This window comes from bacterium (assembly GCA_016708315.1).
In the GTDB taxonomy this organism is placed as follows: Bacteria; Zixibacteria; MSB-5A5; order CAIYYT01; family CAIYYT01; genus JADJGC01.
The window spans coordinates 1-57,671 of sequence record JADJGC010000006.1; the positions used below are offsets into that span (position 1 = coordinate 1).

The window sequence follows — 57,671 nt, forward strand, 5'->3', positions numbered from 1 at the left end:
GGGAGCTAAACAATGAACTTAATGCAAATGGAACATCTGAAATCATACGGACTCCCGGAAATCGTCGTCGCCAGTTGGCGCGAACGCCTGGGCGAGGAACTACTTCCCTTGCAACGCAAGGCGGTCATCGAGAATCGTATCCTCGCCGGCGAAAACGTGCTGGTCTGCGCGCCGACCTCTTCGGGAAAAACCTTCTGCGGCGAACTGGCTGCGACGGCGGCGATTTTCAACCGGCGCAAGGCGCTATTTCTGGTGCCGCTGAAATCGATTGCCGAAGAGCGCTACCGCGAGTTCGCCAATCGCTACCGGAAGCTCGGCATCCGCGTCGTGATCGCAACCGGCGACCACCGCGAATTCGAACACGATCTCGAAAACGGCAAATTCGATCTCGGAATTTTGGTCTACGAAAAATTCAATCAACTGCTGATTCGCAATCTCGATCTGCTCGCCTCCGTCGGTCTCATTGTCATCGACGAAGTCCAGATGATCGGCGATTGCGAACGCGGCGCGACGCTGGAACTCGCCATCCTCAAGACGCAGCAGTCGCAATACCATCCGCAGATCGTCGCACTCTCGGCGGTGCTCGACAATGCCGACGAATTGGCGGCGTGGCTGGGGTGCCGGCTTTTAGTCGATCATTTCCGCCCGGTCGAATTGCGCCACGGGGTGTTGTATCAGGGGCGCTATCGTTATCGTTGCGCCGATGGCCACACCACCGGCGAGGAAGCGTTGTCCGACTGCAATTCCGACGATCCCGAAGAATTACTCCTCACCAATATCGAAACGCTGGTCAACAACGGCGAGCAGGTGCTGGTCTTCCTCAAAGCCAAACGCGCTTGCGAGATTCTGGCATCGCGATTGTCGGAGCGGAATTTCTGGCCCGAAGCGCAACTGACTATCGAACATCTTCAGCGCGAAACGACGACAATTCTTGGTCGGCGTTTGGCGGAAACCTTGCAGTCCGGCGTGGCGTTTCATCACGCCGACCTCTCGCATCGCCAACGCCGGACTCTTGAACGCGGCTACTTGAATGGCGAAATCAAGGTGCTGGTCTCGACCACGACACTCGCGATGGGTGTGAATCTTCCCGCGCAGACGGTGTTTATCGACTGCTACAAATATCAACCGGGACGGCACGGACAGCGCGCCGTCGTCGCGCCGCTGGGCTGGAGCGAATACGAGGCGATGTCGGGACGCGCCGGACGTTATGGCCGCGGCGCGCAGTTTGGCCGCTCGGTGCTGATCGCCAATTCGGATATCGAGGCCGAAACCTTGTGGAAACTCTATGTCGAAGGCTGTGCCGACAGCGTGGGGTCTTCCCTGCAGTCGTTGGCGATGGCGGATGTCATACTCGATCTGGTTTCGGCGCGGGTTGTCAACAAGGTGTCGGAGATCGTTCCGACATTGCAATCAACGTTCTTTGCCGCAGTCGAAGGCGCTGTCGATGAAGACTGGATAACCGATTCGGTCGAGCGATTGAAGTCACAGCGGATGGTCTTCGTCAAGAAGGATGAAATCTCCGCCTCGCCGATGGGACAGCTCGCGAGCCTGCGCGGTATCGGTTCGGCCTCGCTGTCTCGACTGGCAGCACGATGTTGCGCGAATACAATGGCAGTGACCGCTTGAGCTGGCTCTATTCCGTCGCGATGCTTCCCGACTTTCGAATTGACGGGCATCTATCTCGATGCCTCTGACGACTACGGCAAATCGTATCGCATCCGCTTGTCACGATATCTCAATGAACATTCGCAGACCGCGCCGTGGCTGATGCGACTTGTCGATGACGAATACCTCTTGACCGATCGCGAGTTGCTGGGATTGAAGACCGCGTTCCTGCTCTGCGAATGGCCGACCTCAATCGAAACAGCCGATCTGGAATTGCGCTTCAAGACGCATTGCGGTGCGATGCTGCAAATGTCGGAGACCGCGGCGTGGTTGGTTGATTCGCTCGCCGAACTGGCGGAGTTGCTTCATCAACCGAAGGGGCAGATCGCGCAGTTGCGGACATTGGCGCACGTCACCGGCAGAGGATTCGATCTGCCCGGATCGATTTTCGATGCCGCCGGATTCGACGCCGAAAATCGCGACTTGGTGTGGCGGTTGTTCAATGCCGGCTTCGTGACAACGGGACACTTCACAAACGAAAAGCGGGCCAAGCTGGCGGCGCTGGTTGGCGATGCCGCCGCCGAATATCTGATTACGAAATTTGGAGAACTACGAAAGAGAAATAGCGCTGAACTGAACAGCGAGGAGGAAACCATGCCATTATTGAAACTGCGCGGCCTGCTCAAAGGCGAGCGCGTGCGGATCTGCTTCAACGAGGCGGAAATCGATTTGACACCGAAGAGCTTCAACTATCTCTACAAGCTCGGGGCGGCGCGATTCCTCAAGCCGGAGGGCTGGATGAGCAAGGAAGAGATTGAACCGGGATTCAACCAGGCGAAGAACATCTATCGGGTCAAACAGGAACTCAAGCGTTTCGCGACGGGACTTGAGAACATGATCGAAAACAACAAGTCGGGATTCTATCGTCTCAATCTCAAGCCGGAGCAAATCAAAATCGATGTCGAATCGATGGAGGCTTATTCCGACTTCGAACTGGCGGAACTCACCAAGCGCCTCTCCAACGCGACGGTGAGTTAGGGAAGAGGCGGCAAACAATGGCGTCACCAAATCACGGGAGACCCCATTTCCCCTCTCCCGATGGCCGACTAGGTCCCGCTTTGCGGGAGAGAGGGATTAAGGGTGAGGGCGTTTCGTAGACCAGGTCTCCTTACCGGAAGCTCACCGGAATCAGGAGCATCTCATTGGAGACCTGCCAGTCTTGACCAGCCGTCTAATTGTAGGCAGCGGTGCTCTTGCCGTTAGAAGCACTTCACTGGAGACCTGCCAATTTCTGTGACGAAAGCGGCAACCACTGGCAGGTCTCTCAGCACGCCTCTTCAAATGACACGCCGTTTCGGCAACGAGACCTGCCCTACAAGGGGGCCGGGGAGAGGAATTAGGGTGAGGGCGTCCTTACCGGAAGCTCACCGGAATTAGAAGCATCTCATTGGAGACCTGCCAATCTTTGTGGCGAACACAGCAAACACTGGCAGGTCTCTCAGCACGCCTCTTCAAATGATCACGCCGTTTCGGCAACGAGACCTGCCCTACAACTTTCCCCTCTCCCGACGGCCGATTAGGTCCCGCCTTGCGGGAGAGAGGGACCAACGGTGAGGACCTATCGCAAACTATCACTTTCACAAACTTGCCCAACCCATTGCCTTGCTTCAAATTGAAACATGCTAAAATCAGCCAAAATAACCACAACAGGGATTACCCCGATTGTCCGATAATTGTACAAAGAAATCGTTCCCGTCTGCGGTACCAATGGCGGTGACATTCACGGACGAATCGACTAATCGTCGCCTGCCGGGTAGGCTGTACCCCGCGGGAGAATAGGAGTTCAGCCATTCCATGAGCGGAACTAACCGCCAGCTACCCATCATCCCATTGCGTTCGACGATTATTTTCCCCGGCTGCGTCGAGACCATTCAGATTAGCTTGCCGCGCAATCTGCTGCTGCTTCGCGAACTGCGCGATTCACAACAGCCGATTGTCATGATACCGGTGCGCGATGGCCGCGGCGAAATCACCGCTGCCGGCGATCTGGAAGGCATCGGCGTGCTCGCTCGTCCGCTTGTGACTCAAACCTCGCGCGACAGCACTTGCAGTGTGACCTTTGAGGCCGTTCGCCGCATCAGACTCGAACGATTGACCGGCACCGAACCGTATCTCGTCGGCGACTTCATCGAACTCCCGCCGGAGCAGGATATCGATTCGTTGGAGCGCGCACTTGAAAAGGTGTTCTCCTATGCCGTTCGCGTTTTGACGACCGACACGCATTATTCGCCCGAAGTCTACGAGATTTTCAAAGCTAACCGTACCGACATCGACCGTTTCGTTGATGTCGTTTCGCATCATCTGCACTTCCCGTTCAGCGAGAAGCGTTCGCTTTTGTCGGCGGTCTCGCTCAAAGAGCGCATCTTCCATCTTTTGGATTTGCTCAGCGAGGAATGCCAGCGCATCGAGCTGGAGGATGAACTCAAGGTTAAGGTCGAAGACTCGATCAACAAATCCCAGCGCGAATTCTTCCTGCGCGCCAAACTGAAAGAAATCAAACGCGAGCTCGGCGAGGACTACGATGACGACAACGTCGCCTCGACCTATCGCCGCCGCATCAATATGATTCATGACCTCCCGATTGAGGTCCGTGAGCAGTTGTTCCTGGAAACCGAGCGCCTCAAGATGCTCTCCCCTGCTTCGGCTGAGTTTGGCTCGATCAAACGCTATCTCGATTGGCTGATGGCGGTACCGTGGGGCAAGACCTCGACCGATGAAACCAATTTGGCACAGGTCGAGAAGATCATCGACAGCAATTTCTACGGCGCGAAAGATATCAAAGACCGCATTACCGAATACCTGGCAACGCGCCAGTTGACCAATAACGTCTCCGCGCCTGTCATTTGTCTGACCGGTCCGGCGGGCACGGGCAAAGCATCGCTCGCATCCGCAGTCGCGACGGCACTGCATCGCAAGTTGATCCGATTCAGCGTGGCCGGATTCAGTTCCACCGCCGAATTGCGCGGCGAACCACACACTCTCGAAGGAGCCATGCCCGGCAAGATCATTCGTGCATTGATCGAAACCAACTGCGTCGATCCGGTCTTTTTGATTGAAGACCTCGACAAGCTTTCCTATGACGAGTCGCGCGTCTCGATTGCACTCGCATTTCTTGACGTCATCGACGCCCGCCAAAATCGCAAATACATCGACGACTATCTCGCCCTGCCGATCGACCTGTCACGCGTGATCTTCATGTTCAGCGTGCGCGGCACCGAAATGCTCGCCGAGCCTTTGCTCGAACGGATGGACGTAATCGAGTTCTCCGGCTATGTCGACCGCGAAAAAGTTACCATTGCCGAACGCCATCTGATTCCTTCGTTGCTCGCTTCGAACGGTATCAACAAATCTGAACTCGTGTTCACGACCGGCGCGATCAAGACCGTCATTCGTAACTACACGATGGAAGCCGGCCTCAGTCAGGTCAAACAGCGGCTCGAAACCGTTTGCCGGAAATTCTCCAAAGCCAAGGCTACTTCCGAGAAGAAGGTCAAATGGGTGATCTCCGAGGATAATCTTGAGCAATACTTCGGAACACCTGTGTACATCCCGGAAACTGCAGAAAGCCATCCCGAAATCGGCGTGGCGGCTGGTGTCGCCTGGACCGGTTCCGGCGGCGATATTATGATGATTGAGGGCTTGAAAATGCGCGGCTCCGGCAATGTCGCTTGCACCGGCTCGCTCGGTGAGGTGATGCGCGAATCCGTTCAGGCGGCGCATAGTTTCGTGCGCTCCAAAGCGGAGATGCTGGCTATTCCGCACGACGACTTTTCCAACTACGATATTCACGTTCACTTCCCGCAAGGCGCCATCCCCAAAGACGGTCCCTCGGCGGGAGTGACGATTTCACTGGTAATTGCGTCGGTCTTGAGCGACCGCCCGATTCGCAACGATATCGCCATGACCGGCGAGGTCAGCCTGCGCGGCAAGGTTCTGCCGGTGTCGGGTATCCGCGAGAAGGTTGCCGCAGCACATCGCGCGGGTATCTTCAAAATGGTCCTGCCGTCGCAAAACCGCAAAGACATCAAGGACATTACCCGCGAATTGCGCGACCAGATGGAGTTCATTTTCATCGACCGTACCGATCAACTATTCGAGATCGCACTGATGGATTACGATCCATCTGCCGCGACCCTGCAGGATCTGGTTATGCTGGAAATGCGCCGTCGCGCCAAAGAAAACAAACCGCCGCGCCGCAGTACAGCGCGCCGGGTCGCCGGCGGAACGGTTAAACCGCGCAAAACTGTCCGCAAGAAAAAGCCTGCCAAAGGCAAAAAGCGCCAACAGCAGTAGCTGGATTGCTCTGCCACGCAGCAGTCGTCTCTCTCACCAGAAAGATTGCTAAAGCACTTGATTGTGAACGCCCGCCGTCCACGTCGGGCGCTTTAGGTCGCGGCGGGCGTGGTCGGCCGCCGCGCACAAAGCCCATTGGTGGCAGAAACCTTCTAAATCCGCAATTTCCCTTTATCTTGACTATCTTGCTTCTGCGAATAATAATGTCTCATGGTCAGATTTAACCTGCGCGAACTGCTATTCGTCCCGAATCTTTTGACGTTGTTCCGGCTGTTTTTCCTGCCGTTGCCGGTGATTTGCATCGCGTACGGCAAAGACAACTTCGCGCTGGCGCTGTTGGGCGTCGCAATCGCTACCGACGTGCTCGATGGCTACTTCGCCCGCAAGTTGAATCAAATCTCTGAACTCGGCAAGATTCTCGACCCATTGGCGGACAAGATCGGCGTTGCTGCATTGGTCGTAGCATTGGCCGTTTATCGCGATTTCCCTTGGTGGGCGGCGGCGATTATCATTGTACGCGACCTGCTATTGCTCATCGGCAGTCTGGCAACATTGTCAAAGACTACTGAAATCCCAACCTCCAACCTCTTCGGCAAATTCACAGCACTAACCTGGGTCGTATTGGTAATCAGCTACCTAACACCATTCGTGATTCTGCAAAAAGTGCTACTTTGGTTAGCGGTTGCCATGGTGCCGATTTCATTTCTACTCTACTTGAAAAAGCGCCGCTGATACGATACCAACAGCATACCTCATTCCTACCATCGCATCCAGAAGCTCGCCTCATTCGGTATAGGCAGTTGCTTGCGCAATATCGTGCCGGAAGGATAGTGCAGAGTCACATCATACTTTGTGTCGTCGGGGTCGAGCGCACCGCTGGGAATCAGGTCGAGATACCAGTAACCGCTGGAATCGGTCGTCGTTGTTAGCGCAAACGGTGAGATGATTACTCCGTCGAACAATAGCGGCGATTTCTGAATCCGCGCCGTCACGATCACACCGTCAATGCCCCTGCCATCAAGTGATTGCACATAGCCATAAACGCGGCAGAGATTCGCAGTCGGCGTTTGGCCCGGATCGAAACGCGTCAGCCAAATCGTGTCATTCGCGCCGCCGGGATTGAAATCCACCAGCGTCGGCACAACTGCCTGACTGTACCCGTTTTGATTGACATATGCGGCATATTCGTGGTCATCAAGCGAGAATACCAAACGCCCGTTCGGATCGCTATTTCCCATCGCCGCAACCGCACTTTGGTCGGAGTTCAAAAGGCGAACAAACGCACCCGCCACTGCCGAGGACGAACCGGAGTCATACACATAGAGCGTGCAGGCATAAGCGCCCGAACCCGACGATGATACTGCGTTTGCAATGTCTGCGAAGTAGTCGCCGACATCATCTCCGATTACCTGATAACTCCCCGTCGCGGCGCCGCGCCAAGCCCCGCCAATCTTGACACGCACATAAACGTGATAGATTCCAAGCCGGCCTGCGCCGTCCGAAGCGCGATAGTGTATTTCGTACCAGCCATGGCGCGGATGAAACATCGCCGGAGATGATTGCGTGAGCGAGTCAATCAACACAGCGTCGGGACCGAAGCGCAATGCAATGATGCTGTCGGCATCGGCAATTACTGGATACATCGTTGTATCAAACGTGCAAAACGAGACGACTATCGAATCGGAGTCGCCGTTGCCCGCAACAGCGGGCGTGATCACAATTTGCGCTTGCGCCGTGCTTAAGGCTATAAGTAAGAACAAGATTAGTTTCTTCATCGTATTCCTCCAATCAACCCGCCGCCGATGACTGCAGCGCGTCTGCGGTTTGCGAAGATGCTACTCTGCGTGAGTCTGATAACGATCAATGGTCGGTCGTTGACAGCGTTGGCTTCAGATGAGTGATAGATGATTTCCGCGTCGTTGATCTGCCCAATCTGGTTGTTCCAGTAGTTATGCCAGACCCAACCGTGATTGGCAGTCGTGTCGGATACGATTCGATTCGCAAACAACGGTGGAATCGTCCAGGTGATAAATGCCCCGGCTACAGCGTTTCCACGATTCTGCCTGATCGAGTCAAGCACCGTATCGACGACATCGCTATTCGCGCCGAATGCACCGCCGATATTCCAGCGGAACGTGTCGGCGTCAGCAATGTAGCGATACACCCAATTGACATAGTTCGTGTTCGACTGCCCGGTTGCATTGCCGCAAACCCACTTGAGTTTGAGCAACTTGATTCCATTGGTCGACTCCCAGAGCGAATCTTCCGCGCCGTTAGCGACATTGTACAGCTTGGTGCGAATGGCAAATCGTTCGACATTGGCGCTTCCGCTTGGCAACTTTCTATACAACGCATCATTGTTGATCTTCATGAATGCGACTTTGTTGTCGTAATCGTGACCGGTATAAAGACTTCCCCATCCGCCGTAGCTTTCAAGCGAGTCAATTCCGGAGGATGATTCAGCCCAGGCATCTTCGATCTCGACCTTGCCGCTGAAGCACGCATTGCGATTGACGTACGCATTTGCCGTGTCACCTGCCGCCCAGGCTACTGCCCGGTTGAAGATCGTAAAGAACTGGCACGAATCGCGCGGCGTCGAAGTCACCGAGAACAATCCAAGAAAGACGCGGCGGCCTTTGGCGGTGTTTCGTCCGTCGCCGGTGTTGATGATTCTCTGCCCTGAGTCGGCGGCACAAAGATGTACATGCGACGTATCGTCGGCATCATCCTTGTCGATGATTAGCGGTGCGATATCGTGGCCTGTGTCGGGAAATGCCAGACCGTAGATACCGAGCGAGGTCGCGGTCCAAAGAAAGAGCGAATCCTGCAGTACGCGCGTAATCCAATGATCGCGGTTGATAACGCGGACAAAGCCGGATGCTTCAACCGTGCGGCCATTCGTACCGTTAGAGTTGACACCGAGATTGATCTCGTCCCAGGTTTCACTCTGCAGGCTCACAAAGCCGACACGCGAATTGGCGATTGTGTCGGCAACACTGTTCGGCGAAGGCGAAGCAACCTCGTTTCCGCACCAAATCACGACACCAAACGCGGTGTCGAAATATGCCCCATTGCGTCCCGCGACAGTGTCAGGCGTTATCCAAGAGACATCATATCCGAGGTCGTGCGTAAGCGCATTCGCCAGCAGAGTGTCGATGCCTTTGTTGCCGATATCCTCGACCACAATCGCCGCTCGGATGTTGTCGCCAAAGCAACAGACTGATGTCGCAGCAAACAATGCGTTAACTACGATGAGGAATCGGAGTCTTCGTCCGAGTTTAGCTCTTCGTCGCGCAGTTGATTGAGTAGTTCCCAAATCTTCTCCTTGTCGTCTTGTGACAGTTTGAGTTTCATCTTCAGTTCCAGCGCCTTGAGCAGATCGCCGACGCGCGGATTGATCTCCTTGTTGCGCAGTTCCTCGACGATCTTGGCTTGAATCTCTTCAAGAATCTCCAAGTCGTTTGCATTCCCCTTTCGTTGCTTGTCCAAATCATCAAGTTTGCTCATGCTGCTCCAACTCGAGGTTTGCCTCTAACGCGGTACCGACTGCGACTTCGCTTACGCTTTCGCAGAACGGGCAACAACGCGGAACAGTGTTCTTCAGGACGAAGTACATTTTCCCGCAGGAAGGACATTTCGCCATCATCAATCCATCCATCATTGGCTCATCCCATCTCGACAATCAGCAGATCAACCGTTACGGATTGAGACGATGGCACCATTCGCGCCAACCGGAAAGATTCATGAGACGGATCGCTCGTCGCAACAACGCCGATGGGGCTGTGAGGAATGGTTACTATGCAGGCGTTGTTAATTGACGGTGGCAGTTTGTTTCCACGGTGATCCGTCAGGTCGGCAAAGTTGATACTCTGCACCGAACCGCCGAGCAGGAATCGGCCATGCAGAATGTGCTTCGTGGCGCCGTCGCTTTCGGTGATGACAAACTCCGGCTCGAAATTCGCCATCTCGCCCCACACAACAACTCCCGGCACCAGCCACATTTTGCGCGCCAGCAAGTAGGTCAGGGTCGGATTCATCGGGAATCACCTCCCGTTACGCGTACCGGCGAACTGAGCTGTCCTCGCACTGGAGCGAAACGGTGTGCGATCTTGAGTCCATCGGCAAAGTAGTTTGCCCCCAGTTCCTGCCAGTGATTGGCGGTTGAGGTTCCGCCCGGCTGCTGCAGTGCAGACATCGCTTTGACGCGACACAGCACGGCCAATGCCAGATAGGTTTCGGCAGTGACCAAGCCTTGATTGGATGAATCGTGATATGATTCGTCGATCAGGCTTAAAAGCAGGTCATCGGCCTCGGCGACAGCGTTGTCGAGCTGTGCTTCGTCCAGCGTCAACGACTGCGTTTCGTAGTCGACAAATACGGTCTGCCCATCTTCGATTTGGCTTCCGGTAATTCGTCGAATCGTACCGCGTATGTGGTCAACGGCGTAGTCGCTGTTGCGCTGGTAGACGCGATAGGCAAAGAACCACACGGCAACTGTCGCACCTGCGGCGATTTCGCCGTCCAGCCGTTGTATCGTTCCCTGAACGTAGTCGATGTGATAATCAACGTGCTCGGTATAGATGCGCCCGAGCGAAGTGTCGGACGCCACCACCACGCTGTCGGGAATCAGATTTGTGTATCCCAACGGACATGGCAAATCGCCCAATGTGACCAGCGTTGCGTGCGGTGCGCCAAGTTCCTTGCCTTTGACGACAAGGCTTCCCTCTTTCAGTTGCGAGTGCATCAGCGCAATTGTCGCCAGACCGGACATCTCGACTGCGACATCGCGATAACTGTCTCGCAAGGAAATCGACTCGACCAAGTGTCGTCGCACGATTTCAGAATTGGTAAACGGCATAAACTCCCCGCGTTAGTTGTTGAGAAAGGTGATTGAAGTACACGGTGTGATCTGTGTTCCGACCGGCGCAGTGGTGAAAGCTGTGGTCACGCGCGCCCGCAGCCAGAAATGTAATCGCGACTCGATAGAGCACTTCTGCCAATCAATAGGCACACTCGCTGTGTCCTGCCACAATCGCAGGCGTTGGGTGAGCTGATCGAAATGAAAGGCGCCTGACTCGGGCGTAAACTCCTTCCATCCGGAATCGGAAAAGTATTCCCAAATTACCACACCGGCTGATCCGGCTATAGCGAGATTGATACTCAGCCTTGCAAACGGCTCATCCGAACCGACATAGAGCGCGTCATCGACCGCAGCAATCAGCGCATGCGAGTCAGTGGCGATCACATCGGCTATTGTCGTGCTCGCCGATTCCAGCGTCCGATTGTGGAACTTCGGCGAGCCGTCATAGTCATATAGATACACAGCTGCAAACCGCGAGAATTCCGAAGCGAGTAATTGCTCCGGTGCAAAGCCAACACCGCTGCGGTGACGATAGCGGAGTTCCACCTGATTGGAACCGATTTCGATGCCGTAGAAGACATAGGGAATCTCGCCATTGTACAGCAGCAACGGCGCGGTCGCTGAGAAATCTGCAATCGCGAATGCTCCTCCCCAGCCGGTGGCGTCGCACTCGGCGTACCACAACTTGAAGTTGGCTTCAAAGACAACACCGATCAGCGATCCCGATTCCGACACGCCCGCACCAAGGCGATCATTCAAGTATATCCCCGAGTAGATCACGGCAGGATCTTCCCAGATTGAAGCGCCATCGAGGAGACGCCGGGCAACTACCTCTGCGCTGTTCTCTGTGTGGAAACAGTAGACGTATGGCTCTGCGTAGACGGCAACACAAAACGATGCCGATGAGCTTTCACCCAACGTTGTGCCGGGATCTTCCGGTCCCGAGCCCCAAAGAGCGCCGTCGCTGGTCGAGCGTTTGTGTCGCGTTGTTTGGACTCCGGTTGCGCTATCGATGCAAACCCAACAGACGTGCAGGCGTCCTGTCGAGTCTTTGATGACGGAGCCGTAGTAGTTGGCTTTGTCGTTGTAGATTACTGACTCGCTCCCGACCGTCCAAACACCGGAAGCGAAACTCAGTTTCCGCATCGCGAGGTTCAACGAACTTTGAACAGTGTAGACGACGTAGACATTGCCGTCCGCATCAAGACAGCCGGAGCAAGGAAAGTCGGCGGAGTTCTCGGTGATCGTCAGCGGTTCCGACCAGTTGTCATAGGGCGCATCAGCATAGCGGCACTTAATGACAGAAGCGTCGGATTGATAGACGACCAATTTGCGCCCATTGTAAGGACCTGCACGCAGTTTAAACTGTCGCCGCGCTTCGGTGTTCCCGCCGCCGTAGTAAGCGGTGGAGTTATCGATCAGTGATTGCATATTCTCCTTTCGTGTATGGTCTCAATTGCTGGCGGGGAGTCTCCGTCCTGCGCGCTATCGAGGACGGAGACAGAGGCAGCAGGATTGAGGCTACTCCCCTTTTAGAAGTTGTCGTCGAGCACCAGTGCGGCCTGTGGAACGACCTTGGCGAATGCAATTGATTCCGAGATGACGGCCTCTTCGAATTTCTGTTCGATGATCTTGTCGAATTCGACCATCAACGGCTGGCTGATGACTTCTTCGACTGCGAAACGGGAATCGAAGCCGACTACCAGATCGGTCGCGATGTTGTCACAACGCACGAGCTTGGCGCCGAGCGGAGAGATCAACTCGCCGGTGGATTGGAACTTGAATCCTGCCAACGGATCCTTGAACTCTGCCAGAGTAAGCAGTTGACGCATTTTGGTCTTGTGGCAGACCAGAGTGTTCAACTCGAACGGCGAAAACTCCGACCAGAATTTGACGAGATCGTCATAGTCGATTGTGCCGGAGACATCGGTATTGACCACGGTGGCTGAGTTGTCGTTACCATCGCCGTTGATCAGCACATCTGCCAGCAATGCAATCTTGTCGGACTGAAGGCGGAATCCGATGTACCACAACAGAACTTTGAACTGCGCGGTAGTCTTGTGACGAAGCGTCTTGTACGAGGTCTTCAGCGCGACACCGTAGTCGGGGACAGTGATGGTGTTCAACTGCTCTGCGACAGTGATCTGCGGAATGTCAGCGCCTTCGCCAATCGGACGCAATGCCAGGCGCTGATCGGTAGCGCTGACTGCGATATACAAAGGCGAGTAGCGGTTGGCGCCGATCACAGTCTGCGCGGCGGTGAGTTGATTGAACATCGGCCGCATCTCCATGCCGCGACGAATTTCGCGAGTCACGAACTCCGGCAGAAGCGATGGCGCCTGGCGGAAGAACAGCTCGACGCTGTCGGGCGATTTGCCGTTGACGCGGATACCTGCGGCAGCAAGCTGGCGCTCAAACGCATCGAGCGGGCAACCGACCGGCGACGGATCGTAATCCTCCGACTCGAGCAGTTCGGTCAAACTCATGCCGCGCGACTGCGCTTCGAGATAAGTCTCGCGCGAGATCTTGATCGCAGCCGCACGCGACAGATCAACGCCGGTCACTTTCTTGTCCGGCTCGATCTCGGAAAGTGTCCAAAACGATTTGGGTATTTGAGTGAGATTTTCAGTTTCCATTAGCTTCTCCTGTTAGTTCAAAATCAGTGTGCAATCAGTAGTGCCGTTGACGGCGATAACGATGCCGCGCGCGATGTTGCCGCCGGCCGGATCGTTGACTGCGAGCGCCGGTGCTTGCTTTACCTTGCCATCAGCGGCGCCGACGATGCGATTGCCGAGGACCGGATAGGTTGCCGCAGTCGCGAGTTTCATCACGCCGGCGACTTGGACCGTGGCTTTGCGCTTGCCGGAGTCGGCATCGGTCAGACTGAGCGCGACGAGTTTGCCGAGAATCTGCGCACCGTCGGTGCCGGCAGTGACTTCGTAGTTGTCCGCGAGTTTCACGGCTTTGCCGAGATCGGCATCAGTCAAGTCATCCGCGCCGGCGGTTTGGTTGATGTTGAAGGTGAGATACAGCGCGCCGGCTGCTTCGAGGTTCTGGTCACGAATTCCCATGGGGTTCCTTTCGGGAAGTTTGAGATTGAGTGTTTGAGTGCTTCAATGGCTTAGCCAATTTTGAATTGTGCGAGTTTGTCGTTGTCATCGGTCTGAACGCTGACGGCATCCTGGAGGCGGCTCGTGAATGCTGTATCGAAAGCAGATTCGATATCGCGCTTAAGAGCGAGCAACTCTTCGAGCGACAGCGACTCGCTGCTGATCAATCGCTCGAGCAGTTTCGAGCTGGTACCTGTCAAGCGGGCGACAGCACGGGCACGCGCAAGCAAGTCGTCGCGAAACAGCTGGAGCAGTGAGTCCGCGAGTGTCGCTTTGGCGATAAGACCTTCTACCAATTCGGAAGCATCTTTGAGATGGCGACACAGCTCGGCGAGATTGACCTCGCCGGGATTTGATTCCGCAAGTTGGCGAGCGAAGCTCTGTAATTGTTCGATAATCGGGTGGTTCATAAACAGCTCCTTAGGGAAGCATCTGAAGTTTGGCTTCGATGCTGATTAGTTTTTGGTTGAGTTCGTCGCGCACCGCCATCAATTCAGATTTGGTTGCGACGCGGTCAGTTAGAATGGCTTCGATTCGGATCAGGCGGCTGTCGATTGCAGTCACGTTCTCCTGGCTGGCTTTGGTGGCAACCTGTTCCTTGAGACCGTAGATGGTCGCGTGATAGGCGGTAATCACACCGGCAGTCGTGACGACTACTGCCAGCAGGAATCTCAGCAGGCTTTCGCGCCCCTTGTTTTCCTTGCGAGTGAAGGCGTCAATGTTCAGGTTCATATTCCTCCTTCCATTCGCTCCAATTGGTACCGTCCCCTCAGTAATGTGCCGAAGAACTCCAACTGCCCGTCGGCCTTGCCCATGCGTTTGAGTTTGCCCCGTTCGAGGATCAGATGCAGATCGCGCGAGTGAATGAAGGTTGCATCTTCGCAAATCAATCGCTTCCCGTGATGAGTAGATGTACTGCCGAAGTTGAGAAGTCGTAGACGTGTCGTGACGCCATCCAGCGTGACCGTGAGCAAGGCCGACGTACTGTTTTCTCTTCGCAGTTCATAGTGACCGCAATCAGATTGAGAGCTTGGATTACTGTTCGCAGAGAGAGTCGAAACCGAAGTACCCGCAACGGCGCCGCGATAAACCAGCGAGATTTCGAGCAGTCGCTCGATCTGCTTGTAGTAATAGAAGGCTCTGATTTCGCGGCCCACCGAGGCGGACAACTTCGTTAACACGGTGCCGGCATTGGCGCATGTCGCCGCGGCAGACACCGCATTCCGGTTTGGCATAGAGGAATCCGAGCGAACATTCTTTGTAGATGCCGGAGTCGATTCCGGTCTTGATCTCTTCGGCGTTGGCTTGATTGCGGTGCCAGTAGAAGAGCGCCCTCAGCCACGGCGAACCTGCGCGGTCGACAATTTCGCCTCTGAACACGCGGCCAATTGGCAGTTCGTTTTTCTTGTGGCCGATCAGAACCGGCGCATCGATGACCAGGTCAGCGAGCTGTGCAAGTTCCTCGCGCGCGAAACATCCGCCCTGTGCATTGACTTGGTTCGATGCCGCCATCAACACGCCGATGTAAACGGACTCAGTCGTAGCCGGTTGCGCGGGTTTGATGACGCGATTGATCTCTGCGACAATGTTGTTTTTGTCATCTTCAGATTCGCCGAGCGCGGTGATGTCGAGTCGGCCGGTAAGATTCTCCACTCCTCCTCCTGTTTCGTTGAGTGTCTCCTACCCTTTGGCGCGAGAAATAATCTCGACATAGTGACTACATATTTTTGGAGTGGGTGTGGTGTGCGGGGAGCTGTTTTGGAGTCGGTATGTCCGTAATTAATATGCAAGAGAGTGCACTGCGAAGTTGACGTGACCAGTTCTGTTAGCGACTGTCCCAAATTGCAATCAGTTGCTATTCAAATGCTTGGAATGTTTTATGCAGAAAGAGCGAAAATGGCACGGTTACTGCTAATATAAGAGTCTGAAAGAAGGAGAACTGTTTATGGAAAGAGCTTTCAACATCTTCAAAATGGTCTCGCTCGCAGCTCTTGTGGTCGTCGCCCTGCTTTGTCTGAGCTACTCGCACGCATATGGATATAGTGCGGCAGTCGGCATCGGCAAGCCATCGAATGTGGTTGTCAATAACGGCAATACAGGAAACGGCAACAATACTGATCTGGAGAATCTGGATCACAACTGGGACCGCGACAACTACGTATCAACCGCTGACAATTCCGATAGTGGATTGCCGCCCACGACAGTACCAGAACCGGGAACGTTGATTCTCCTCGGCTCAGGACTGCTCGGGCTTGCTCGATACGTTAGACGGCGGAGTTAGACCTCACCGAATCGAAAACCCGGAAACGGAGTTTTCGAGGTCGCTGACTTCGCCGCCCAAAGCGCCAATGCGATAGCCATAACGGCATCGCAATGGTCGTTTTTTTCCCAATTCAATTCCCGCAATTCATCAATTAGACTCCAGTAGTCACTCTCGCCTGCTCCTGTCTCATACTGCGGCACCGCAATATGACCGGCTTCGAATTCCGATTGCAAGTTCGTCAACAAGTCCGCCTTTGAGCGCGTGGTAAACACGAACCCCTGCGGCGCGATGTCGGCAAGTTCCGAAATCACTACATCACCCAATCCTGTCGAGTCGATTATGGTATCGCCGCCGTACTCGCGTTTGCGTTTGCGAATCGTCTCATAGACATAAGGCCACTCGCGATGCTGGAAGCGTTCGATCTTGACCAGTTGAAACGGCTTGTTAGTGACATCAAGAGTTGCTCCGACGGTGAATGTGCGTTTGCGAGCGAGGTCCCAGCCAGTGACGTAGCGATGATCCACCAGTCGCGGTCTTAGCCCGGTTGACTGCGACAGGCTGCGCTGAATTGATGCCTCATCTAGAATTTCATTTCCAGAGTCTATGAACATTCCGTGGATATTTTGCTCGATTCGCTGGGTAGACATCGTGTCGATTTTGGATTCGAGAAACTCGCGGCTGACGTGAGGGTTCTCGAATGTCGAGCCAACCTGCGTGTATCCGGTTTGCGGATTCTCGCGCAATTCGCGGTACTTCTTGAAGAACCAATTTCGTCCGCACGGCGTCGAGACTAAGTCGAGTGTGCCGCATCGATCAGCGAGTCGCATGGTGAGAATCTCTTCGACCAAATACTCTGGATGCAATTCGAATGCGACCTCGTCGAAGTTTATGAAATCGTAATCGTGGCCGAGGATGTACTCTCCCCTGTTTTGCGAGGTCCGTGCCGTGATCTCGGCATCGTTGCCGAAAACCAACGTCGGAAACGGCGTGCGGGTGATGCTCTTCACCAGGGGTTCGATCAAGCCGCTTGCCGCGAATTAGCGCGAGACACTTGTTGAAAATGATATTCGCCTGATCCTGCGTGATCGAGATGTTCACCGCGCGGTAGCGGTTGATGTGATCGAATCGCCGCTCGCGGATACGGAAGATTGCCCGATGGATGAACTTCGCCGCTTGTATCTGTGACTTGCCCCAGCGGTTGCCGGTCACCAGCAGGTTTTGCGGCATGTTGGCGTTGCGGAGCCAGCGGATCTGTCCTTCGTGCGGTTCGAATTCCAGAAATTCGCGGCAGAAAAGTACCGGGTCATTGACCGAGCGCCGCCAGCGATTGTTGGCGGCGTGATTTGGTTGGTGTTTCATGGAGTGCCTTTGACGGGGTGGATTGGTTGGTAGGGCAGGAGTAATGGCACGGAGTAATGGCAGGTCTCTCAGTTGCGTGCTTCAAGCATCACGAAATTTCGGCAATGAGACCTGCCCTACGGCACTACGACAAGCGCGCAAGTTCGTTGATGGCTTCCTCGCGGGTGATCAGGTTGTTGGTCATCTTGGTGATGATGTTTTCGAGTTGTATCTTCTCGGCTTGGGCGCGTTCGGTCAAACCGATGTGGGCGCGATTTTCGAATCGGAATTGCACCTCGGCGCTGATGCCGTGCAATGCCAATTCGACATTGGCGATCCAGTTCAACAGCGAGGCTGCGGCGTTTTGCACGGTTGCGACTTGCCGCTGAACCAATTCATACTTGAATTCGGCCCAGTTGTGTGTCGTGCCATAGGCATAGCCGAGCATAAACGGCGCCAGATGCGTTCCAGCGCAGACATCCTCGATCATCGACTTGTGATTCATATACCACGCGGTCGCCGACGAATTGCGGTTCGACGGCCCGATGTATTCGATTGCGACATCATTCCACGTCACCGGATTTTTGTCAGGACCGAAGTCGCGCATCATCTCGACCGTGTCGTCGAAGTAGTTGTTCGCGCGCGTGACATAGTCGGCATCGGATTCCTCCGAGCGTTTTTCCGGCGGCGTGATTTTGACGTGGATGCGATGGTACCCCGCCGAACGCATCGAGCGGAACATGTCGTTGACCAGGGTTTGCTCGACGCGTGCGACAAATGGTATCGCCGCCAAGAGCGACTTGCCGGCAACGCTTCCCGGTTGGGCACCGAGACCGTAGTAAAATGTCGAGGCTGGATTCAGCGCGGTGCGGTGGTTTTCGATTTCCTGAATACTTGATGCTCCTCACCGCTTGGTTCGATGACGATGCTGCGCATATCCGCCAGCAAGAATCGATCGACGCTTGATTGCGAGGGTGACAACTGCAATTCGCCACAGACTGCGCCATCGGTGAAAAGCGATTCGAAGAACTGCAATAACAGCTCGCGGAATCCGCCGCGCTTGAGCAGGCCATTGCGGTAGATGCGTTGGTCGAGTTGGTGCATTATGGCGCGAACCGCCTGTTCGTCGGCTTCGGATGCGGCGCCGCTGATTTGGTAGTCGAAGCGCGCCGAGCAGAGCCTGACCCAGGTCCAGATCACGGCATTGAGCATCGGGATGTTGTCGCGCAGGTAGCGGTAGAGTTCGAGGCGGGCGTGGCCGGAATCCCATGGATAGAGTGTCAACTGGCGGTCGTAGTCAATGTTGAGCGATTTGAGACGAGGTTTGGCACGAATTCCGGGCGGAATTGTGGCGGATTTGCCTCCGGCAGGTGAAGATTTCTTGGCGAGAGCTGATTTGTTCTTTTTGGACCAAAGTTTGATCGACATATTTACTCCTCCTATACTTTGGCGCGAGAATTAATGTCGAGTCAATAGATACAGATTTCGAGATTTTGCTTGCGCGACGAATGCCGCTGTGGTATATAGGGTTTGAGTACAAAATGCCCCGGAAACGGGACCCATAGATTGTGCAACAACGAGTGTTGTTTGCTTGATTACAACACAAGCCAAAAGCATTCAAATCTCCAACTTGTGTTCCCCGCAATAGTCAACAAGCAGCACTCGTTTTTATTTGCCCAGCCCGCAGAACGTGCGTTCTGATAAAGCATTATCCGGTAACAGTTTAACGGGATTAGACTTGAAAAGCGCACTCGGAGTCAGCGCAGAAACTGCTTCGTGCCCTTGCGAATTCCAGCGCGATTCTGCTTTGGCTATATTTGTCAATGACTTAGGGGTGTCGCCGATCGGGCTGACTTTGGCATGGCTTTTGATAATATATAGCATCGAAGTGAGTTAAAACCGTGTCATCGAACAGTAATGTTAAACGATAATTCACTTCAGACGTTTTGCATTACCGATAAGCGAGGGATCGTAAAAAAGTCCCTCGCTGAAAATGATGACCGAATAGAAGGAATGAAACAGCCTCTAAACTCTTTTCGATAGCCCACCTTATAGACCTTGAGTTACCGGGTTAGTAGTAACGACAAGTTGCTCAAACGGAAAACCCGAGTCGGAGCCCTCTGACTCGGGTTTTGCATTTGGGGTGTCGATAGGCGTGGGTTACGAAGGTCTCCTTTCATCTAGATTGATTACGTGAATGTCGCTGCCAACATTTCCCGAATGCGGCGGCAAGGGGACCACCGGTTGGGGGGCCCGGGGACCAAGTCCGCGGTCAAAGAGCACCACGTTACTCAATCACCTCTCACCGCGCCATCGTGGACGGGGGCCGCGGCAGGAATGCGCGTTCGACACCTTTGTCCGGTCGTTCTGAATAGTATGATGATTGTCAGGCGCAGCAATGAGGCTGCCTCAGCCAATCTAGGTGTGGCAGTGGGTTCGGTATCGGTCGGCGGATGGACTGGCTAAAACTCTTCCGCTTCTCCGTAGAAATAGTAGACGCGGTCAAGGGCGTCTTGCAAGGCGAGCGCTTCTTTGGCTTGCTTCTCGGGCGATTTGCGCACCTTGCGTTTGGTGGTGTCAGCTTTTTTCTTTTCGGGGACGGTCATCAGGGTTTCTTCGACTTTTTCGACAAAGGTCGGCCAGGTCTTGTGCAACGGCTCGGAAGTGTCATAAATCACCTGAATCGTCTTTGCGGCAGAGGTCGCCAGCATTGATTTGTCCATCATCTCGAAGTACGTACGCGGCAACGGAAGCAGAATTGACACGAACAGCGCGGTACCGACTATCAGCCAGCCGCGAATGGCGCCGACAATCGCGCCGCCCCATTTGTCGCGTTCGCCGAGCTGCTGAACTGAGACGAGTTTTTCGAGGATTTTGGCAACGACTTTGAAAATGGCATAAATCAAACCGAGCACAATGATGTACGAGATCACGGCAATTGTAATCGGCGAGGCGTCGATTGCGGCCGCGACCTCTTCGGCGACGAAATCTAGCTTGCCGGTTGAGATCACCAGCGCAGCGCCCAACCCCAGCAGTGCCATAAGCTCTTTGAGGAATCCCTTCTTTGTGCCGATGAACACAAAGCCCAACACGCCCAGAAGCGCGATCAGATTAAATACCATTATCCCCTCCGAGGTCTGAGTCAAACGACACGATCACAGTATCGCGACCAGCCGGTATAGGTTCAGTCTGCACAGCCGCCGCACAATTTCTGAACGGCGCAGAGAACAATCGAAGTAAATTCGCCGAATCGGCGCAGAGCATTCAAAACTCGCCGAGATCCGACTTTCAGTTAAAATGTGATTGAGTTGACGATATTAGGCAAGAAAAAAACTTTGGCGGCTCTACTTGAGATGATTGACAAACGACGCCATATCCGGCGCCTTGAACAAGGCGGTACCGGCGACCAAAACATCTACGCCTGCCGCCTTGGCGAGCGGTGCAGAATCCAAATTGATGCCGCCATCGATGGAGATCAGGTATTTGTAGCCGTGCTTGTTGCGCCATTCGACAGCCGTTCGGACCTTGCTGAGCACGTCGCCGATGAATTTCTGCCCGCCAAATCCGGCATAGACGGACATCACCAGGAACAAGTCGATATGTGCAAAGAGCGGGAAATAGTCCTCGATCGGGGCGTCTGGATTGAGCGAGATACCGGCTTTGGCGCCTTTGCGGCGGATTTCCTGGAGAATCTCGGTGTCGTGTTTGATGACTTCACCGTGGACGGTGAGATAGTCGGCGCCGGCATCGAGGTAGGCATCGACATACTTCTCGGGGTTGGAGATCATGAGGTGGACATCAAGGGGCAGATTGGAGATGCCATTGACCTGTTTGATGATGAACGGGCCGAAACTCAGGTTCGGCACGAAGTGGCCATCCATGACATCGCAATGCAGCCAGTCGACGCCGGCGGCTTCGACATCGCGGAGCTGATCGCCCAAGCGCGTAAAATCGGCGGCGAGTATCGATGGTGCAACAATTGTCATTGGGGTGATAATAGCGTTCCTGATGTCGAACGGCAAGCGCGGAAACTAATCCGTTTTCGACACAGTCAGTTTGACCTTTTCGCCGCGCATTACTTGCTCGTTGCGCTCGGGTTTCTGTTCGAGTACTGTGTTTGGAAGGTAGCGGTCTTCCTTTTTGCGCTTGATTTCATCCAGGACAAGACCGAGATCTTCGAGTCGTTCACGCGCCCTCTCCAGCGGCAGACCCAATAATGATGGCATCGTAACGACGTCGGTTTCGTTGCCTTGATTGACGGCAATCGAGACCTTGCTGCCAAGCGGCAGAAGTGTGCCCTTGGAAGGAATCGTTTCGATAGCAGTATTCTTGGCGAGCGAATCGACCCGCACCCAGTAGATGTCCCCTGCCGCGAAGCCTGACTTCTGCAGAGCGATATTTGCCTGCGCCAACGGGAGTCCAAAAACATCGGGAATCTCGGCAACGCGCAATCCGGCGGATACGACGATTTTGACGCTGCGACCCGATTTGATCATGGTGCCTGCTTCGGGAACCTGGGTGAGGATTATTCCTTCCGGTTTGTCCGAGGAAAACTCGCGTCCGGCGATTTCGAGCGAAACGTCGAATTTCGCAGACAAATCTTCAGCTTCGAATTCCGTCTTGCCGACGAAAGCAGGCAAGGGAAACTCCTCTGCATGGCGGGTAACAACAGGCATGATGAGACTGTTCACGAAGATGAATATCGTAAGGAAGGCGATAGCCGGCACGCCGATGTAGAGCAACGCGGGGCGAACATAGTTGCGGAGTGGCTGCATCGCTGACCGCCACCTACTTGCGGGTCAAGTATGCCGCAAAGATGTTATCGAGGTATTTGAGTCCCGGATAAGTGCGCATGAAATTGTCCTCGCCGACCACGTCTTTGATCTTGAAGGCTTCAGGAATGATGACTTGGAATTCAGGCATCTCCTTCAAGAACTGCTCAATGATCATTTCGTTCTCGGCTTTGAGTACCGAGCAGGTCGAATAGACAATTGCACCACCAGGCAGAAGCAGTGGTGCGGCGTTTTTCAACAGGCCAATCTGCATCGCCGAATAGCGGGCAATGTCCTCGGCGGTGGTAATCCAGCGCCCTTCGGGGAACTTGCGAAATACGCCGGTGCCGGAGCAGGGCGCATCGACAAGTATCTTGTTGTACTTGCCGGAGGTGAATTTGGCGCCGTCAGCTTTGACTGGCAAGACATTCTCCAGCTTCAAACGCTGAAGATTCTCACGCAAGAGATTGAGGCGCGGTTCTGAGATATCGACTGCGGTGACTTTGCTGTCACTGCCAATTCGCATGGCGATGTCGGTGGTCTTTCCACCGGGAGCGGCGCAGAGGTCAAGCACAACATCACCCGGAAGCGGATTGAGCAGTTCGACCACCAGACCGGAAGCCTCATTCTGAATGATGTATTCCCCATCATCGAACTGCGGCAGTTGCGTCGGGTTGGTATCGGACAAGATATGGATAAAGTTCTTAAGGAACTTGCCTTGCTTGAAGCGCATGTTGATCTGCTGTAACTTGGCGAGATACTTGCGGATCAACTCAGGGTCATTGTTGAGTCGAACCTGCAAAGGTTGAGCTTCGTTGCCGTTGCGGAGAAATTTCTCGACGACAGTCTCGGGATAAATGCTGAGCAGCTCTTTCACGAACCAGATTGGATACGAATAGAACTGCGTCAGATAGTTCAGCATGTCGGCGCGCAATTCGTCGAACGAGAGCTTCTCGATATTCTGTGCGATGTTTTTGAGCACGGCATTGACCATCGCCTCGGCGCCTGGCGTGTACTTCTTCGCAAGATTTACTGTCTCATTGACCGCCGCATAGTGCGGGATATTGCATTCCGGCAACAACTGGAAACAGCCCAGCCGCAGGACCGTAATCAGCGAATCCGAATGCGAAGATAATTTCTTGCGCAGGTACTGCGACAAAATCAGATCCAGACGTTTCTGCATCTTGATCGTGCCGGAGACCAGATAGATTCCGAGGTTTAGATCAAAGCGACCACGAAAATTCTTCTGCTTGAGCTGCGCCAGCTCGTGTTGGAGAGATTCGGGATCGCGGCGCGCGATCATGAGGACACGATATGCCTCTTCGCGCGGGTTCAAATTCAGTTCGCTCATGAGCTGACCTCAAAGGGACTTAGGCGGCTTCCACCTGTTGATACCATTAACGCTGTACGACAGATTTTCAAAGGTAAAATTTCCTGTGACGAGAGGCCGAAACAGGTGGAGAGAATTTCATCAGGACGGACGAACCCCCGATTTCCAAGTGCCAATTCCATATACAAATGGTGTACGCCCATACCTTGGCGAAGTTCAATGTTTAATATGGAGTTACGCACGTCAATTTCATTTATCTCTTCGTTCTTAATTCGTCTTACTAATATCGACGGTTGTGCAAGAACCGCGAAGGTTTTTTCGTCAGAAATGGCAATTTCTGGACCAATTTGAACCTCATAACAAGCCAGATTGATCAGGCTCGATACCGAGGCCGCCTTGCCAAAGACGGGCTTGCCCAAGAGAACGTGAAATCCTTCCGGCAAAACCTCGTTGAGACGGTCAATCATCGACTCCTGAAACGGTGTGTCGAGCTGAATGTCCAAAAACTCACAGCGCGAGGAATAGCCCAGCGAAAGTGGCGGTCCAAAGGACAATTTCGGGCGCTGATGATAACCTTGAGAATAGGCCACCGGCATGTTGGCGCGGCGAATGGCACGTTCAAACATCCTCATTGTTGCGAGATGCCCGACATAACGCACGGACTCGTCCTTGGTCCATTGCAGACGAATGCGACTGCGAGGAACTATCATCGGCGCCGGTTCTGAGAGAACCCGTTTTGGTCTGCGACCGAAACTTCCGGTCGGAGCTGCCTGTACCGGTGTGAGAATTTGTTCAGCCAGTTCCGGCTTGGACAAGATCAAATCACCGAGCTTGAATCCACCTGACGTTTTGCGCGATTCCGATGCCGGAAAAGCGTTTTGGCGTGACCGGAGTAATTGCTCGCGCGCTGTGTCATATTCAATATGATCCCACGGCAGTGGCGAACCCAACGGCCGGGCTGAGACTGATTCCTCGATGTCGATTCCGCTCGCCGTTAACGTCTGTCGCCAGTTTTCCAAGTTGCGGTCTTCACCAAAATTCTCGGTTGAAGCTTCTATCTCAGACATCGCAATCACCGCGGACGTAAAACTGCGGTCAGCGCGAGAAAGGGACGACAGAAGATAGGCGGATTCAGCTTCGCGAATTTTGTATTGGATGTTGCGCCCACGAGCGCCGCGCTGGACCATGTCGCAACGGCGTTTGTATTCGTCGGGATTGATGGCTGCATCCCACTGCCATTCTGAAAACGGCAATGGCGCAAATGGCGACAGAGAAATCACAAGATGCGTCTTGTCCCCGTACTCGCGGCGAACGCTCTCGCAATTGCGGATCACGTCGATCATGTCGCTGATGTCGCGGTCGGTTTCTTCCGGCAATCCCAGTTGAAAATCAAGTCGGACCGATTTCCATCCACCGGAGAAAGCATTAGCCAATATCTGATAGAATTGTTCGAAGGCTGTGAAATGACCATGCGCCTCGCGGAGACGTTCGGAGCCGGACTTAAGATCAAAGCGGAGTCCCTGCTTTTCGCCATAAGTAACCGCGCGAACGTAATCAAGCGCATGCTGATTCACCGGCAGTGGCGGGAGCACGATTGCGACATGACGGTCGCGCAGACGCTGGCCGAGACTGTTGATGAATTGATCGAAATTCTTAATGCCGATCGTGAGATTTGCCGACAGGGCAATCTCATCATAGCCGGTTTCCTGCTGTGCTGTGACAATCGCATCAACCAAACGCGGCACATCGAAAGACGATGGCAAGGTCACACACAAGCGGTCATTGGCGACTTCTTCGAACGCCATAACCGGAGCGATGTTTCGGAGCTTCTGCGCTGAATCCACGCGTCGTGCGCGAACCGGATTGTTCTGACTTGAGAGCGCGGGCAGATAAATGCCGGCAATCTGCGACAGTTGATTCAACATCGTCGGACGGTCATAGACCGAGCCTTGGCTAACTACCGCGGCAATGGAAGCCGCTTCAGCGTCCAGATCACCGACAACAAACGCGTCGAGAAATTCGGCAATCGGCTCAGGATTTAACCTCTTGATCCCCGACGCCGTGATGATTGGATGCGACGCGTTGCGCTCACTTGCGCGCAGCGGGATGTGTGCGAGCTTCAGCGCGGAGAGCATGCCGTTGTATGACAGCGCATCTGGAATTAAGAAATGTATCCAGTCGCAGTCGCCCAGCGGAGTGAATGATTCGAGTGTAAATAATGGGATACTTTTCTGACGCAGTAACGCGGCAGCATCATTGTCCGGTATGAAGGCACGTTCGCAACTGATCGTTGTCGAACTGTTTAGCGCAACATACACGCGATGCAATTCGGCGTAGCCCATAGCGCGATCGTACTTCTCGGGCACACAAAGAGCCAGGCGCACCGCAACAGCCTCGCTGCGCGGACGCACCGCTCCCCATTCGTTTCCGATATATCTTGCCGGGCGAATTACGTGGGGGAAAAATTCGGCATCCAGAAGGGCCTTGTTATTCATCCCTGAAATGCTGTCCGTTAGAGGTTGGGGAGTTGAACCCGAACCGAAAGTACGCAATGATAAAGCCTTGAAAGAGCCGTCTAGCCCAATATGTCTTTTTGATTACACTTGCACATCTCGACGATCTTGTCCTTAAACTTCCACGACTTCTTGTCGGTCGTGAAGGTTGGGTCGACCAGGCGGATGGGTTCCATCGCCGTGGAGCAGACCGGACAGATCTTGACGTGAGACTTCTTCGAAGCCTTATCTGCAAATGATTGCCTTTTCGCCATTTCCTCGTCCTCCTAAAAAAAACAGTGACCTTTATTATACGAAAGAGAGTTCCAAAGTCAATAGCCGGAATGAAAATGAGCGAAGATTTTGTGATTGAATGGGTTAGAACGGTCCGAATCAAGACTCTGGCAGTCGTTTCTTCAAATCCTCGACTTCGGCCTTCAGGCGCTTCAGTTCTGCCATCTTCTCCGGCAGCCGGCTGAGATGGGCTTCGAGAATCTTGAATTCTTTCAGCTCGCGCTGCGGCGAACCGGCGTAGATTGTCCCCTCTTTTAACGTACCAGAGACGCCGGCTTGCGCGGCGATAGTCACCCGGTCGGGAATGTTCAAATGCCCCACAATTCCCGCCTGTCCGGCAAGTACGACGTAGTTGCCAATCGTCGTCGAACCGGCGATTCCCACCTGCGAGACTATCAGGCATCCGCGTCCGATTTTGACATTGTGCGCGATCTGCACGAGATTGTCAATCTTGGTTCCCGCACCGATTATGGTTTCGCCCAATGCTGCACGATCGACTGTACAGTTGGCGCCGATCTCGACATCATCTTCGATGCGTACTCGCCCGATCTGGTAGACCTTGTGGTGAGTCCCCTTGTCCTGAGCATATCCGAATCCGTCGGAGCCAATGACCGTCCCGGCATGAATCGATACATTGTTGCCGATGACAGTGTCGTCATAGATGGTGACATTCGGATAGATCAGGCAGTTATTGCCCAGTTCGCAGTTGCGGCCAATGACCGCTCCTGTCATGATTTTGCAGTTGTCGCCAATTTTGGTTCCCGAGGCTATCTCTACAAAATTTCCGACATGCGCGTTTTCGCCCAAAGTGACATCGGGATCGATGCTGGCGAGAGATGAGATACCGGGATGAAGTCGATGCCCCGGCGCCGGTGAGATTACTTTGAGCGCCTGGCAAAAGGCAAAATAAGGATTGGGATGAATGAGATAATTGAGTTGGTGGGAGCGCGGCGCGTCGACTATGACCGCAGCGGCTTTGGTCGCCGCCAGTTGGCTCTCATAACGCGAGTTTGCGAGAAAAGCGAGATCGCCGGCACCTGCCGATTCCAGGGTGCTGATGCGAGTTATCTCGATGTCGCCGTCGCCGACAACGGCGCCGCCCAGCGTTTCTGCCAGCGCCCGCAATTTCATTGGTTATTTCGCTCTCTCCAGCTCCTGAAGGACCAGTTCAGTGACGTCAATTTCCTTCAGGGCGAATGCTATGTTGCCGTTGATACTGTCCAAAATCAAATCGTAACCTTTGGACTGGGCGACAACTTCCAGCGCCTTGTTGATCTCTTCCAACAACGGCTGCGTCAATTCGTGATTGCGCTTTTCGGCGCGTCCGTTGGGACCGAAGAATTCCTCTGCCCTGTTCTTGAGGGCGATCTTGCGCGCCATAATCGTCTTGGCCTTGTCTTGTTGCTCGGAGTCGGAATATAGCAGCGACTGTTCGGCAAGTTCCTCTTCCATCCGGTCGATACTGCTCTTCTCGCTCTCCAGTTCGGAATTCCACTGTTGAACTGTCTCATCAAACTCGCTTTGTGCGGTAATGAACTTCGAGAATCCTTGTCGAAGTCGATACGAGTCGATGTATGCGTACTTGCCGGACATCAGATACTACTGCGTCTTTTCCAGCTCTTCGAGAATCTTGTCGGTAATCTCCATCTCTTTCTTGGCGTAGGCAATGTTGCCGTTGACACTGTCGAGAATCATGTCATACCCTTCTATCAGGGCGACACGTTCGAGTACGGAGTTTATCTTGTCCAGCAATGGTTTGGTCAATGCCACGTTGCGCAATTCGGCTCGGCCGTCGGGACCAAAGATGTCGTTGGCAAGCTTCTGCCAGGCAACTTTCTTGGTTTCGATTTCAGCTTCTTTCTCCTTCTTCTTGGCATCGGAGAGAATCAGCGCCTGCTTGGCAAGCTCGGCTTCCATCTGTTCGATTTCTTTTTGTCCGGCTTCAACTTCGATATTCCACTGCTCGACTTCTTTATTGAACAACGCCTGCGCGTCCTGGAATTCTTTGTACTCAAGGCGAATGCGGTACGAGTCAATGTAGACGATCTTGTCCTGTGCCTGAAGCGAAAGGGGTACGAGAGAAATTGTTGCGAATGCAAGGACAGCAAACACAAATGAAATACGATTCATGGTTTCCTCCAAAAAAAAATAAACTTCTATGCGCTTTTAGAAAGTGGTGCCCATTTGGAAATGAGGTTTCCAGCCGGCGCCGTCGGGGTTATTATAGCCATATCCGAAGTCAAATCCAATAGTTCCTAAACCTGGAATGACAATTCTGAATCCGGCGCCCACCGATTTTTTGAGACCATCCGTCTTATCCAGATCGAACGGCTTGATTTCTTTGCCGGATAACCAGGCATTGCCGGCGTCGGCAAAGGCAAGGACGTATATCTGCTGTTCAACGATCGGCATCTGCAATTCGAGATTATAGATCACGGTCGATCGTCCGCGCAGAAGTCCGTTTGTCGAGTTTCGCGGTCCAACGGTGCCGTCCTCATATCCGCGGATTACGCCGTCCTGATAGGTGCCTCCCGGCGCAAAACGCTCGGAATACGGAATACCGTCATCGCCGTCCGGAGAATCAATGACACCGACACGGACTTTGCCTGCCAACACCAATTTCCACCAGACGCGCTGATACTTGGCAAGATCGAAGATGTGCTTGTGGTACTTCCAATCGCCGCCCAGCACCCAACCGGAGGCCTCTGAGCTTAGCTGTATTAGAGATCCCGAAGTTGCAAACTGCGAGAGATCACGCGAATCGCGAACTATCGAAACTCCGACGGCTGAAGTTGTCAGCCAGTCATTTTCGAATTGGAGCAAACTATTGGGGTTGTCCTTGTTATTTTCGCGATAGGCGTCGTTAAAGTCGAAATACCGAACTTCTTCCAAAGTGTACCGCCCAGTGATACGGAAATAGTCGTCGGGCCAAGTCAGACGGCGCCCTAACCGCAGACCCATACCGCGGGTGCCTTCGCTGAATTCTTCAGCTCCAAAACTCAATTCGCGGTTGACGCTGAACACATCAACGCCGAACGAGGTTGGTGTATCGAACATCCATGGTTCAGTGAAAGATACCGAGATAGAATTGCGGCGCGACCCAAACGACCAATCGAGATTGACGTTCTGGCCATTGCCCCGGAAGTTGGGAATTCCCAAACCGAGCGTTCCAACCAATTTGTCTTGTCCTGAATAACCGGCGCCGGCCTGCACCTGTCCAGTCGGTTTTTCCGAGACTTTGAAAACGATATCGATATCGCCGTCGGGAAGATTCTTTACGTCCGGCTCGACATTCGAGAAATAGTTCAGAAGCATAACGTTGCGAAGCGAGCGCATCAGCATGGAGCGCTTGAATATCTGTCCAGGGCGCGAATAGAGTTCGCGGCGGATAACTTTCTCTTTAGTCTTGGAGTTGCCCTCGACAAAAACCTTGTTGATGTGCGCCGGCACGCCTTCAGAAATTTCGAACTCGATATTGAGCGAGGAATCGACTGTCTGCACATTGTCGATGATCCGTACGTGGATGTAGCCGTCTTCCTGATAAACAGAATACAGGTTCGTGACTGTCTCTTCGAATTTTTCTGTGTCGTAAATATCGCCGCGCTTAAACTTAAGCTGATCCGTGAGCAGTTCCGTTTTATAGATGGAATTTCCAGTGAATGTAACATCGCCGTAGTGATAGCGGGTTCCTTCATTCACCTGAAGCTTCAGCATCAGCCCCTTGCCGTCGGCATCGACGATGACGCTGTCGTATGTGATTGCGGCATCAATATAGCCGCGTTTGCGGTAGTACTCGATTATCTTGTCTTTGTCTTCGTCGAACTGATCGCGCTTGAAAGCTCCCGAACGGAGGAAACTCTTCGGCTTGGCGTTCATTTCGCCGCGAAGCGACCCATCGGAAAACGCCTGGTTCCCCTCAAATTCAATCGCCCGAATCTTGACCTTTTCGTTCTCCTTAACCTTGAACACGACCGCAATTTTGTTGCTGTCGAGCGACTTGGTTTCGGTAACGACTTCGGCAAGATAATAGCCCTCGTCGCGATAGAATTTTCGTACGGCGTCGACGCTGTTGGAAATCTGGCTTGGACCGACAGTTTGGCGCTCGAAAACGGTTAGCTTTTCCTTGAGCTTGTCGGTTTTGATCGACTTGTTGCCTTCGAAGTCGATTTCGGCTATTTGAGGATGCTCGATGACGGTGATTTTGACGTTGATCCGGCCGCCGGCGAATTCACCGGAGGCTTGAACGTCGGAGAAAAGCCCCAAAGCGTAGATACGGCGGATTGCTTCCTGGACCGCAGTCGAGGAAAGCTTCATGCCGGTTGTAAGGCCGGAGACGGAACTGATCAGCGAAGACTCAACCGCCCGGTTCCCTTCGACCACCACACTTGCGACTTCGTAGCTTTGCGCCTTCGCCGTTGTCGATGCGAAGAGCGCGATGAGCAGCGAAACGATCCATAGCGCCGCTGCTTGCGATTTGCTCATCCGTGCCTGTCTGTTAGCTGACGATGATTTTTCCGATTTTCAGATCAGTAAAGTCCTGACGATGTCCGCGCATCTTGCGATACTTGGTGCGGCGTTTCTTCTTGAATACCAACACCTTCTTGTCACGGCCCATATCGAGAACGGTCGCTTCAACTTTGGCGCCGTCGACCAGCGGTCGGCCGATCTTGCTCGATTCGCCGTCACCGACCATCAGGACGCGCTCTATTTGATAAGACGCACCCGGTTCGGCAACGTGCATTGGCACGCGAATAACATCGCCTGTGGCGACACGGTACTGCAGTCCGCCAGCTTCTACAATTGCATACATGCTTCTAACAAACTCCTCTCAAACTACGCAAAATAGTCTGATATGATAGCTTTTGGACGGCATTTGTCAAGAACTATCTGTCCGGTTGACACCCTGCCCTAATGGTAATTATAGAATTGGGGGGATGGCAAAGTTCCTAAAAACTATGGGGTTAGGGGGGAGTTGAGCACGGTCCGTGCCCTTGGAGGTCATTAGTGACTGCTTTGCCGAATTTGGGTGCCATGCGTGAATTGCGGAGCAAGTCGAGCATCGGCATAATGTACACATGGTAGTCCTGTCATGATTTCTTGACATAATAGACATAAAGACATATCTTAAGGCTACCGAATCATAGCGGCATTCATCCGCCAAAAAAGGAGAGTCGACCGATATGAAGCACAGATTCGCAGTTATGCTTGTTTGCATGGTGCTTACAAGCGGAAGTGCTTTGCTGGGTCAAACTCAAATTCTAACCGAAGGTTGGGTACGTCTCTACGGAACGAATCTCCGACACTCGGACTATGCTACGTCTTTGGCTGTCGCAGCCAACGGCGACATTGTCGTTACTGGCATGAGCGAAAATTCTGAAGGAGTGCGAAAGTGGGCAACTCTCAAATACAACCGTTCAGGCGATGCTCTCTGGGCAAGGTCGATTGATGTTGTACCTCACTTGGATGATATTGGAAGATTTGTCGCTATTGCCAAGGACGGGAGTATATTCAGTTGCGGCGACATACGCATCGACTATGGATTCTATCAAGTTACAAGTGATATACTTGTCATCAGATATGACGAAGCTGGCTCAGAGATGTGGCGACATGAAATTGGCGCCGGAAACGAACAAAATGACAACTCGACTGCAATGGTGGTTGATGACCGTGGAAATGTTGTAATTGCCGGTATTACTGCGATTTCGACTGGAAACTCAGATATTGTCTTATCGAAATTCGACATATCCGGCAATCTGCTGTGGTCAAGAAATTACAATGAGTTCAATGGCGCGGATTACATAAAGAACCTTGCGGTTGCCCCGAACGGAACGTGCTATGCGGTTGGTTACAGTTCACGATTTGATTCTCCAAGCGATGCTCTGATTGTTGCCTTTGACTCGACGGGACAGAAGCTCTGGTCCAGAACGTACAACTCTCCCGCCAAGGACGCCGATGGGTTTGTTGAGGTTGCATTGGACACAAACGGTGATCTAATCGTATTGGGCGAATCCCGATACTGGCAGTTTACTGACTTGGAAGCATTTGTATTCAAGTACAGCCAGGATGGTGAAATAATATGGACAAACATTATTAATTCACCTAGTGCTGGCATTCTCCCGCGACCATATTCACTGGCAATTTCGGAGACAGACGATATAGTCATAAGCGGCGCACTGGGTGGTCTATCGTTGTTTTATTGGGATGCCTATGTCACGAAGCTATCTTCTGAAGGGGAGATTTTGTGGAGCCGCACTTATCCCGATATAGGACAAACCAATGGTTCGTCGAAAACGGATGTCAGCTTTGACGGATACGGAAACATCTACTTGTGCCGAGGACAACCGCCCGAGGGCACTGCAAGTCCAAACGGTGGTTATATGCTTAAATTCAATCCAGAAGGTGATTTGGTGTGGGACAAGTCATTTAACGGCGACCTAGAGCATGCATATGAACCTTACTTGATCAACGTTGATCGATTTGGCCGGATTGTGACTGCAGGTTTGACCGTCAGACTCGATGGTTCCACCTGGCATGACGATTTTCTTACTATGAAATACTACCAGCTATTGTGTGGAGATGCTGATGGCAGCGGTGATGTGGGGATTTCTGATGTCGTTTTCCTTGTAAACTACATTTTCTTAGGCGGCCCTTTCCCCGACCCAAATAGCCAAGCCGATGTCGACTGCACAGGAATCATAAGTGTTTCGGATGTGGTCCACCTGATCAATGCTATCTTTGAAGGAGGACCAGCTCCGTGTAATAGCTGTCAATGAAAAACCATGATCCTGCACGTCAACGTCTTGGTCGTTGCGATTTCAAATCTTCCGCAGAGCCGTCTATCTCTCTTTATCAAGTAACCGAGTCTTTTCTCACAAACACCAAGCAAAAACTCACGGTAACTAGTAACATGGCAACCCGACGAGGCGTTTTTCAAGTGAAAATCAACCCTCTAAGACCCCAATTCCGTCGACCTCGGCTTCTCGCCTCCCCAATTTGGAAATTGACTGGATTCAAACTGCTCTTGTCGGAGCATTTGCCTTTAACTTGCTCAGCATCGCCATTTTTGACCCACAATATGCCCTATTGACATCTCAATAAAACCGCGTTTATTCGCCCTTATGGAGAGACGTCAGCAAAAACCTCGGCAGCTTCATTTCTGGAAGTTGTCATTCGTACTCGTAATCTCATTCTTTAGCCAAGTCTATCCATACTATCATTCCCACCATTCACATGCGGAAGCTCTCTCAAGCGTCGAATCCGTCGGGATTGCGATATCGACTGATATTGCAAGCCTCGATGATCACCATCACGACGACGAATCGCAGACTGACAGCCATAAGCATCACTACGGCGACCAACATCATGGCCAGTTGACTCGGATTCAAGCGCACAGAACCCTCTTGAGTCAACCACAGGTTGGTATACTTGGGGCGACAGCATTTCTTCAATCTGATTGCGTCCTGACTCATTTCCAAATTGGGGATTCTCCACCGCCTCGCGACTATCACTCGACCTGCAGCAAACAGCGCGGTCCACCCGCCGCCTAAAAAAACTGATTCCATTCCGTAATACACTTTGAGTCCGCGAGACATACTGTCTCCAACTCAACCGAATTCACCGATCTCAGAACGGGCGCGGTGGATTACTAATTGACAATAATCAACACTCGTGCTATTGAGGTTAATAGTGACTGAAAATCGTCGAAAATCGATTATTCACGGATATCTGATCGTACTGCTCGCAGTGATGATCTCATCTTTCGCGTTCGCTCCGGAGGCAGTAGCCCACGGCGTTACCGAAGGCGACAAGGGTTTCATCCAGGAGAGTTCCGGCACAATGATTGTGCCGTTCATCTACCTTGGCGCCAAACACATGGTGACCGGATATGATCATTTGTTGTTTCTGTTTGGTGTCATCTTCTTTCTATATCGCCTTAAGGACATCAGCATCTATGTGACGTTGTTCGCTGTCGGACATTCAGTCACGCTGCTGTCGGGCGTGTTGTTTAATTTCGGTGTAAACGCATACCTGATTGATGCCATCATCGGATTCTCAATTGTTTACAAAGCACTGGATAACATGGGGGCATATCAGCGCTGGTTTGGATTCCAACCAAGCACCAAGATTGCGACTCTCATCTTTGGCCTGTTCCATGGCTTTGGACTCGCAACCAAGATTCTCGACTACAATGTCTCGCCCGATGGGCTGGTGCCGAATCTCATTGCTTTCAATGTCGGCGTCGAGCTTGGGCAGTTGATGGGTTTGGCCATGATCTTGATTGCGATGAGCTATTGGCGTCGCACCAGCGGCTTTTTGCGTCATGCCTACAATGCAAATGTCGCCCTTATGGCAGCCGGATTCATTTTCGTGGGCTATCAGTTAACCGGGTATTTCCTCTAAACAAATTCGAAGGATTTCATAATGTACAATAATCAGCAACCATCACCTGAAGATCTTCCAACAAAGGGACAGCTTCTGAAATCAACGATTGTCGCAGCGCTCGCGGCAACATTCATCCTGGTCACTGTCGTGCTTCCTGCCGAGTATGGGATCGACCCTACCGGATTTGGCAGCTTTGTCGGATTGCGCAAGATGGGTGAGATTAAAGCATCGTTGGCCGATGAGTCATCCGTTGAAGCTCCCAGCGAAGAACCGCTTAAATCCGAAGTCCCTGAAGTTGTGGAGCAATATTCCCAACAAACGGCAGATACCTTGACAGCCGAGTCCGAGCCGGCGCTTCGCAGCGAAGAAATGTCGATCACTCTCGCCCCGAATGAAGGCAAAGAGATCAAGCTGACAATGGCGAAGGGCGATTCCGTAAACTACTCATGGTGGACCAATGGCGGTCGTGCGAATTTCGATACTCACGCCGATTCCAAGGCCCTCAATATCAAATATCACAATTATGAAAAAGGCTCAAAGGAGCGCAGCGAGGGCGTGCTTGAGGCCGCCTTCGACGGCAACCACGGTTGGTTCTGGCGCAACCGGACTGCGGAAACTATGACGGTGTCACTGAAAGTAAGCGGTAGTTTCACGGACATCAAGAGGATGTAGCTACTTGTACCCCATCGTGGGGACTGATGAACAAGTCCTCCCGTGTCATTCTGAACGAAGTGAAGAATCTGTTAGTCTTTGCTACGCAACACGAACAGATCCTTCGCTGCGCTCAGGATGACAGTGCCTAGGACACTTTCAACACTCCCCGTTGGCTGGGGTACAAAACTGAATTCCTTCAAAATATTCTCCCAAAATCCCATCACGTAATCACGTCCTTACGTATATATCCGTAAGTAGGTACTTACAGAAAGTAAGGATATGGAAACACGACGTGATGTTTATCAAGCGATTGCCGACCCAACGCGGCGGGAAATCATCAACCTGATCGCTCGCAAGTCTCTGAACCTCAACGCGATTGCGGAGAATTTCAGAGTCAGCCGCCCTGCCATTTCGCAGCATATCAAGATTCTGAGCGAGTGCGGATTGGTCGTGATTGAGCAGCGCGGGCGCGAACGTTTCTGCGAGGCTAATCTTGGGCCGCTCAACGAAGTCGCAGAATGGGTTGAACGGCACCGCAAATTCTGGACAGCCAAACTTGATGCGCTCGAAACATTCTTGGACGATTCAAACAAGAAACCAAAGAGGAAGAAACGATGAACAACAATCCCAGCGATCTCATCATCGAAAAGACCTACAACGCGCCAATCGATCGCGTCTGGCGCGCACTGACCGACCCGGAACAAATGAAGCAGTGGTACTTTGACCTGCCCGGTTTCAAAGCCGAAGTCGGATACGAATTTTCATTCGTTGTCAGCAACGATAAACATGAGTGGTCTCACCTGTGCAAAGTCACGGAAGTCAAACCCAAGAAGCTTATTGCCTACACATGGCGATATGACGGCTACAGCGGCGACTCGCTGGTGCGTTTCGAGCTGTTCGATGAGGGCGGCAAAACGCGGCTGGTGTTGACTCATTCCGGACTGCACACCTTCCCTGCTGATGTCGAAGCGCTCAAGCGCGAGAACTTCGTTGCTGGCTGGACCGAATTCGTTAACATCTCACTGGCGAAATTCCTGCACGAAATCAATTAACACCTCGTTCTACCCGCAACTTGCCGGCCGGAGGACAATTCCGGTCGGCAGTTCGCGAACTCTTCCCGACCGATCACGAAGCAGCATTGGGCGCACGCCCCCGGTATTCGTAATAGTTTGAGTTAATCGTTTTATGTAAGCACTTACTCATTCTTGTCAGATACAGCGAGGCAAACGTGAAAATCCAGTTTCTTTTCCTGGTACTGCTGCTTATGGGCTTGCCGTTTAAAGGCTATGCTGCCGAAACGGAAACCCCTCCCCAGCCAGATACAGCGAGATTCCCGGCATGCTTGACAAATGAATACATGCAGCTTCTCGATGCAAGTTCTCGGGCGTGTCAAACATACGGCGATTGCGACCTACCATCGGTGCGAGACGCCTCAATTCCGGCTACTAACAAACCGTTTCAGATCATTCGCACCTACATTCATATCCTCGCCAACGATGACGGTTCAAATCCTGCAACAAACTTGGCAACCATTACGGCGCAGATGGCCACACTCAACGACATCTTTGCAGAACATCGCTTGCGTTTCATTTGGGAATGGCGAATCGACAACTCAACTCAATTTCGAAATCTTGCGCAATTACTCGGCGGTGAAGCAGATCAGATGAAGGCGGCTTTGGCATATCAAACCGACAGGTACTTGAACATTTACGTCACCAACACGAATCCTCAAGGCGGCACTGGCGTGTTTGCATTCCTTCCTGCGGCGCTTGGTCCACTCGGCGGTGTGGTGGCGGACGATAGCTGGTTCTATGGCGGCGGCAAGCTACTGGTTCATGAAGTCGGTCACGTTCTTGGATTGTATCACACCCAACATGGCGTATCCGAGGTCGCGGCCTGTGGCGAATGCTACGAGTCAGTTGACGCCAACGATAGAGATTTTACCGGAGACTTCTGCTCTGACACTGATCCAACACCGATTAACTTTAGCTGCAGTCCGCCCGGCGGTAACGATGAGTGCTCGGATCTTCCCTGGGGGCTGACCATGACACAGAACTACATGGGCTATGCCAACGAAGCCTGCCAGAGTGAGTTCACGCTGCAACAGTCCGGTCGCATGCATTGTTGGATCGCCGCACGCTTGGCCGGCTGGCTGGAGTGCGACGCGGTTGTTCCTTCCAACGGCACTGCTACTGCAAACGACCCTGACTTCGACAGTTGGGGTAATTCTACCGACAATTGCCCCAGTGCATTCAATGCCTGTCAGGAGGACATTGATGGCGACGGCACCGGCGATGCTTGCGATGATGACATGGACGGCGACATGATCGCCAATTCAATCGACAACTGCCCAATGGTAGTGAACGTTGATCAGATCGATACCGATGGCGACCAGCGCGGCGATGTTTGTGACAATTGCGTTTCGACACCGAATTTTGAACAAGCTGATGTTGATGGGGATGGTATCGGCGATGCTTGCGACCAATGCACCGATACCGACGGATACGGCTATGCTAATCCCGGCTTTGCAGCGTCGACATGTCCGACCGACAATTGTCCGGAAGACGCAAATGTGGCGCAGACTGACACCGACAACGACGATTTCGGCGATGCCTGCGACAATTGCCCGTTGGCCGCAAACATTGATCAATATGACGAGAACGACGACGGAGTCGGTGATGCCTGCGATGGACAACTTCACATTCAAGCTTATGACATACCTGATGCTGTTCGCGGCGAGGAGTATGCGTACCAATTCACAGCAGTCGGAGGCGTAGCGCCATACATTTGGCAGTTCTTCGGTGGTGATGTCCCGTTCGGAATGGACTTTATCAATGGTGAGCTGTTTGGGTCGCCCGCGCTGGCTGGAACATATTACTTTACGGTGAAATGTTTCGACTCAGGTAATCCGCAGAAGTCCGACACATACGCAGCTACGGTTGTGGTTGTGAACCCGCCCTATGTTTGCGGGGATGCCAACGGTTCGCTCAGTGTCTCCATCTCGGACGCCGTGTACCTGATCAGCTATATCTTCGGTGGTGGACCGCAACCGCAGCCACTTCTCGCTGGTGATGTCGACTGCAGCAACACAATCACGATTTCTGATGCGGTTTATCTGATAGGTCACATTTTTGGCGGCGGTGCTTCGCCGTGTGCCGGATGCCCGTAAAGATCAATCTTGCTTGGTTGAGCTCACCACAAAAAAACCGGGAGTCACTACAGACTCCCGGTCTCCATCCATTGTTCTAAATCAACTTGCCTGGCACTAGACGGCCCTGGTAGCACTCCTATCAAGTTGATTATCATTGACAATCATAGTTGTTTTGGTATACTATTAGTATCCTTACTGCTTGTCGGTTTGCCGTCGCTATGACGGTCTATACTCATAGCTTAGCAAATTATTATTCGACATGCAGGGTTGCAGGCACTCCGACGATTGTCTCACTCTCCAATCTCGCATCCGCCCAGGGTTCCGGCATCCCGGCTATCAACCTTTCAGGATGGAGAACAATATGAGACCTCGACTCACGACACTTCTTCTGCTTATGGCAATCATCGCGGCGGGGACTCTGAATGCGGAAGTTCCTGGCAAGATCAGCTATCAGGGGCGCTTGACTGACAACATCGGATTACCGCTCAACGGCCAACATTCGCTGACATTCAAGATCTATACTGATGCCGCCGGGCTCGGACAGGTCTGGACCGAAACGCAAAGTGGTGTGGTGGTAACAAATGGACTGTTTAGCGTCATCCTCGGCTCCGTCACCCCAATTCCGCTCAATGCCTTCGAGGGTCAGACCTGCTATCTCGGAATCGCAATTGACGGCGGGATACAACTCTTGCCATTGCATCTGATGGTGAGTACGCCCTACGCATTCCGCGCCGACATTGCCGACGGCACGCTTGGCGGAGGCTGGTCTGATGGCGCGAACGTCTGGCTTGAGAATTCTGACAAGAAGGTCGGAATCGGCACTATGACGCCAAGCTATAAACTCGATGTCGTGGCAGCGCGTGCCTCGATTCGCTAATCCCGGCTCGGCTCGCTTCAGCGATGGCCGCTACCTCTACGGGAACCAAACCAGCGGCGTGGCAATTGACTTGCGGAATTGACGGAGGCGGCCGAGCTCTTCACGACGGGACCTCTATAGGCTACCTCGGCCGACGGCGACGGCAGCGGCGGTATTGGACGAGCAGGGACAATGGCTTTGTCGTGGACGGCAACTTAGCGGGGACCAACGACGGATCGGACCGTGGCGATCTTCAACCTGGGCGACAGCGGCGATTCTTCGGTAATGCTGCCTTCCGGGTCGATCAGTCACATCGAATGCCGCAATGAAGCGGGCATTTCCAACGCAGAACGCTCGACCGGATCAGTCTCTCTTCCAGACGGAGTGGTTACGACTGTACTGACCCGCAGTTGCTATTTCCCTACCGACGGTTGGGTGGCTGTGATAGGAACCTGCAGTTACGACTTCTGGCATACCAGTGGTGAAACCGAGGAGTTTACATTTGCTGTGTCGAATGTCGCAGGCACTATTCCCGCCGACCAAGGGTTTCTCCGAAGGTGCTCCAGTGGTTGGTCGACCTACAATTTCCGTGAGTTCGCAACGATACACGGATACTTCTCGGTCGATGGCGGGCAGCAGTCACTTTATCTGTTGGGCAAAGCTGCATTCGTTGACGGCGCCTTTGTTAATGACGCCCAGTTGACGATCATGTTCTTCCCAACAAATTACTTCTGGCTGGGCAAAGGAGATTACGCAGGTAATCCAGAACAAGAGGAGATCGACCAACAGACGCAGTCGCGCATTAACGCCGAGGTTACCAAGTTGCGCGCGGAGTTCGAAGCCAAGCTCGAGCAAATGCGAATTGAGATGGAGAAGCAGTTAAAGACAGCCGATTCCACGGCAAGTAGTGCGCCCCGCGCTGGGAACGCGAGGTTCGCTCTCGCACCCGCTCATGCACAATCAATGCGCAGACCCGAACCACGGTAACAAATTGCACAAAAACAGCCGGGAGCCCCTTCTGACTCCCTGCATGAATTCACGATTGTGTTGTTACATTATTGACACTGCGCCGGTCCACCGGCGAATACGTAGTTGATCAGGTAGACTGCATCAGAGATGTTCACAATTCCACTGCAGTCGGCATCACCGGCCGCCATCGGATTCGGAGCAGGACCACCGTTGAACACATAGCTAATGATATACACGGCATCGGAGATATTCACTCCGCCCGAATGGTCGGCATCGCCCGACAAGTATGGCGCCGCGGCAATGTGGAACGAAATCAACTCAGTCTCGTTACCACCCGCAGTGCCTGTCGCGCGAATTGAGACCTGCACAAGACCAGTATCCACCGGTGTGCCGCTGATGATGCCGTTCGTGGTGTTCAGCGTCAGGCCGGCGGGAAGCGTCCCCGAGATGATACTGAACGAATATGGCGCCGTTCCGCCGCGCACAGTCACCGTATCAGCATAAGGCTGGAACTGATCTCCATCTTCAAGCTGATCATAGATGATATGCACTGCATACGATTCATTCATCGTAAGTTTGAGAATCCAATCGTTGCGATCGATGCTGACTGATGTCGGCGGCAACGAAGTCCCGGTCAGATCGAAGACGTAGTCTTGATCGCGGAGAGTATTGGATGCCACATAATCATGATTGGTGCCGTTACTGACCGTGAAATCAACATTGTTCATGCGGAACACTGTCGGGCTCGTTGTTTGGTATTGGCGAACATGAACATAAACGCGGAACGAAGTCGGCGAAGTCTGGTCGTATGTGTACGACATGGCGTACTTCGGGAAATATGTTCCATAGATCCAATCCTGGAAGAACGGATGCAGATCCATGCCGGTTACTTCTTCGCAGAGATCGCGGAAATCTTCGGTCGCAACATCGTCCCACTTGTAGCGCGGGTCATCATAGTAGGTTTGAAGGATGTCGAAGAATGCAGCATCGCCGACTATTCCGCGAAGCATGTGCAGCACCCACGCGCCTTTGTCGTATACACGGCTGCTAAAGATCGTCCACACGTCTGTAGTATCAGCGCAATAGATTGTGCCGCCTGAGGTGTATCTCATGCCGTTCATGTAGCTGCGCAGGTCGGTAAACCCGCCGAGACTTTCAAACCACAGCGCTTCAGTATAAGTTGCGAATCCTTCGTTCATCCAGATGTGGTGCCAATTCCGGCAGGTGATCATATCTCCCCACCATTGGTGTCCCATTTCGTGGACGATAATGCCTTGACCGAATGTGTTATTCATAATCGAAGTGTTCGTCTGGTGCTCCATAGCGCCGCCCCAGTTGAACATCGACATCGCGTACTTCTCATTGATGAACGGATACAGTCCAAACAGCCGCGAAAGCGTATCGAGCATCGGTACCGTTGGTGCGTAACCAGTCTGCGCTGAACCTAACTGCGAAGGATACACCCAGTAATCTACCGGCATAGAGTCATTCGCGGTGTAGTTGAACCATTCGCGCCAATGCGAATAGTTCGACATCGCTAAGCTGACCAAGTACGTGGTGATCGGGTAACGGTTCCGCCAATAAGTCGTGCGCGTGCTGTTGCCGTTGTCGATATCGCCCAGCATCGTGCCGTTCGAACTGCAGAACAAATTGCTGGGGTAAGTGATGATAATGTCCATCGAGTCGGCTTTGTCATCCGGATAGTCCTTGCAAGGCCACCAGGTTCGCGCCAGATACGGCTCTGAAAGGGTCGTTATCACCGGATTGCCGCCATAGCTGTCAAATGAGAACGCTTGGAATCCGCCCTCGACCGGGTGACCGCGATAGTAGGTCGTAACGGTAAACACATCACCGGCGTTTTTCGTACTGGGCAAATTTGCCGTCACGAGGTTTCCGGCCCGCGAGTAAGTCGCAAAACCGCCATCAACTCTGACTGAGTCGACCGTCATGTTGGAATAAAGGTCGATCTGGCAAAAGGTGACGTTGTCCTGAGTGACCGTGGAGGTCATATCAACGCGACCGGTAATGATCTCTGTCGTCAGATTGACGTTTAAGTCGAGACGATAAAAGGTCACATCGTACTGGTATTGCGTCGGCAGAGCGCCAAAGATACCAAGCTGTTCCTGCGAATCGCGCTGTTTGGCGAGACGCTCGGCTTTGGCAACTTGCTCTTGCTGGCGATGTTCGCGCGATTCCTTGATTGCCTGCTCGATTGGCACCTTCTCGAATTCACGTGCAACCGCGATCGAGAAAGTCATAAGAAGCATCGCAGCCGTCACCAAGATGCGCGGCACTATTTTCAACGTTAAACAAGACTTGGCAGGCACACATTCCTCCAGTTTCTGCTCCAAATAATTGCAGTGCAGTGGTTTAATGCTCGGGATGTATTGGATTGATTGCCGATTGGCACGTGGTTCCTAACCTTGGCTCAGGTGTGAAGTAGCTTAATTATCGGCGAACAATGCCCCGTTCGCCACCTAGATCGCAATGGATTAATATAGCAATTTCGACAAATTAGTCAAGGAAGGGCTTGAGCCATTTCGGTGCGTCTTTCAGGACTCCGAAGATCGTTTCCCGCCGGCGCCGGGCACCGGGATATCCCGTGATAAACGAGCCCAGAGAGAAATAGAGTATTTCATTGACTAAGTAGACGCATAAACACTTATTTGTTGCGCTTGGGGACCACTGCCTCTAATCCCGGTGATTTGATGCAGCCGATGCCCGGTACCCGAAAGCACGACAATCTAACTCCTACAAAATGAGGTGATTATGACTTCGGCCCAAATGGATATCCGAAGCTCACAGACGGCCATATTCTTGTTGTCCTTACTTGCTCTTGTTGCATTGCAGTATGCAGATGGCAATTGCCGTACGATTGCCACTGACTACAGATGCAATTGCGTCGAGATTGGACTCGACTCGGTCTGGGCCGACACGAATGATGTTAGTTGTTATCGAATTCCAGTTCATAGAAATCCCGCAAAGTCAAATGGTGCCTCCTATTCTTTGGCTGCAGTCGTGGCGCACTCCAAAGGGAGCAATCCGCAGCAACCGGTTCTCTATCTTCACGGTGGTCCGGGCATTGCCACCTTGAGCAACTGCGAACGGTATCTGAAGTCAGAAACATTCATGCAATTGAGAGAGAGTCATCCGATAGTGTTCTTTGACTATCGCGGCACAGGGTGGTCCGAGCCAAAAATGTGCGACGGGCTTGACAGCATTCTCAACAGTCTCTCTAGAGAAGAACTGCCGCTCGCAGAAGCAATCAAGAGAAACGTCGCAGCATACAGCGATTGCAAGGACAAACTCGTAAATCAGGGTATCGATGTTGCAGATTTCTCGTCACTTCAATCTGCTGCCGATGCGGAAGGAATAAGAATTGCACTTGGCATTGATTCTTGGAACGTCTACGGTGTCTCACATGGAACTACAGTTGCCCTGTATTTGATGCGATCCTTCCCGGAAGCTATTCGTGCCGTCATAGTTGACTCACCTTTTCCTCCGAACGCGCCTTGGTTGGATTACGTTCATCCGTTTGATACCTGCTTCAAAGTAATAGAAGCAGATCTGCGAAGAGACACGACTTACGCGAGGGTATTCCCTTCCATTCGGACCGACTTCGTTAAAATCGCCGAGCGCTTGCGCACAGCACCGTTAAAGATTTCGGCCGAGCAATCGGAAGGCACCTCTGCCCGCTCAATCGTGCTCAGAGAATCGGATTTTGCCTGGAGCATTTGGTCAGCCATGATAAATCCCAAGTATATTCGATTTGTGCCGATGTTGCTTAAAGAGGTGGCAGCAGGAAACGACTCTCTGCTTAGCCAATGGATGATGTACTTCAATGATCCTGATTCTTTTGGAGAATTTTCAAACGCGCAAAGCAGAGCTATTATGTGTTATGAGGGCAAGCCGCGTTTTGAAGAGGAAAGCGAAGCGTATCTGCTGAGAGCATTTCCTGATTTCTCTTCCTTCATTATCCTCGGCATGGATGAGGCTATCTGTGAGGTAATGCGACCACAATCCCCACCCGAAGGTTACTTCCGGGCCGTGGAAAGCGAGATTCCTACTCTGATTCTTGCGGGGGAGTTTGACCCCGTTTGCCCGCCATTGTTCGCAGAGATAACTTCGGCAACCTTGCCCAAGTCGACAGTAATTATTGTGCCCGGCGCTTCTCATGCAGCTATCAATGCAGACAACTGCATTCGAACAATAGCGACAGACTTTCTTCTTGAGCCCAACAAACAGCCAAATACTGAATGCGTGGCTAAGAGAGAGAAGATAAAATATGTCACCACTGCTATCGACCGATTCCCACAATGATTATGAGAATCGGCAATAGCCGTCGTGCCTAATCGTCAATCCTACGTGTGCGGGATTGCCTCGTCCTTAAGTGCGCTCTTAGCGCTCAGCGAAACAGACGGCACTCCCAGCGGTAGCACTGTTCTGCCATAAACTTCATTCAACACCTGAGCCAGACCGGTATAGATTGCCGACAACCCGCAGATGATGCCTTCATAGCCAGCCAAGCGAGTAATCGAGGCATTTTCCGTGGCGTCAGCAAATGCCAACAACCAAAACAAGATTGTCAGCGACCCAAATACAAATTGCAGAGCGTGATTCAGCTTAAATGTCCCGATGAACATCACAAACGTGAATAATCCCCACATAAACAAATAAGCCGCCATGGCATCCTTGGTCGGTGCCGTTCCCCAGCCCAATTTGGGAAGCACCAACAAGGCGACCAGCGTCAGCCAGAAACAGCCATACGAAGTGAACGCCGTCATGCCGAAAGTGTTTTTCTTCTTGGATTCCATGATACCGGCAATGATCTGCGCGATGCCGCCATAGAATATCCCCATTCCCAGGATCATCGTATCAAGGCCGTAAAGACCGGCATTGTGGAGGTTCAAGAGCACCGTAGTCATGCCGAATCCCAATAGACCCAGCGGCGCCGGGTTAGCGCTGTTGTCCCGGAGCGTCGTGATGGTTTCGCTTTGTGTAGTCATAAATCTCTTTCCATCGAAACGCCCCCACAAACTGCATCTGCCCGTACTTTGCCGACGGGCATGGATCGACGGTCAATTTAGACATTTTCGTCCACTTGTCAATCACTCGATTAAAACCGATAGAGCCTTTGAAACCTGTGCTGTGACTGCCTAATAGAAATCAAACTTGACATAAAGAGCGACGTTTGGTATTTTTACTGCATAAGTCAACACCAAACCCCGTTAACGACCAGATGCTGGATGGCAGTGTAGCCGGAATCCACTTGCCGTCGACAGCCATTGGAGGGCGCGATGAAGAGCCTCTTTACGCTCATTACACTGGTTCTGCTGCTATCTATTGGAATTCCCGCAAATGCGCAGACTTTTCAGCAATGTGCTGACGTGACACAAAACGGCAACGTTAGCCTCAGTGACCTGATGATGATGGTTAACGTCTTTATCGGAGGACCCGATCTCCCCGCAGGACGCGGAGATATCGACTTTCGGCAAGGATTCAACCTTGGTGATGTTCGCTACTTGAATGGCTACATTTTCACTACCTATCCGGAGGGAGGTTGCCCGCCGTTCCCAGCCTACAACCTTGCCGGGACCACTGACACGATTTTTCTACCGGAGGCAATTGTACCGGCGGGTAGTGGATCTCTTGTACTTCCGATAGTCTTGTCCAACCTGCAACCGATTTCTGATTTGGCGCTCTACTCGACGATGTCGGCTACCAATTGTACCGCGACTATTGACTCGGTTTCATTCTCCGATTGGAATCTTCAATTGCAGACCGATGCGTCAATGGGAAATGATCTGTCATTCCTCTGGGTCAGCACGGGTGAGCCAAGTTCGTTGTCACCGGGAACCCGGACGATTGCGCGTGTATGGCTCAGCTTCTCTGCCTCGACTGGCGGCACAGTCACTTTCAACCCGACGAGCCTTGGAACCTACAGATTCACTCACGAAGTTTATGGCGAAATTGCCGCACTGAACTACGCAGCCCTCGGGATCGGCATTCCACAAGTTGTCGTCAGACCGACCATGAATGCGGCGGCAATGTCCGTGGTTCCAGATTCTCTCTTTTTCGTCGTACTTGCAGAATTGGGTGACCCGAGTCCAAAGACCTTTGATGTGCTCTCGGATGGAGCCGCCTTCGATTGGTCGGCCACTCATCCGTCATGGATCAATCTGACACCGTCATTCGGAAGCTCCGGTACCTCGGTTTCAGTTCAACCGCTGACTGCGGGCTTGACTCCCGGCACCTACACGGGATCTATTGTGGTGAGCTCGATACAGACCTTCAACTCGCCGAAAACTGTCAAGGTGGTTCTGAAGATTCAGCCGCAGTACGCAGCATTTGACGCCAATTGCGACGGCATATTCAGTGTGACCGACGTTGTCATTTTGATACAGTACATCTTTGGCGGACCTGCGCCCTGTGACCCCTGCAATTTGAAATAGCACACCGCGCCTAAATTGAACCGGCCCGCTGCATATTGTGGCGGGCCGGTTTTTTCTGTGTGACTTCAGGCTATCCTGGCATTCTACTAATTCGATTGACAGTCCACATTTCGAGACATAAACTTGTGGGACGATTACTTAACCAATTATCGTGAACATCGGTATCAGCATCCATGAGTCATCACTGCCATACTTCTAAGCCTTTGTTCCTACCTGCCCGTTGTTTGCTATCTACGGCAATGGTCTTACTTATCGCTGTCTCATCACTTACAGCGCAATCCGATACCGCGGTATATGTCTCACCGCCCGTCATCGTCACAGCATCGCGCATTTATGACACATGGCTCAAGCTCCCGGTCGCAATTACCGTCGTTAATCTCGGCGACTCGCAGGTCAATAAGGGTGCCGGTATCGATGAAGCACTAACTTCCATACCCGGATTGCTGGCTCAGTCTCGAACCGGCGGCAGCGATGTCCGCCTTTCGATGCGCGGCTTCGGTTCTCGCGGTTCCGGCGAGCGTTCCAATGCCGGCACCTCGCGTGGATTGCGAATCTTGCTCGATGGTCTGCCGTTGACCGAACCTGACGGTCGAACCGCATTTGATCTCATCGACCTGTCATCGATTGAACGGATCGAAGTTGTTCGTTCCAACTCTTCGACCGCCTGGGGAAATGCCTCCGGCGGCGTCATCAACTTCGTATCGAGTTCGCACCGCGAATTCCCATCCGTGATGGTGCAATCCACGCTTGGAAGCTACGGATATCGCAAAGAGGTCGTGACCACACACGTACCAGTCGGCTCCGGCAATCTTGCTCTCACGCTGACCAATACCAATTCCGACGGCTGGCGCGAACAATCCGGCAGTACGCGTTCTTTCGTCAATGCCAACTTGACATCGCTTGTTGGTCCCAGTTCCCTGCTTGAAGTGAGCCTTGTTGCTGCGAGCAATTTGTACCGCATACCGGGTCCACTCACTCAATCGCAATTCGACGTAAATCCGCGACAGGCACAGGATGATCCGGCTAACTATGATCCGACCTATGTCGAACGCGACGAACGTAGATTCAATCGGCTGGGCAGACTGGGCGTCAAGCTCGAACACGAATTCGATGCGAACAATGGACTTGCCATTACCGCATTCGCCAGTCCAAAGTATCTGCAACGTTCGGAGAGAAACACATTCCGCGATTTTACCCGCTACCACATTGGCGGCAGCGCCTTGTTTCATCGCGCTTCGCAAGTTTCCCTAAACACCAAGAATGCTATCGTCGTTGGACTCGACGGCGCGTATCAGGACGGTGCTATCCTCTTCTACAATCTCGACAACGGCAATCGGGGCGAGACAGTCCGATCAGACAAACGCGAGGGTGCGGGCAATCTCGGTGTATTTTTTGAAGACCGGATTGTTTTCGAAGACAAGTACCAAGTCAATGCGCGACTACGCTACGACAACATAGTCTATTCCTACGATGACCACCTTAATCCCAAGCTGAATGATAGCAGATCATTTTCTCGGATGTCACCGTGGGTCGGGTTTTCGGTAATCCTTGACTCTTCACGAAGCGTCTACCTTAGCTATGGCGGCGGCGTGGAAGTCCCCGCCGGCAACGAGACCGATCCGCCTTCTACGTTTGGCGAGGATACGCTTACCTCTCTGAATCCACTGCTGGAGCCGATCAAGTCGACAACTCTCGAGCTTGGCGCAAAGTGCATGTCGGTCGCACAACCTCAACACTTCGTTTCCCGTTTTTCCTATGACGTATCGTTATTCTGGATCAACATCACCGATGACATTATTCCCTACCGCAGCGGCCGATTTCATTTCACCGCGGGAAAGACACGCCGACTCGGCATTGAAGTCGGCGGCTCAACCGACTTGAACATCGGCATGACGCTGTCAGCATCAGCGACATACATGCACAGCAGCTATGTTGACTACACTGTAGATTCGGTTTACTACGGCGTTCCCGGCGCAATCGCCGACTATTCCGACAACGAGATGGCTGGAATCCCGAGCGTCAGCTATTCTGCCAAATGCCGGTACGCGCCCGCTTTTGCAGGCTCATTCTATGTTGAATCCGCAGTCCAAGGCATCGACAACTATTATGCCGACGATGCCAACCGCGCCATTGTTCCGGCATATAGCACGGTCGATTTCACTGCCGGTGCAAAACAGCTTCGACTTATCAAGAATGGTCCTTTCCTGCAGATTTCAGTCGGAGTTCGCAATCTGTTCGACAAGCGCTATGCCGCCTCGGCTTTTGTCAATCCTGACCGCTCAAGCGCCAACGACGAGCCTATATATTTAGAGCCGGGTCTTCCCCGCAATTGGTTTTCGTCGGTAGCGCTGAAGTGGGAGTTGAGGGGGCATCCAAAGTGCGTGACAGTTTCTCCCGCGAACGGAGCCCCCTTGAAGCCCAGGTGTGCGCGCCCGCCGTCCACTTGTCGGGCGCGTCTGGTCGCGACGGGCGTGGACGACCGCCGCGCAAATAACCTGAAAGCCACCGCCCTCACATTCTCCAATCATGTTATTGACGCGCCCTCCTTTTGACGTACATTAAGAACTATGGCACAATTCAAGCTCGTATCGAAATATCAGCCGCGCGGCGACCAACCCGAAGCAATCAAGCGCCTCGTGGAAGGTGTCCAAGCCGGCGACAAATACCAGACCCTGCTCGGCGTCACCGGTTCCGGCAAGACCTTCACTATGGCCAACGTCATTGAGAAGATCAACAAGCCGACCCTGATCATGTCGCACAACAAGACGCTGGCGGCACAGCTTTACGGCGAATTCAAAGCCTACTTCCCAGACAACGCCGTCGAGTTCTTCATCAGCTATTACGACTATTATCAGCCCGAAGCCTATGTCCCCTCGACCGACACCTACATCGAGAAAGACACCTCGGTCAACGACAACATCGACCGCCTGCGCCTGCGCGCAACCAGTTCCCTGCTCGAACGCGACGATACGATCATTGTCGCCTCGGTGTCGTGCATTTACGGCATCGGTTCGCCTTCGGAATACAAAAACCTGATGGTGATGCTCAAGACCGGCGAAGAAGTCGACCGCAACGATGTCCTGCGCAAGCTGATCGAAATCCAATACACCCGAAACGACATCGATTTTTCGCGCGGACATTTTCGGGTACGCGGCGATACAATCGAAATTTTCCCCGCCTACGAGGTCTCGGGCGTCCGCATCGAAATGTGGGGCGACACGATCGAGCGCATCCGCACCTTCGATCCGGTCTCGGGCGAGATCAAAGACGAAATCAACCGTATTGCCATCTATCCCGCCCGACATTTCGTCAGCGCCTCAGATACTGTCAAACGCGCCATCGTGGGCATTGAGGCGGAACTGCGCGAACGGTTAGCCTTCATGCGCGAAAACGGCAAACTGCTCGAAGCCCAGCGCCTAGAGTCGCGCACTCTTTACGATCTGGAAATGCTGCGCGAAATTGGCTATTGCTCTGGTATCGAAAACTATTCGCGCTACTTCTCAGGACGCGCCTCGGGCGAACGGCCCTACACGCTGATCGATTTCTTCCCGGAAGATTTCCTGCTCATCGTCGACGAGTCGCATCAGTCGATCCCGCAGGTCAAGGCGATGTATGCCGACGACCGCTCACGCAAAGAAGTCCTTGTCGAGCACGGCTTCCGTCTTCCATCAGCGATGGACAACCGCCCGCTGATCTACGATGAATTTGTGACGATGATTCCGCAGACCATCTACTGTTCCGCGACACCTGCCGATCTGGAGTTGGCCAATTCCGGCGGCGTTATTGTCGAACAGATCATTCGCCCGACTGGACTGGTCGATCCGACAATTACCATTCGCCCCGTACAGGGCCAGATCGACGACTTCATCAAGGAAATCCGCATCCGCGTCGAGAAGCACGAGCGCATCTTGGTCACCACTCTCACCAAGCGCATGGCTGAGGACCTGTCTGACTATCTTGCTCGATTGAACATTCGCGTACGGTATCTTCATTCCGAAGTCGCCGCCATTGAGCGCACGGAAATCTTGCGCGACTTGCGCCTCGCGGAATTCGATGTCTTGGTCGGAATTAACTTGCTGCGTGAAGGACTCGATTTGCCCGAAGTCTCTCTTGTCGCCATTCTCGATGCTGACAAGGAGGGCTTCCTTCGTTCGGCGCGTTCGCTGATGCAGACCGCCGGTCGTGCCGCACGAAATGTCGAGGGCGAGGTCATCCTCTATGCCGACAAGATGACCGACTCCATGAAGTCAATGATTGGCGAGACCAACCGTCGCCGCAAGAAGCAGCTGCAGTACAACGAAGACAACGGCATCACGCCCGAGACGATTTTCAAGACACGCGAGGAAATATTGCAGGCCACCAGCTTCGCCGACAGCCGAGTTGCTGAAAGCGTCGCGCCGATGCTTCCCGACTATTGGGACGAGATGCCCGCGCAGGACAAGATTTCATTCCTTTCCCAGCAGATGGAGCACGCCGCCGCCGAGCTTGAATTCGAACGCGCTGCCGAATTGCGCGATCAAATCATGCAGATTAAGGACGTTACCAAGAAAAAGGCGCGGCGATAGTCGATTAAACAACCTTGAACTTCGTGCGTTGATTATAGTGAGAGTGTGGAGGAATTTCGAATGACGATACGATCAATTTTATACGCCCTTTTGTTGTTGCCGATGGTCGTCCTCGCGGTGTTTTCCTGCAGCGAGGACCGCGTCACAGATATTGGTCTCACGAACCTCAAGCAGATTACTGATCTCGTCAAAGTCGACGATATCGGTCGTACGGCTTTCCCGCGCATCTGGATCGACACTGTCAGCCGCCTTGAGCAATATGCCAAAGTCGCCGATGCTATGGCGCCAATCAATCCGCTCGATTACTGGATCGAGACCGTCGCCTACGGCTGTACGGTGACAATCGTTGACTCGTGCGCTCCAGATGAATTCAATGAGGCCGATTCCTGCGCCGAAATCGCGCTTGAAACCGGCGCGCGCGCCAAGACCTACATTGTGAACATTCTCGATACTATCGTCTGCAGATATAACATCGTTGCGCGTTCCGACTCTTCGATCACCGTCAAAACCGTCAAGTACAAGGAAATCCAGACCGCGCTCGCCGCAAAACTCGAAAAAAACGAAACGTCGTATGGCGGCTGGCGAATTTTTGCGATCGGCAGACAGCGCCACGGTTTCGGTTACACGCAGAGTAGTTTCCCAGCGATTGATTCGATTGTACTTCAATCTCGCTCCCGAGATGAAGTTCGCGTGGTGCACTATCCAAACCAGAGAATTCGATATACGGCGATGTCAAACCTCCCGACTTTATATGCCGGCGAACCGCTACGCGTCACTGCCTATACGCGTGCGCGTTTCAGCAACCCACCGATTGAGGATGCTTACATTCACTATTCCGGCAACGGCATAATGTATCACGAATGGATGGGCGGCGATGTCAGCACCAACCCGGACCGGCAGATATTCGAGTGGGACATATATGAAAGCTCCGGACAACCGACTGCGAGTTACAGTCAGATTGCAGTTGAATTGCTCCAATCAGCATCACTCCGCGATACCGGCGCAAACCAGTTTGCCAATATGATCTGGGCGTTTACGTATCGGATGGAGTAAGCGAGAATCGATACTCTTGGTCGTCGCTTTCACTGCGGACAAACTTCTTCCGACTGCGATGTTTCGCTTCAAATTTTGTCGTCTCCGACGTATTGACTAAGGTAACTTTAGAATCACAGCCGATCCCTCAAAGGGTATCCGCATCATAGACGGGAGACACATTTTGAAGCATTTGAATGTCGCAATTGTAATCTTGCTATTAGCTTCCACTACAGCTTGCAATAAATCATCGAAAGTCCCGGCGCAGGAAAGTCCAGCGACAAGTTCTGCGACAAACCAGACTCCCCCGCCAACGACTCAAGTGTCACAGGGCACTAATAACCCGACGGTCAACCAGAACACATCGTTGTCTCAGGCCGGCGCCGAGCCGACTACGCTCGCAACCCTTAATCCGCCTCACGGTCAACCGGGTCATCGCTGCGACATCGCTGTCGGTGCGCCGCTCAGCTCGCCTGCAGGAACCGGTCTGCCGGCAAAAAATGGCGCCATGCCGACTACATTACAGCCGAACGTGTCTCTTCAATCCGCCCCTTCAGCAAATGTTGCAACTGCTCCAGGAATGAATCCGCCCCATGGACAGCCGGGTCATCGCTGCGACGTCAAGGTCGGTGCACCGCTTCCATCGACGCCGGCGGCAACGAAGTAAACCCAACGGCGACGTCGAAGAATTATCGATCTAGAACATTTCCTTGAAAGTGAGCTTTGTAGGTCAGGAGCCCTGCGCTCCTGACATCCTTTTGCGGTACGCCCCTACTCCTCTTCCTCACTCACCTTGAACGGCGGCGGCGCCATACTGCGAATGCAGAAAGTATCGATAGAGTTCAAGTCGACGATATCAAAGAAGTCAAGCATCAGATCATCAATACACTGTGCATCACTCAACCCGTCCGGCATATGCGCCATCTGCGGAATTACGATTTCACGGCCATTCGAGAAATACTTGATCGCCTTGTGGCAGCCAATCACTGGATCGCGTCCGCCTTGCAGGATCAATGTCGGTGCATCCACTGTCAGGTTTTTGAAGTAATCCTCCGGCAATTCTCCCTTTGGCCACAACTCCGCCGCTCGTCTTTGCTGTGCGATGCGGTAATCACCCAGAAGAGTTCCTGCTGTTAGTGAATCAGCTTCAGTCGCGCTAATAAACGGTGCGTCCTCGGCGCCGGTGATTGAGAGATACGCTCCTTCGGCTAGAAACGGCGGGTAACCGGTGACCTCCGGTTTCATCCGTTCGAGAAACGGCGCATAGTTTCCAAGAACCGCCTGGTGCACGATCCACGGCACTTGGCGCGCACCTGATGATGAATACATCGCACTACGCAAAGCCTCGACGAATACATCCGCCCGAATTATCACCGTCGTCGGCTCCATTGTGTACTCATCGGCGATTGTGGTGAGAGCGGGATTGAACCGCAGTTCCTCAACAAATGTTCGCAACTCAGTCTCCAGATTTGGAAACGCTTCATTACAGGAAGAATCAGCACGGCAGTCGGTAAACAGTGAATCAAAAGCCTCCTCGGCTTCATAGGCATGATACAGCGGCATCTTCGATTCAATATCGGCCGGCCCTATCAGCACCATCGAGCGCACATGCTCGGGATAAGCACGCGCATACACAAAGGCCGCACGTCCGCCATACGATATGCCGATGATGTTGATCTTCTCATAGCCAAGCCACGCGCGGACTTCATCAATATCGGCCATCGCATTGGTTGTCGCGTACTGTGTCAGGTCGGCGCGCTGCTCCAATTCAAGACGACACGCTTCGACCAGTTCAGGTGGATACATCTCTTTCACGAAATTTTGCACTACCGACGAATCACCGACGAGATTGCAGTGAAGCGGATTTGAATCGCCCGTCCCGCGAATGTCAACAAGTACGATATCGCGTTTCTTTCGAAACGCCGACTCTTCCGCAAAGAAGTAAGCCGCATCTGTCGCAGCAACTCCGGGACCGCCTTCAAAGAAGAAGATCGGGTCCGGTTCGGGATTTTCCGCCAGTGCCGGAATGACAATGATGTTGAGCGAAATCTTGCGCCCGTCCGCTAACGCGCGGTTCTCAGGCACTTCATAGCGACCGCAAAGAATGCTGTCATTGCTCCATGACGATTCGCACATGGTTAGCGGCAGGCGCTGACTGGCAGCTCGCGTTGCTGTCGAAGATGACGCCACTGTGGACCCACATAGTCCAATCGTGAAAAGCAGAATGACTGCACGAATTGTCACGTTGTTCATTTCCTTCTCTTGACTTAATCTACTAAATATCTGATTGGCTGATTCGATTTCATGATCTACAGCAACGCCGCCTTCGCCAGTTCCTGAATTTTCTCGATCCCGACCAGCGCAATCCCCTTCACCGGCTTCATCCCTTTGAGATTCTTCTTCGGCAAGATCACTTTCTCAAATCCCAGTTTCAACGCTTCAGCGATGCGTCGCTCGATATACGGCACTGCACGCACTTCGCCGGAGAGACCAACCTCGCCGATAATCACACTGCGCGGCTGCACCGGAATCTCTTCGACCGACGAAATCAGCGCCGCCATCAACCCCAGATCGAGCGACGGGTCATCGATCTTAAGCCCTCCCGCCAGATTGATAAACACATCGCGCGTCCCAAACAGCGTCTTCTGCCGTTTCTCCAGAATTGCTAACATCAACGACAGGCGCTTGGAATCGTATCCTGCAGAAACTCTCTGCGGAAAACCGAAATTCGTCTGGCTTGCCAACGCCTGTATTTCCAGCAGAAGCGGCCTTTGCCCTTCGACGGCAGTCACTACGGCACGTCCGGGAATGTCGTCGGGGTATTCGTCTAAAAACAACTCCGATGGATTCGCCACTGCGGTAAGACCCGTGTCGCCGATCTGAAAAATGCCAATCTCCGATGCTGGTCCAAAGCGGTTCTTGCGCACTCGCAGAATCCGAAACAAGTTGTGCGTCTCGCCTTCGAAATACAGCACCACATCAACGAGATGCTCAAGTATCTTCGGTCCCGCGATTGCGCCATCTTTGGTGATATGCCCGACGAGTATCAGAATCTTGTCGGCGCGCTTGCAGAAATCGATCAACTCCGCCGCGCTGGAACGAATCTGGCTCACCGTGCCGGGCGCCGATTCCAGCGCCGGATCGTACAGCGTCTGCACCGAATCGATAATCACCAACTGCGGATCGATCTTGTTGATCAGCCCGTACACCTGAGGCAATTCGCGCACTGCGGCGACCTTGACATTAGGATTGTCCACGCCGAGCCGTTGCCCGCGCAATGCCACCTGTTGCGAGGATTCCTCGCCGGTGAGATAGAGCGTTGTTTGTCCAATCGCGGCCAGATACCCAGCAACCTGTAGCATCAGCGTCGATTTGCCGATTCCCGGTTCGCCGCCAATCAGTATCGAAGATGCCGGTACAATGCCGCCGCCGAGCAGATGATCGAATTCCGCTAATCCGGTCGGCGTCATTGGAACCGATTCAAAACGACACTCGTTGATTGCGTAGACTTCCGAGTCGTCCATCACCTTGGTTTTGGCGGATGAACGCGGTACCGTGACCTTCTCTTCGATGATCGTATTCCACTCTTCGCAGTCGGGACATTTCCCCATCCAGCGCGAGAAGCTTTTTCCGCACGCGGAACAGACGAAGATCGTTCGGTCGGTCGCCTTCCCTTTCATGATCTCAACTCCTTAGAAATTCCCATCAGGCGAGCGCGCATATTCGCGATTCTCGAAGCGGATATATTCGCCGAGGAATGTCAGCTTCACCACGCCGGTCGGGCCGTTACGCTGTTTGGCGATGATGATCTCGGCGAGATTCTCCTCGTCGGTTCCCTTGATTTGCTCGCGCTCTTCTTCGGTGTGTTTGTAGTGCGATGGACGATAGACGAACATCACGACGTCGGCGTCCTGTTCAATCGCGCCTGATTCTCGCAGATCGGCAAGGATCGGGCGTTTTTCGCCGCCGCGCGTTTCCACCATACGCGACAACTGACTGCAGGCGATGACCGGGATATCCAGTTCCTTTGCGAGTCCCTTGAGTGAACGTGAAATTGTCGAAATTTCCTGCTGGCGATTTTCTGCACGTTCGCCGGAATTCATCAACTGCAAATAGTCGACCACGATCAGTTCCAGATTGTGCTGTGACTTGAGCAGACGCGCCTTGGTGCGTAAATCCCAAATCGTCATCGTTGCGGTATCATCAATAAAAATCGGCGACTCGGCAATCGGACCGGCGAATTCGACCAGGTTACGATACTCGTGTTCGTGCAGACGTCCGCTGCGTAAGCGATGCGATCCCACTCGAGCGCGCGAACTCAAGATTCTCTGTACGATTTGTTCATCCGACATTTCCAGCGAGAAGATCGCGCACGTCTTCCCCTTGTCGACAGCGACGTGCTCCATGATACGCAGCGCCAGCGAGGTCTTGCCCATACCCGGACGTCCTGCGACAACAATCAATTCGCCGCCGTGCATACCGTCGGTCATTTCATCGAGGTAGGTAAATCCGGTCGGCAGGCCTCTCACCTGTCCGTCCGATTTTTCCATTTTCTCCATCTTGTCGAAGACCACCGGCACTATTGTCTTGATCGACTGGAAACCCTTGTCGGTGCGGTGCATGGCGATTTCAAAGACTTTGCTCTCAACGAAATTCAGCAGGTCTTTGACCTCGCCTTCCATGTGCTGCGCTTTATTGAAAATCGCGGAGCTAAGACTCATCAACTTGCGCAGGATCGCCTTTTCCTTTACGATCTCCGCATACCGGTCAGAATTCGCAGCGGAATAAACATCCTCCTGCAATTCCACAAGGTATGCTCGCCCGCCGATTGCTTCCAACTGCCCCATCGTGATCAACTTGTCGGTGACAGTGACGATGTCGGCGGCAATGTTCTGCTCGAACAACTCGACAATGGCTTCGAAAATTATCTGGTGACGCCGGTCATAGAAATCATCGCGATTGACGATGGTACATGCATTCGAGATGTAGTGGTTGTCCATCATCAGCGCGCCAAGAAGCGACACTTCCGCCTGCCGGTCCTGCGGCGGTACTTTATCGAGAACTGTAGAATCGATTTGCTGCATCAGTATTTCTTACGATTGGGGTTTAGGTCCTGCCCGTGGTTTCAGTCTATATATAAAAGAGAACGTTCGTTGCGCCAAGTCGAATGTTTGAAGTCTCTCAACAAGTTG

General features: G+C 53.0%; 52 protein-coding genes. 19 read left to right on the top strand and 33 right to left on the bottom strand.

Annotation, left to right across the window (positions count from 1 at the left end; all coding sequences use genetic code 11):
* The first annotated feature begins 12 nt into the window (after positions 1-12).
* From IPH59_07325 to IPH59_07340, 4 genes are all read left to right on the top strand, one after another.
* Positions 13-1,626 (top strand): DEAD/DEAH box helicase, encoded by a 1,614-nt coding sequence (locus tag IPH59_07325; GenBank protein ID MBK7091516.1) that lies wholly within the window; start codon positions 13-15, stop codon positions 1,624-1,626.
* Between the two features lie 39 nt (positions 1,627-1,665).
* Positions 1,666-2,643, top strand: a complete 978-nt coding sequence (locus IPH59_07330; GenBank protein ID MBK7091517.1) for a hypothetical protein — start codon at positions 1,666-1,668, stop codon at positions 2,641-2,643.
* Positions 2,644-3,459: 816 nt separating this feature from the next.
* Positions 3,460-5,958 (top strand): endopeptidase La, encoded by a 2,499-nt coding sequence (gene lon / locus IPH59_07335; GenBank protein ID MBK7091518.1) that lies wholly within the window; start codon positions 3,460-3,462, stop codon positions 5,956-5,958.
* A gap of 210 nt (positions 5,959-6,168) precedes the next feature.
* Entirely contained in the window at positions 6,169-6,690 is a 522-nt protein-coding gene (locus IPH59_07340) for a CDP-alcohol phosphatidyltransferase family protein (protein ID MBK7091519.1), read from the top strand.
* Positions 6,691-6,716: 26 nt separating this feature from the next.
* On the opposite strand, the gene IPH59_07345 is transcribed toward IPH59_07340, so the two are convergent.
* From IPH59_07345 to IPH59_07405, 13 genes are all read right to left on the bottom strand, one after another.
* The gene (locus IPH59_07345; protein ID MBK7091520.1) at positions 6,717-7,733 is read right to left on the bottom strand and encodes a hypothetical protein; all 1,017 of its coding nucleotides are present in this window, start codon (positions 7,731-7,733) and stop codon (positions 6,717-6,719) included.
* On the bottom strand, positions 7,730-9,196 hold the full coding sequence (locus IPH59_07350) for a hypothetical protein (protein ID MBK7091521.1): 1,467 nt from the start codon (positions 9,194-9,196) through the stop codon (positions 7,730-7,732). Before IPH59_07350 ends, IPH59_07345 begins: the two co-directional genes overlap by 4 nt.
* Positions 9,197-9,204: 8 nt before the next feature.
* Positions 9,205-9,465 (bottom strand): hypothetical protein, encoded by a 261-nt coding sequence (locus IPH59_07355; GenBank protein MBK7091522.1) that lies wholly within the window; start codon positions 9,463-9,465, stop codon positions 9,205-9,207.
* Positions 9,452-9,619, bottom strand: a complete 168-nt coding sequence (locus IPH59_07360; protein ID MBK7091523.1) for a hypothetical protein — start codon at positions 9,617-9,619, stop codon at positions 9,452-9,454. The genes IPH59_07355 and IPH59_07360 overlap by 14 nt, the downstream gene beginning before the upstream one ends.
* A gap of 4 nt (positions 9,620-9,623) precedes the next feature.
* Positions 9,624-9,995 (bottom strand): hypothetical protein, encoded by a 372-nt coding sequence (locus tag IPH59_07365; protein ID MBK7091524.1) that lies wholly within the window; start codon positions 9,993-9,995, stop codon positions 9,624-9,626.
* Positions 9,992-10,816 (bottom strand): hypothetical protein, encoded by an 825-nt coding sequence (locus IPH59_07370; protein ID MBK7091525.1) that lies wholly within the window; start codon positions 10,814-10,816, stop codon positions 9,992-9,994. The genes IPH59_07365 and IPH59_07370 overlap by 4 nt, the downstream gene beginning before the upstream one ends.
* A 12-nt stretch (positions 10,817-10,828) precedes the next feature.
* On the bottom strand, positions 10,829-12,250 hold the full coding sequence (locus IPH59_07375; protein ID MBK7091526.1) for a hypothetical protein: 1,422 nt from the start codon (positions 12,248-12,250) through the stop codon (positions 10,829-10,831).
* A gap of 101 nt (positions 12,251-12,351) precedes the next feature.
* Positions 12,352-13,455 (bottom strand): hypothetical protein, encoded by a 1,104-nt coding sequence (locus tag IPH59_07380; protein ID MBK7091527.1) that lies wholly within the window; start codon positions 13,453-13,455, stop codon positions 12,352-12,354.
* Positions 13,456-13,467: 12 nt separating this feature from the next.
* Positions 13,468-13,890: a hypothetical protein gene (locus tag IPH59_07385; protein MBK7091528.1), complete on the bottom strand. Its 423-nt coding sequence runs from the start codon at positions 13,888-13,890 to the stop codon at positions 13,468-13,470.
* 50 nt (positions 13,891-13,940) lie between these two features.
* A complete protein-coding gene (locus tag IPH59_07390) occupies positions 13,941-14,339 on the bottom strand; it encodes a hypothetical protein (protein ID MBK7091529.1) in 399 nt (132 codons plus the stop codon).
* Positions 14,340-14,349: 10 nt separating this feature from the next.
* Entirely contained in the window at positions 14,350-14,661 is a 312-nt protein-coding gene (locus tag IPH59_07395; protein ID MBK7091530.1) for a hypothetical protein, read from the bottom strand.
* Complete coding sequence (locus IPH59_07400; GenBank protein MBK7091531.1) at positions 14,658-14,903, bottom strand: hypothetical protein; 246 nt, start codon at positions 14,901-14,903, stop codon at positions 14,658-14,660. Before IPH59_07400 ends, IPH59_07395 begins: the two co-directional genes overlap by 4 nt.
* Before the next feature lie 61 nt (positions 14,904-14,964).
* On the bottom strand, positions 14,965-15,582 hold the full coding sequence (locus IPH59_07405; GenBank protein ID MBK7091532.1) for a hypothetical protein: 618 nt from the start codon (positions 15,580-15,582) through the stop codon (positions 14,965-14,967).
* Positions 15,583-15,874: 292 nt separating this feature from the next.
* On the opposite strand from IPH59_07405, the gene IPH59_07410 reads away from it, so the two are divergent.
* Positions 15,875-16,210 carry a PEP-CTERM sorting domain-containing protein gene (locus IPH59_07410; GenBank protein ID MBK7091533.1) on the top strand — a complete coding sequence of 112 codons (336 nt, stop codon included), beginning with the start codon at positions 15,875-15,877 and terminating at the stop codon, positions 16,208-16,210.
* Here the strand turns inward: IPH59_07410 and IPH59_07415 are convergent.
* From IPH59_07415 to rplU, 14 genes are all read right to left on the bottom strand, one after another.
* Positions 16,207-17,199: a hypothetical protein gene (locus IPH59_07415; protein MBK7091534.1), complete on the bottom strand. Its 993-nt coding sequence runs from the start codon at positions 17,197-17,199 to the stop codon at positions 16,207-16,209. The genes IPH59_07410 and IPH59_07415 overlap by 4 nt on opposite strands.
* A gap of 476 nt (positions 17,200-17,675) precedes the next feature.
* Positions 17,676-18,323 carry a hypothetical protein gene (locus tag IPH59_07420; protein MBK7091535.1) on the bottom strand — a complete coding sequence of 216 codons (648 nt, stop codon included), beginning with the start codon at positions 18,321-18,323 and terminating at the stop codon, positions 17,676-17,678.
* A gap of 65 nt (positions 18,324-18,388) precedes the next feature.
* Positions 18,389-18,958: a hypothetical protein gene (locus tag IPH59_07425; GenBank protein MBK7091536.1), complete on the bottom strand. Its 570-nt coding sequence runs from the start codon at positions 18,956-18,958 to the stop codon at positions 18,389-18,391.
* Between the two features lie 1,034 nt (positions 18,959-19,992).
* Positions 19,993-20,652, bottom strand: coding sequence for a CvpA family protein (locus tag IPH59_07430; GenBank protein MBK7091537.1), 660 nt, complete (start codon positions 20,650-20,652; stop codon positions 19,993-19,995).
* Between the two features lie 222 nt (positions 20,653-20,874).
* Entirely contained in the window at positions 20,875-21,516 is a 642-nt protein-coding gene (rpe, locus tag IPH59_07435) for a ribulose-phosphate 3-epimerase (protein ID MBK7091538.1), read from the bottom strand.
* A gap of 45 nt (positions 21,517-21,561) precedes the next feature.
* Positions 21,562-22,305, bottom strand: a complete 744-nt coding sequence (locus IPH59_07440) for a PASTA domain-containing protein (protein ID MBK7091539.1) — start codon at positions 22,303-22,305, stop codon at positions 21,562-21,564.
* Positions 22,306-22,318: 13 nt separating this feature from the next.
* The gene (rsmB, locus tag IPH59_07445; protein ID MBK7091540.1) at positions 22,319-23,653 is read right to left on the bottom strand and encodes a 16S rRNA (cytosine(967)-C(5))-methyltransferase RsmB; all 1,335 of its coding nucleotides are present in this window, start codon (positions 23,651-23,653) and stop codon (positions 22,319-22,321) included.
* The gene (locus IPH59_07450) at positions 23,650-26,127 is read right to left on the bottom strand and encodes a DUF2344 domain-containing protein (protein MBK7091541.1); all 2,478 of its coding nucleotides are present in this window, start codon (positions 26,125-26,127) and stop codon (positions 23,650-23,652) included. Before IPH59_07450 ends, rsmB begins: the two co-directional genes overlap by 4 nt.
* An 80-nt stretch (positions 26,128-26,207) precedes the next feature.
* Positions 26,208-26,399, bottom strand: coding sequence for a hypothetical protein (locus IPH59_07455; protein MBK7091542.1), 192 nt, complete (start codon positions 26,397-26,399; stop codon positions 26,208-26,210).
* Positions 26,400-26,517: 118 nt separating this feature from the next.
* Entirely contained in the window at positions 26,518-27,549 is a 1,032-nt protein-coding gene (gene lpxD / locus IPH59_07460; protein ID MBK7091543.1) for a UDP-3-O-(3-hydroxymyristoyl)glucosamine N-acyltransferase, read from the bottom strand.
* Between the two features lie 3 nt (positions 27,550-27,552).
* Positions 27,553-28,011, bottom strand: a complete 459-nt coding sequence (locus tag IPH59_07465; protein ID MBK7091544.1) for an OmpH family outer membrane protein — start codon at positions 28,009-28,011, stop codon at positions 27,553-27,555.
* Positions 28,012-28,017: 6 nt separating this feature from the next.
* Complete coding sequence (locus IPH59_07470) at positions 28,018-28,548, bottom strand: OmpH family outer membrane protein (protein ID MBK7091545.1); 531 nt, start codon at positions 28,546-28,548, stop codon at positions 28,018-28,020.
* Between the two features lie 36 nt (positions 28,549-28,584).
* Positions 28,585-30,900, bottom strand: coding sequence for an outer membrane protein assembly factor BamA (gene bamA, locus IPH59_07475; protein ID MBK7091546.1), 2,316 nt, complete (start codon positions 30,898-30,900; stop codon positions 28,585-28,587).
* A 13-nt stretch (positions 30,901-30,913) separates the two neighbouring features.
* Positions 30,914-31,228, bottom strand: coding sequence for a 50S ribosomal protein L21 (gene rplU, locus IPH59_07480; protein ID MBK7091547.1), 315 nt, complete (start codon positions 31,226-31,228; stop codon positions 30,914-30,916).
* Positions 31,229-31,598: 370 nt separating this feature from the next.
* Between rplU and IPH59_07485 the strand changes: the two genes are divergently transcribed.
* Complete coding sequence (locus IPH59_07485) at positions 31,599-33,191, top strand: hypothetical protein (GenBank protein ID MBK7091548.1); 1,593 nt, start codon at positions 31,599-31,601, stop codon at positions 33,189-33,191.
* Positions 33,192-33,662: 471 nt separating this feature from the next.
* Here IPH59_07485 and IPH59_07490 read toward each other — a convergent pair whose 3' ends face one another.
* The gene (locus tag IPH59_07490) at positions 33,663-33,887 is read right to left on the bottom strand and encodes a hypothetical protein (protein ID MBK7091549.1); all 225 of its coding nucleotides are present in this window, start codon (positions 33,885-33,887) and stop codon (positions 33,663-33,665) included.
* A 277-nt stretch (positions 33,888-34,164) separates the two neighbouring features.
* Between IPH59_07490 and IPH59_07495 the strand changes: the two genes are divergently transcribed.
* From IPH59_07495 to IPH59_07525, 7 genes are all read left to right on the top strand, one after another.
* Positions 34,165-34,818 (top strand): HupE/UreJ family protein, encoded by a 654-nt coding sequence (locus IPH59_07495; protein MBK7091550.1) that lies wholly within the window; start codon positions 34,165-34,167, stop codon positions 34,816-34,818.
* A gap of 21 nt (positions 34,819-34,839) precedes the next feature.
* Positions 34,840-35,472 (top strand): transmembrane anchor protein, encoded by a 633-nt coding sequence (locus IPH59_07500; GenBank protein ID MBK7091551.1) that lies wholly within the window; start codon positions 34,840-34,842, stop codon positions 35,470-35,472.
* 261 nt (positions 35,473-35,733) lie between these two features.
* Positions 35,734-36,072: a winged helix-turn-helix transcriptional regulator gene (locus IPH59_07505; protein ID MBK7091552.1), complete on the top strand. Its 339-nt coding sequence runs from the start codon at positions 35,734-35,736 to the stop codon at positions 36,070-36,072.
* Entirely contained in the window at positions 36,069-36,506 is a 438-nt protein-coding gene (locus IPH59_07510) for an SRPBCC domain-containing protein (GenBank protein MBK7091553.1), read from the top strand. The genes IPH59_07505 and IPH59_07510 overlap by 4 nt, the downstream gene beginning before the upstream one ends.
* A gap of 992 nt (positions 36,507-37,498) precedes the next feature.
* Positions 37,499-38,623, top strand: coding sequence for a thrombospondin type 3 repeat-containing protein (locus tag IPH59_07515; protein ID MBK7091554.1), 1,125 nt, complete (start codon positions 37,499-37,501; stop codon positions 38,621-38,623).
* Positions 38,624-38,966: 343 nt separating this feature from the next.
* A complete protein-coding gene (locus IPH59_07520) occupies positions 38,967-39,482 on the top strand; it encodes a hypothetical protein (protein ID MBK7091555.1) in 516 nt (171 codons plus the stop codon).
* A gap of 222 nt (positions 39,483-39,704) precedes the next feature.
* Entirely contained in the window at positions 39,705-40,448 is a 744-nt protein-coding gene (locus tag IPH59_07525; GenBank protein MBK7091556.1) for a hypothetical protein, read from the top strand.
* Between the two features lie 68 nt (positions 40,449-40,516).
* Here the strand turns inward: IPH59_07525 and IPH59_07530 are convergent, their stop codons facing one another.
* Entirely contained in the window at positions 40,517-42,757 is a 2,241-nt protein-coding gene (locus IPH59_07530; protein ID MBK7091557.1) for a putative Ig domain-containing protein, read from the bottom strand.
* Positions 42,758-43,199: 442 nt separating this feature from the next.
* Here IPH59_07530 and IPH59_07535 point away from each other — a divergent pair, with 442 nt between their 5' ends.
* Positions 43,200-44,750 (top strand): alpha/beta fold hydrolase, encoded by a 1,551-nt coding sequence (locus IPH59_07535; GenBank protein ID MBK7091558.1) that lies wholly within the window; start codon positions 43,200-43,202, stop codon positions 44,748-44,750.
* A gap of 41 nt (positions 44,751-44,791) precedes the next feature.
* Here IPH59_07535 and IPH59_07540 read toward each other — a convergent pair whose 3' ends face one another.
* Positions 44,792-45,436 (bottom strand): acetate uptake transporter, encoded by a 645-nt coding sequence (locus IPH59_07540; GenBank protein ID MBK7091559.1) that lies wholly within the window; start codon positions 45,434-45,436, stop codon positions 44,792-44,794.
* 291 nt (positions 45,437-45,727) lie between these two features.
* Between IPH59_07540 and IPH59_07545 the strand changes: the two genes are divergently transcribed.
* The 5 genes from IPH59_07545 (at position 45,728) to IPH59_07565 (ending at position 53,146) form a co-directional block, all read left to right on the top strand.
* On the top strand, positions 45,728-46,882 hold the full coding sequence (locus IPH59_07545) for a hypothetical protein (protein ID MBK7091560.1): 1,155 nt from the start codon (positions 45,728-45,730) through the stop codon (positions 46,880-46,882).
* A 239-nt stretch (positions 46,883-47,121) separates the two neighbouring features.
* Complete coding sequence (locus IPH59_07550; GenBank protein MBK7091561.1) at positions 47,122-49,434, top strand: TonB-dependent receptor; 2,313 nt, start codon at positions 47,122-47,124, stop codon at positions 49,432-49,434.
* A gap of 15 nt (positions 49,435-49,449) precedes the next feature.
* On the top strand, positions 49,450-51,447 hold the full coding sequence (gene uvrB / locus IPH59_07555) for an excinuclease ABC subunit UvrB (GenBank protein ID MBK7091562.1): 1,998 nt from the start codon (positions 49,450-49,452) through the stop codon (positions 51,445-51,447).
* Positions 51,448-51,507: 60 nt separating this feature from the next.
* Entirely contained in the window at positions 51,508-52,500 is a 993-nt protein-coding gene (locus tag IPH59_07560; GenBank protein ID MBK7091563.1) for a hypothetical protein, read from the top strand.
* A gap of 163 nt (positions 52,501-52,663) precedes the next feature.
* Positions 52,664-53,146 (top strand): hypothetical protein, encoded by a 483-nt coding sequence (locus tag IPH59_07565; GenBank protein MBK7091564.1) that lies wholly within the window; start codon positions 52,664-52,666, stop codon positions 53,144-53,146.
* Positions 53,147-53,250: 104 nt separating this feature from the next.
* Here the strand turns inward: IPH59_07565 and IPH59_07570 are convergent, their stop codons facing one another.
* Genes IPH59_07570 through dnaB form a run of 3 tightly spaced genes read right to left on the bottom strand, consistent with a single transcriptional unit; the run spans position 53,251 to position 57,563 of the window.
* Entirely contained in the window at positions 53,251-54,732 is a 1,482-nt protein-coding gene (locus tag IPH59_07570) for an alpha/beta fold hydrolase (protein ID MBK7091565.1), read from the bottom strand.
* A gap of 56 nt (positions 54,733-54,788) precedes the next feature.
* Complete coding sequence (gene radA, locus IPH59_07575; GenBank protein MBK7091566.1) at positions 54,789-56,159, bottom strand: DNA repair protein RadA; 1,371 nt, start codon at positions 56,157-56,159, stop codon at positions 54,789-54,791.
* Between the two features lie 12 nt (positions 56,160-56,171).
* Complete coding sequence (dnaB, locus tag IPH59_07580; protein ID MBK7091567.1) at positions 56,172-57,563, bottom strand: replicative DNA helicase; 1,392 nt, start codon at positions 57,561-57,563, stop codon at positions 56,172-56,174.
* Positions 57,564-57,671 lie beyond the last annotated feature (108 nt).

What these genes read in the sequence shown, in the direction of transcription:
- IPH59_07325 (MBK7091516.1), top strand. Translation starts at nt 13, where the DNA reads ATGAACTTAATGCAAATGGAACATCTGAAATCATACGGACTCCCGGAA.
- lon (MBK7091518.1), top strand. Translation starts at nt 3,460, where the DNA reads ATGAGCGGAACTAACCGCCAGCTACCCATCATCCCATTGCGTTCGACG.
- IPH59_07340 (MBK7091519.1), top strand. Translation starts at nt 6,169, where the DNA reads ATGGTCAGATTTAACCTGCGCGAACTGCTATTCGTCCCGAATCTTTTG.
- IPH59_07345 (MBK7091520.1), bottom strand. Translation starts at nt 7,733, where the DNA reads ATGAAGAAACTAATCTTGTTCTTACTTATAGCCTTAAGCACGGCGCAA.
- IPH59_07355 (MBK7091522.1), bottom strand. Translation starts at nt 9,465, where the DNA reads ATGAGCAAACTTGATGATTTGGACAAGCAACGAAAGGGGAATGCAAAC.
- IPH59_07360 (MBK7091523.1), bottom strand. Translation starts at nt 9,619, where the DNA reads ATGATGGATGGATTGATGATGGCGAAATGTCCTTCCTGCGGGAAAATG.
- IPH59_07365 (MBK7091524.1), bottom strand. Translation starts at nt 9,995, where the DNA reads ATGAATCCGACCCTGACCTACTTGCTGGCGCGCAAAATGTGGCTGGTG.
- IPH59_07370 (MBK7091525.1), bottom strand. Translation starts at nt 10,816, where the DNA reads ATGCCGTTTACCAATTCTGAAATCGTGCGACGACACTTGGTCGAGTCG.
- IPH59_07375 (MBK7091526.1), bottom strand. Translation starts at nt 12,250, where the DNA reads ATGCAATCACTGATCGATAACTCCACCGCTTACTACGGCGGCGGGAAC.
- IPH59_07380 (MBK7091527.1), bottom strand. Translation starts at nt 13,455, where the DNA reads ATGGAAACTGAAAATCTCACTCAAATACCCAAATCGTTTTGGACACTT.
- IPH59_07385 (MBK7091528.1), bottom strand. Translation starts at nt 13,890, where the DNA reads ATGGGAATTCGTGACCAGAACCTCGAAGCAGCCGGCGCGCTGTATCTC.
- IPH59_07390 (MBK7091529.1), bottom strand. Translation starts at nt 14,339, where the DNA reads ATGAACCACCCGATTATCGAACAATTACAGAGCTTCGCTCGCCAACTT.
- IPH59_07395 (MBK7091530.1), bottom strand. Translation starts at nt 14,661, where the DNA reads ATGAACCTGAACATTGACGCCTTCACTCGCAAGGAAAACAAGGGGCGC.
- IPH59_07410 (MBK7091533.1), top strand. Translation starts at nt 15,875, where the DNA reads ATGGAAAGAGCTTTCAACATCTTCAAAATGGTCTCGCTCGCAGCTCTT.
- IPH59_07425 (MBK7091536.1), bottom strand. Translation starts at nt 18,958, where the DNA reads ATGTCGATCAAACTTTGGTCCAAAAAGAACAAATCAGCTCTCGCCAAG.
- IPH59_07430 (MBK7091537.1), bottom strand. Translation starts at nt 20,652, where the DNA reads ATGGTATTTAATCTGATCGCGCTTCTGGGCGTGTTGGGCTTTGTGTTC.
- rpe (MBK7091538.1), bottom strand. Translation starts at nt 21,516, where the DNA reads ATGACAATTGTTGCACCATCGATACTCGCCGCCGATTTTACGCGCTTG.
- IPH59_07440 (MBK7091539.1), bottom strand. Translation starts at nt 22,305, where the DNA reads ATGCAGCCACTCCGCAACTATGTTCGCCCCGCGTTGCTCTACATCGGC.
- rsmB (MBK7091540.1), bottom strand. Translation starts at nt 23,653, where the DNA reads ATGAGCGAACTGAATTTGAACCCGCGCGAAGAGGCATATCGTGTCCTC.
- IPH59_07450 (MBK7091541.1), bottom strand. Translation starts at nt 26,127, where the DNA reads ATGAATAACAAGGCCCTTCTGGATGCCGAATTTTTCCCCCACGTAATT.
- IPH59_07455 (MBK7091542.1), bottom strand. Translation starts at nt 26,399, where the DNA reads ATGGCGAAAAGGCAATCATTTGCAGATAAGGCTTCGAAGAAGTCTCAC.
- lpxD (MBK7091543.1), bottom strand. Translation starts at nt 27,549, where the DNA reads ATGAAATTGCGGGCGCTGGCAGAAACGCTGGGCGGCGCCGTTGTCGGC.
- IPH59_07465 (MBK7091544.1), bottom strand. Translation starts at nt 28,011, where the DNA reads ATGTCCGGCAAGTACGCATACATCGACTCGTATCGACTTCGACAAGGA.
- IPH59_07470 (MBK7091545.1), bottom strand. Translation starts at nt 28,548, where the DNA reads ATGAATCGTATTTCATTTGTGTTTGCTGTCCTTGCATTCGCAACAATT.
- bamA (MBK7091546.1), bottom strand. Translation starts at nt 30,900, where the DNA reads ATGAGCAAATCGCAAGCAGCGGCGCTATGGATCGTTTCGCTGCTCATC.
- rplU (MBK7091547.1), bottom strand. Translation starts at nt 31,228, where the DNA reads ATGTATGCAATTGTAGAAGCTGGCGGACTGCAGTACCGTGTCGCCACA.
- IPH59_07485 (MBK7091548.1), top strand. Translation starts at nt 31,599, where the DNA reads ATGAAGCACAGATTCGCAGTTATGCTTGTTTGCATGGTGCTTACAAGC.
- IPH59_07490 (MBK7091549.1), bottom strand. Translation starts at nt 33,887, where the DNA reads ATGAGTCAGGACGCAATCAGATTGAAGAAATGCTGTCGCCCCAAGTAT.
- IPH59_07495 (MBK7091550.1), top strand. Translation starts at nt 34,165, where the DNA reads ATGATCTCATCTTTCGCGTTCGCTCCGGAGGCAGTAGCCCACGGCGTT.
- IPH59_07500 (MBK7091551.1), top strand. Translation starts at nt 34,840, where the DNA reads ATGTACAATAATCAGCAACCATCACCTGAAGATCTTCCAACAAAGGGA.
- IPH59_07505 (MBK7091552.1), top strand. Translation starts at nt 35,734, where the DNA reads ATGGAAACACGACGTGATGTTTATCAAGCGATTGCCGACCCAACGCGG.
- IPH59_07510 (MBK7091553.1), top strand. Translation starts at nt 36,069, where the DNA reads ATGAACAACAATCCCAGCGATCTCATCATCGAAAAGACCTACAACGCG.
- IPH59_07515 (MBK7091554.1), top strand. Translation starts at nt 37,499, where the DNA reads ATGACACAGAACTACATGGGCTATGCCAACGAAGCCTGCCAGAGTGAG.
- IPH59_07520 (MBK7091555.1), top strand. Translation starts at nt 38,967, where the DNA reads ATGAGACCTCGACTCACGACACTTCTTCTGCTTATGGCAATCATCGCG.
- IPH59_07535 (MBK7091558.1), top strand. Translation starts at nt 43,200, where the DNA reads ATGACTTCGGCCCAAATGGATATCCGAAGCTCACAGACGGCCATATTC.
- IPH59_07540 (MBK7091559.1), bottom strand. Translation starts at nt 45,436, where the DNA reads ATGACTACACAAAGCGAAACCATCACGACGCTCCGGGACAACAGCGCT.
- IPH59_07545 (MBK7091560.1), top strand. Translation starts at nt 45,728, where the DNA reads ATGAAGAGCCTCTTTACGCTCATTACACTGGTTCTGCTGCTATCTATT.
- IPH59_07550 (MBK7091561.1), top strand. Translation starts at nt 47,122, where the DNA reads ATGGTCTTACTTATCGCTGTCTCATCACTTACAGCGCAATCCGATACC.
- uvrB (MBK7091562.1), top strand. Translation starts at nt 49,450, where the DNA reads ATGGCACAATTCAAGCTCGTATCGAAATATCAGCCGCGCGGCGACCAA.
- IPH59_07560 (MBK7091563.1), top strand. Translation starts at nt 51,508, where the DNA reads ATGACGATACGATCAATTTTATACGCCCTTTTGTTGTTGCCGATGGTC.
- IPH59_07570 (MBK7091565.1), bottom strand. Translation starts at nt 54,732, where the DNA reads ATGAACAACGTGACAATTCGTGCAGTCATTCTGCTTTTCACGATTGGA.
- radA (MBK7091566.1), bottom strand. Translation starts at nt 56,159, where the DNA reads ATGAAAGGGAAGGCGACCGACCGAACGATCTTCGTCTGTTCCGCGTGC.
- dnaB (MBK7091567.1), bottom strand. Translation starts at nt 57,563, where the DNA reads ATGCAGCAAATCGATTCTACAGTTCTCGATAAAGTACCGCCGCAGGAC.